General features: G+C 62.0%; 47 protein-coding genes. 28 read left to right on the top strand and 19 right to left on the bottom strand.

The genetic code is table 11. The annotated features are described in order from the left end of the window. The 9 genes from GTP69_RS27715 to GTP69_RS27755 form a co-directional block, all read left to right on the top strand. Window positions 1–473: tetratricopeptide repeat protein (locus GTP69_RS27715; protein WP_161057909.1), on the top strand; the 473-nt coding region annotated here is incomplete at its 5' end. A gap of 152 nt (window positions 474–625) precedes the next feature. Next, window positions 626–1,783 carry an ABC transporter substrate-binding protein gene (locus tag GTP69_RS27720; RefSeq protein ID WP_161057910.1) on the top strand — a complete coding sequence of 386 codons (1,158 nt, stop codon included), beginning with the start codon at window positions 626–628 and terminating at the stop codon, window positions 1,781–1,783. 90 nt (window positions 1,784–1,873) lie between these two features. Beyond that, complete coding sequence (locus GTP69_RS27725; RefSeq protein WP_161045310.1) at window positions 1,874–2,764, top strand: branched-chain amino acid ABC transporter permease; 891 nt, start codon at window positions 1,874–1,876, stop codon at window positions 2,762–2,764. Window positions 2,765–2,767: 3 nt separating this feature from the next. After that, window positions 2,768–4,717 carry an ABC transporter permease subunit gene (locus tag GTP69_RS27730; protein WP_161057911.1) on the top strand — a complete coding sequence of 650 codons (1,950 nt, stop codon included), beginning with the start codon at window positions 2,768–2,770 and terminating at the stop codon, window positions 4,715–4,717. 12 nt (window positions 4,718–4,729) lie between these two features. Beyond that, complete coding sequence (locus GTP69_RS27735) at window positions 4,730–5,452, top strand: ABC transporter ATP-binding protein (protein ID WP_161045312.1); 723 nt, start codon at window positions 4,730–4,732, stop codon at window positions 5,450–5,452. 52 nt (window positions 5,453–5,504) lie between these two features. Next, a complete protein-coding gene (locus GTP69_RS31155; protein ID WP_202424597.1) occupies window positions 5,505–5,717 on the top strand; it encodes a hypothetical protein in 213 nt (70 codons plus the stop codon). 66 nt (window positions 5,718–5,783) lie between these two features. Next, window positions 5,784–6,620 (top strand): aldo/keto reductase, encoded by an 837-nt coding sequence (locus GTP69_RS27745; RefSeq protein ID WP_161057912.1) that lies wholly within the window; start codon window positions 5,784–5,786, stop codon window positions 6,618–6,620. Between the two features lie 13 nt (window positions 6,621–6,633). Beyond that, on the top strand, window positions 6,634–7,713 hold the full coding sequence (locus GTP69_RS27750; protein WP_161057913.1) for a DUF4272 domain-containing protein: 1,080 nt from the start codon (window positions 6,634–6,636) through the stop codon (window positions 7,711–7,713). Between the two features lie 80 nt (window positions 7,714–7,793). Then, window positions 7,794–8,210, top strand: a complete 417-nt coding sequence (locus tag GTP69_RS27755; protein ID WP_161057914.1) for an RcnB family protein — start codon at window positions 7,794–7,796, stop codon at window positions 8,208–8,210. Here the strand turns inward: GTP69_RS27755 and GTP69_RS27760 are convergent, their stop codons facing one another. The 6 genes from GTP69_RS27760 to GTP69_RS27785 are packed head-to-tail and all read right to left on the bottom strand — an operon-like array spanning window position 8,211 to window position 12,904. After that, the gene (locus tag GTP69_RS27760; RefSeq protein ID WP_161057915.1) at window positions 8,211–8,528 is read right to left on the bottom strand and encodes a DUF2288 domain-containing protein; all 318 of its coding nucleotides are present in this window, start codon (window positions 8,526–8,528) and stop codon (window positions 8,211–8,213) included. 1 nt (window position 8,529) lies between these two features. Then, entirely contained in the window at window positions 8,530–9,219 is a 690-nt protein-coding gene (locus GTP69_RS27765; RefSeq protein ID WP_161057916.1) for an RES family NAD+ phosphorylase, read from the bottom strand. Further along, window positions 9,220–9,654 carry an antitoxin Xre/MbcA/ParS toxin-binding domain-containing protein gene (locus GTP69_RS27770; RefSeq protein ID WP_161050739.1) on the bottom strand — a complete coding sequence of 145 codons (435 nt, stop codon included), beginning with the start codon at window positions 9,652–9,654 and terminating at the stop codon, window positions 9,220–9,222. A 60-nt stretch (window positions 9,655–9,714) separates the two neighbouring features. Next, window positions 9,715–10,197 carry a hypothetical protein gene (locus tag GTP69_RS27775; protein ID WP_161057917.1) on the bottom strand — a complete coding sequence of 161 codons (483 nt, stop codon included), beginning with the start codon at window positions 10,195–10,197 and terminating at the stop codon, window positions 9,715–9,717. Continuing rightward, complete coding sequence (gene recJ, locus GTP69_RS27780; protein ID WP_161057918.1) at window positions 10,194–11,888, bottom strand: single-stranded-DNA-specific exonuclease RecJ; 1,695 nt, start codon at window positions 11,886–11,888, stop codon at window positions 10,194–10,196. The genes GTP69_RS27775 and recJ overlap by 4 nt, the downstream gene beginning before the upstream one ends. Continuing rightward, window positions 11,885–12,904 (bottom strand): hypothetical protein, encoded by a 1,020-nt coding sequence (locus GTP69_RS27785; RefSeq protein ID WP_229261182.1) that lies wholly within the window; start codon window positions 12,902–12,904, stop codon window positions 11,885–11,887. Before GTP69_RS27785 ends, recJ begins: the two co-directional genes overlap by 4 nt. Window positions 12,905–13,167: 263 nt before the next feature. Here GTP69_RS27785 and GTP69_RS27790 point away from each other — a divergent pair, with 263 nt between their 5' ends. From GTP69_RS27790 to GTP69_RS27825, 8 genes are all read left to right on the top strand, one after another. After that, entirely contained in the window at window positions 13,168–19,377 is a 6,210-nt protein-coding gene (locus GTP69_RS27790; protein ID WP_161057920.1) for an SdrD B-like domain-containing protein, read from the top strand. A 35-nt stretch (window positions 19,378–19,412) separates the two neighbouring features. Continuing rightward, a complete protein-coding gene (locus tag GTP69_RS27795) occupies window positions 19,413–20,126 on the top strand; it encodes a PEP-CTERM sorting domain-containing protein (protein ID WP_161057921.1) in 714 nt (237 codons plus the stop codon). Window positions 20,127–20,269: 143 nt separating this feature from the next. Beyond that, on the top strand, window positions 20,270–21,535 hold the full coding sequence (locus GTP69_RS27800) for a lipoprotein-releasing ABC transporter permease subunit (protein ID WP_161057922.1): 1,266 nt from the start codon (window positions 20,270–20,272) through the stop codon (window positions 21,533–21,535). Further along, window positions 21,528–22,217: a lipoprotein-releasing ABC transporter ATP-binding protein LolD gene (gene lolD, locus GTP69_RS27805; RefSeq protein WP_161045329.1), complete on the top strand. Its 690-nt coding sequence runs from the start codon at window positions 21,528–21,530 to the stop codon at window positions 22,215–22,217. Before GTP69_RS27800 ends, lolD begins: the two co-directional genes overlap by 8 nt. Window positions 22,218–22,221: 4 nt before the next feature. Next, window positions 22,222–23,013 carry a TatD family hydrolase gene (locus GTP69_RS27810; protein WP_161057923.1) on the top strand — a complete coding sequence of 264 codons (792 nt, stop codon included), beginning with the start codon at window positions 22,222–22,224 and terminating at the stop codon, window positions 23,011–23,013. A 106-nt stretch (window positions 23,014–23,119) separates the two neighbouring features. After that, window positions 23,120–23,926, top strand: coding sequence for a CsgG/HfaB family protein (locus GTP69_RS27815; protein ID WP_371868160.1), 807 nt, complete (start codon window positions 23,120–23,122; stop codon window positions 23,924–23,926). Window positions 23,927–24,086: 160 nt separating this feature from the next. Continuing rightward, the gene (locus GTP69_RS27820; protein WP_161057924.1) at window positions 24,087–26,975 is read left to right on the top strand and encodes a TonB-dependent receptor; all 2,889 of its coding nucleotides are present in this window, start codon (window positions 24,087–24,089) and stop codon (window positions 26,973–26,975) included. A 94-nt stretch (window positions 26,976–27,069) separates the two neighbouring features. Then, a complete protein-coding gene (locus tag GTP69_RS27825; RefSeq protein ID WP_161057925.1) occupies window positions 27,070–29,505 on the top strand; it encodes a DNA internalization-related competence protein ComEC/Rec2 in 2,436 nt (811 codons plus the stop codon). Here GTP69_RS27825 and GTP69_RS27830 read toward each other — a convergent pair. Further along, window positions 29,502–29,750 carry a hypothetical protein gene (locus tag GTP69_RS27830; protein ID WP_161057926.1) on the bottom strand — a complete coding sequence of 83 codons (249 nt, stop codon included), beginning with the start codon at window positions 29,748–29,750 and terminating at the stop codon, window positions 29,502–29,504. The two genes, GTP69_RS27825 and GTP69_RS27830, sit on opposite strands and share 4 nt — an antisense overlap. 347 nt (window positions 29,751–30,097) lie before the next feature. On the opposite strand from GTP69_RS27830, the gene GTP69_RS27835 reads away from it, so the two are divergent. The 4 genes from GTP69_RS27835 (at window position 30,098) to GTP69_RS27850 (ending at window position 33,336) form a co-directional block, all read left to right on the top strand. Beyond that, window positions 30,098–30,829 (top strand): hypothetical protein, encoded by a 732-nt coding sequence (locus GTP69_RS27835; RefSeq protein ID WP_161057927.1) that lies wholly within the window; start codon window positions 30,098–30,100, stop codon window positions 30,827–30,829. 41 nt (window positions 30,830–30,870) lie between these two features. After that, window positions 30,871–32,256, top strand: coding sequence for a hypothetical protein (locus GTP69_RS27840; RefSeq protein ID WP_161057928.1), 1,386 nt, complete (start codon window positions 30,871–30,873; stop codon window positions 32,254–32,256). Window positions 32,257–32,330: 74 nt separating this feature from the next. After that, the gene (locus GTP69_RS27845; RefSeq protein ID WP_161057929.1) at window positions 32,331–32,537 is read left to right on the top strand and encodes a hypothetical protein; all 207 of its coding nucleotides are present in this window, start codon (window positions 32,331–32,333) and stop codon (window positions 32,535–32,537) included. 238 nt (window positions 32,538–32,775) lie between these two features. After that, window positions 32,776–33,336 carry a ComEC/Rec2 family competence protein gene (locus GTP69_RS27850; protein ID WP_161057930.1) on the top strand — a complete coding sequence of 187 codons (561 nt, stop codon included), beginning with the start codon at window positions 32,776–32,778 and terminating at the stop codon, window positions 33,334–33,336. Here GTP69_RS27850 and GTP69_RS27855 read toward each other — a convergent pair. After that, window positions 33,333–33,689, bottom strand: a complete 357-nt coding sequence (locus GTP69_RS27855) for a hypothetical protein (RefSeq protein ID WP_161057931.1) — start codon at window positions 33,687–33,689, stop codon at window positions 33,333–33,335. The genes GTP69_RS27850 and GTP69_RS27855 overlap by 4 nt on opposite strands. 112 nt (window positions 33,690–33,801) lie before the next feature. Between GTP69_RS27855 and GTP69_RS27860 the strand changes: the two genes are divergently transcribed. Together GTP69_RS27860 and dcd are read left to right on the top strand one after the other, a co-directional pair. After that, window positions 33,802–34,638 (top strand): alpha/beta fold hydrolase, encoded by an 837-nt coding sequence (locus tag GTP69_RS27860; RefSeq protein WP_161057932.1) that lies wholly within the window; start codon window positions 33,802–33,804, stop codon window positions 34,636–34,638. Between the two features lie 38 nt (window positions 34,639–34,676). Further along, a complete protein-coding gene (gene dcd / locus GTP69_RS27865; RefSeq protein ID WP_110847696.1) occupies window positions 34,677–35,243 on the top strand; it encodes a dCTP deaminase in 567 nt (188 codons plus the stop codon). Between the two features lie 27 nt (window positions 35,244–35,270). Here the strand turns inward: dcd and GTP69_RS27870 are convergent, their stop codons facing one another. Beyond that, complete coding sequence (locus GTP69_RS27870; RefSeq protein ID WP_161057933.1) at window positions 35,271–36,923, bottom strand: sensor histidine kinase; 1,653 nt, start codon at window positions 36,921–36,923, stop codon at window positions 35,271–35,273. 3 nt (window positions 36,924–36,926) lie between these two features. Further along, window positions 36,927–37,619, bottom strand: a complete 693-nt coding sequence (locus GTP69_RS27875; protein ID WP_161057934.1) for a response regulator transcription factor — start codon at window positions 37,617–37,619, stop codon at window positions 36,927–36,929. Between the two features lie 204 nt (window positions 37,620–37,823). Here GTP69_RS27875 and GTP69_RS27880 point away from each other — a divergent pair, with 204 nt between their 5' ends. The 3 genes from GTP69_RS27880 to GTP69_RS27890 all read left to right on the top strand — a co-directional run bounded on the left by GTP69_RS27880 (window position 37,824) and on the right by GTP69_RS27890 (window position 40,204). After that, the gene (locus GTP69_RS27880) at window positions 37,824–38,432 is read left to right on the top strand and encodes a Spy/CpxP family protein refolding chaperone (RefSeq protein WP_161057935.1); all 609 of its coding nucleotides are present in this window, start codon (window positions 37,824–37,826) and stop codon (window positions 38,430–38,432) included. Window positions 38,433–38,489: 57 nt separating this feature from the next. After that, a complete protein-coding gene (locus GTP69_RS27885; RefSeq protein WP_161057936.1) occupies window positions 38,490–39,230 on the top strand; it encodes a hypothetical protein in 741 nt (246 codons plus the stop codon). A gap of 71 nt (window positions 39,231–39,301) precedes the next feature. Continuing rightward, on the top strand, window positions 39,302–40,204 hold the full coding sequence (locus GTP69_RS27890) for a dioxygenase family protein (protein ID WP_161057937.1): 903 nt from the start codon (window positions 39,302–39,304) through the stop codon (window positions 40,202–40,204). Here the strand turns inward: GTP69_RS27890 and GTP69_RS27895 are convergent, their stop codons facing one another. From GTP69_RS27895 to GTP69_RS27925, 7 genes are all read right to left on the bottom strand, one after another. Further along, window positions 40,205–41,638, bottom strand: a complete 1,434-nt coding sequence (locus GTP69_RS27895) for a DUF1501 domain-containing protein (RefSeq protein ID WP_161057938.1) — start codon at window positions 41,636–41,638, stop codon at window positions 40,205–40,207. Window positions 41,639–41,650: 12 nt separating this feature from the next. After that, a complete protein-coding gene (locus GTP69_RS27900; protein WP_371868162.1) occupies window positions 41,651–43,447 on the bottom strand; it encodes a DUF1800 domain-containing protein in 1,797 nt (598 codons plus the stop codon). A gap of 239 nt (window positions 43,448–43,686) precedes the next feature. After that, window positions 43,687–45,939 (bottom strand): arginine/lysine/ornithine decarboxylase, encoded by a 2,253-nt coding sequence (locus GTP69_RS27905; RefSeq protein WP_110847703.1) that lies wholly within the window; start codon window positions 45,937–45,939, stop codon window positions 43,687–43,689. 196 nt (window positions 45,940–46,135) lie between these two features. Further along, on the bottom strand, window positions 46,136–46,705 hold the full coding sequence (locus tag GTP69_RS27910; RefSeq protein ID WP_161057940.1) for a DUF4337 domain-containing protein: 570 nt from the start codon (window positions 46,703–46,705) through the stop codon (window positions 46,136–46,138). A gap of 18 nt (window positions 46,706–46,723) precedes the next feature. Next, window positions 46,724–47,209: a dihydrofolate reductase gene (locus tag GTP69_RS27915; RefSeq protein ID WP_161057941.1), complete on the bottom strand. Its 486-nt coding sequence runs from the start codon at window positions 47,207–47,209 to the stop codon at window positions 46,724–46,726. A 68-nt stretch (window positions 47,210–47,277) separates the two neighbouring features. Then, window positions 47,278–48,057: an anti-sigma factor family protein gene (locus GTP69_RS27920; protein ID WP_161057942.1), complete on the bottom strand. Its 780-nt coding sequence runs from the start codon at window positions 48,055–48,057 to the stop codon at window positions 47,278–47,280. Beyond that, complete coding sequence (locus GTP69_RS27925; protein ID WP_161057943.1) at window positions 48,047–48,589, bottom strand: sigma-70 family RNA polymerase sigma factor; 543 nt, start codon at window positions 48,587–48,589, stop codon at window positions 48,047–48,049. Before GTP69_RS27925 ends, GTP69_RS27920 begins: the two co-directional genes overlap by 11 nt. A gap of 186 nt (window positions 48,590–48,775) precedes the next feature. Here GTP69_RS27925 and GTP69_RS27930 point away from each other — a divergent pair, with 186 nt between their 5' ends. Beyond that, window positions 48,776–49,651 carry a metallophosphoesterase family protein gene (locus GTP69_RS27930; protein ID WP_161057948.1) on the top strand — a complete coding sequence of 292 codons (876 nt, stop codon included), beginning with the start codon at window positions 48,776–48,778 and terminating at the stop codon, window positions 49,649–49,651. Between the two features lie 3 nt (window positions 49,652–49,654). Further along, window positions 49,655–50,008: a cupredoxin domain-containing protein gene (locus GTP69_RS27935; RefSeq protein WP_161057944.1), complete on the top strand. Its 354-nt coding sequence runs from the start codon at window positions 49,655–49,657 to the stop codon at window positions 50,006–50,008. A gap of 8 nt (window positions 50,009–50,016) precedes the next feature. Here GTP69_RS27935 and GTP69_RS27940 read toward each other — a convergent pair whose 3' ends face one another. Further along, window positions 50,017–50,712 (bottom strand): alpha/beta fold hydrolase, encoded by a 696-nt coding sequence (locus GTP69_RS27940; RefSeq protein WP_161057945.1) that lies wholly within the window; start codon window positions 50,710–50,712, stop codon window positions 50,017–50,019. Further along, window positions 50,709–51,680, bottom strand: coding sequence for a thymidylate synthase (locus GTP69_RS27945; RefSeq protein WP_161057946.1), 972 nt, complete (start codon window positions 51,678–51,680; stop codon window positions 50,709–50,711). The genes GTP69_RS27940 and GTP69_RS27945 overlap by 4 nt, the downstream gene beginning before the upstream one ends. Window positions 51,681–51,921: the final 241 nt, after the last annotated feature.

Below are 51,921 nucleotides of genomic sequence, written 5' to 3' on the forward strand. Positions count from 1 at the left end.
CGGCCGGCCCTGCGCCGGCCAGCCCGGTGGAAGAAGGGCGCCAGTGCCTGCGCGGCAGCGAGCAGGCGCCGGCCAACCTGCCGCGCGCCTTCCAGCTGTTCAGCGGCGCCGCGCAAAAAGGCGACCCATTGGCCGCCTACTATCTGGGCATGATGTACCAGAACGGCATGGCGGTCGCACGCGACATGAAAACCGCCGCCCACTGGCTGCAATTCGCCGCCAGTCGCCAGACCCCGGCCGCCATGTACGCGCTGGCCAAACTCTATCTCGCCGGCGACGGCGTCAAACGCGACGAACTGGCGGCGCGACGCTGGATCGAAAAAGCCGCCGACCTCGAATACCCGGAGGCCGTGATGGCCATGGCGATCGGCCTGCGCGACGGCTCCATGGGCTTCGAGCGCAACGAAGCGCTGGCCGAAACCCAACTGCGCTTCGCCAACCGCGCCCTCAAGCTGGCCGGCACCAGCCGCTAGGCGCCGCGCGTCTCTCGTCGCGCATCGCTTGCTGCGATGCGGCACATCTATCTGTTGCTGATGAAGTTCTACTAACCTACAATGGGTTTCCGATGGGGCGACTATCCAGCGTACGACTACGATAAAAATCGTTGTATAACAGGAGATGGCACATGAACTTCAAGTTGAACATGCTTGTTGCAGGTCTGGCACTCGGTTTCTCGGCATCTGCCTTGGCGGCAGAGCCCATCAAGATCGGCGTCGCCGGTCCCTTCACCGGCGGCTCCGCGCCGATGGGCGTGTCGATGCGCGACGGCGTCAAACTGGCGGTAGCCGACATCAACGCCAAAGGCGGCGTCCTCGGCCGCCAGATTCAGCTGATTGAACGCGACGACGAAGCCAAACCGGAACGCGGCGTGCAGATCGCCCAGGAACTGATCAACAAAGAAAAAGTCGTGGCCACCGTCGGCTACATCAACACCGGCGTCGCGCTGGCCTCGCAGCGTTTTTACCAGGACGCCAAAATCCCGGTTATGAACAACGTCGCCACCGGCTCCATCATCACCAAGCAGTTCGCCGACCAGCCGGACAACTACATCTTCCGCAACTCCGCCAACGACCAGATCCAGTCGCAGATGATCATCAAGGAAGCGGTCGATAATCGCAAATTCAAGAAAGTCGCGATCCTGGCCGACTCCACCAACTACGGCCAGCTGGGCCGCGAAGACCTGGAAAAAGTGCTGGCCGGCCGCAACATGAAAGCCGTCGCCGTCGAGAAGTACAACATCAAGGACGTCGACATGACCGCCCAGCTGCTGAAAGCCAAGCAGGCCGGCGCCGACGTCGTGCTCACCTACGGCATCGGCCCGGAACTGGCGCAGATCGCCAACGGCATGGAAAAACTCAACTGGAAAGTGCCGCTGATCGGCAGCTGGACCCTGTCGATGGCCAACTTCATCGACAACGCCGGCAAGAACGGCAACGGCACCCGCATGCCGCAGACCTTCATCCAGGACCCCAACACGCCGAAACGCAAAGCCTTCATCGACGCCTACATCAAGGCCTACAACCCGCCGCAGGGCCGCATGCCGTCGCCGGTGTCGGCCGCGCAGGGCTACGACTCGATCTACCTGCTGGCCGCCGCCATCAAGCAGGCCGGCAGCACCGACGGCCCCAAAGTCAAGGCCGCGCTGGAGAGCCTGAGCGAAAAAGTCGACGGCGTCGTTACCACCTACGACAAACCGTACAGCAAGGACAACCACGAAGCCATCAACGCCCAGACCACCGTCTTCGGCGAAGTCAAAGACGGCAAAGTGGTGCTGGCCAAGTAAGCAAGCAAGGCCGCATCGCGCCACTGTGGCCAGACTTGCGCCGATCCGGCAGCAAGCCTGGCCATTTTCTTGTCGTCCAGGGGGCTTACCATGGAAATCCTGTTGCAACTGGTGTTCAGCGGCATCGCGCTGGGCATGATCTACGCCGTCATCGCCTTCGGCTATCAGCTCACCTTCGCCACCTCCGGCACGCTCAACTTCGGCCAGGGGGAGTCGCTGATGCTGGGCGCCCTGGTCGGGCTGAGCCTGGTCGGCACCATCCACGGCGGCCCTTACATGAGCTACCTGCTGATGATCCCGCTGGTGATCGTGTTCGGCGCGCTGCAAGGCATGTTCGTCGAATGGATCGGCGTGCGGCCGGCGATCAAGATCAAATCCGAATTCGGCTGGATCATGTCCACCATCGCGCTGGCCATCATCTTCAAGAACGTCGCCGAAAACATCTGGGGCAAGGACGATCTGACCTTCCCGTCGCCGCTGTCCTCGGCGCCAATCGAAATCCTCGGCGCCAATGTCCAGCCGATGCAGATCGCGGTGGTGGTCGGCGCGCTGGCCATCATGGCGGCGGTCGAAATCTTCAACCGCAAATCGATCTACGGCAAGGCCGTCGTCGCCACCGCCAACGACCGCGACGCGGCCGGCCTGATGGGGATTAACACCCGCGCAGTCATTACCTTTTCCTACGCGCTGTCGTCGGCCGTCGCCGCGTTTGCCGGTGTGCTGGTGGCGCCGCTGACGCTGACCGGCGCCACCATGGGCGCTTCGCTCGGCCTCAAAGCCTTCGCCGTCGCCATCATCGGCGGCCTGACCTCCGGCGTCGGCGCCATTGTCGGCGGCCTGATACTGGGCATCACCGAAACCACCGCCGGCTACTACATCTCCACCGGCTACAAGGACGTGCCGGGATTGCTGCTGCTGTTGCTGGTGCTGGCGATCAAGCCCTCCGGCCTGTTCGGCAAAGCCGCCATCAAAAAGGTCTGACCCATGAACAAAACGATCGTCGCGGCAAGCGTGGTGGGGCTGGCGGTGCTGGTGCTGTATCCGGTGCTGATTCCTAATCCTTACTATATCCATCTATTCGAAACGATCCTGATCTACGCCATACTATTATTTGGCCTCGACATCGTGGTCGGCTACACCGGCCAGGTCTCGCTCGGCCACGCCGGCCTGTTCGGCATTGGCGCCTACGTCACCGGCGTGGTGGTGTTCAAGCTCGGTGCGCCGTTCTGGATCGCCATCCCCGCCAGCGTGATCGGCGCGGCGGTGTTCGGCGCCATCCTGGCGCTGCCTGCGCTACGTGTCACCGGCCCGTACCTGGCCATGGTCACGCTGGCCTTCGGCACCATCATCCAGATCCTGATCAACGAAATGACCTTCCTTACCGAAGGCCCAATGGGCATCAAGATCGCCAAGCCAATGCTGTTCGGCGCCAAGCTGGATGAGGTGCAGTACTACTACATGGTGGCGGCGCTGATGGTGATCTCGCTGATCGTGGTCCACCGCATCCTCAAATCCAACCTGGGCCGCGCCTTCGAAGCGCTGCGCGACAGCCCGATCGCCTCCGACTGCATGGGCGTCTCGGTCTACCGCTACAAGGTGTATGCCTTCATCATCAGCGCCGGCTTTGCCGGGCTGGCCGGCAGCCTGTATGCGTATTCGGAGGAGTACATCAACCCCAGCACTTACACCTTCGAACTGACCATATTGTTCCTGCTGGCGGTCATCATGGGCGGCCGCAAGACCCGCTCCGGCGCCCTGATCGGCGCACTGATCGTGGTCATGCTGCCCAGCTTGCTGGCCGACATCGAACTGTTCCGCCAGATCGCCGTCGCTGCCGCCGTGCTGGGCGTGATCGGCGCCGCACTGGCCATCGCCCGCAAGCGCGCCACCCCGCGCAGCGTCGCCGTACCGCTGATCGCCGCCATCGGCATGGCGGCGTTCTCCTTCAAGTTGGAGAACATCGTCGACTGGCGCCTGACCATCTTCGGTCTGATGACACTGTTCGTCGTCTACTACCTGCAGGACGGCATCGTCGGCTTCCTGCAAGGACTGCTGGGCAGGGCGCGGGTGCATGCGCAGCCGCTGGCTTCAGGCGCCGGCGCCGAACCGTTCCCGCGCGCGCAAGGCGGCAAGGACGGCGACACGCTGCTGTCCGTCGACCAGATCCTGATGCAGTTCGGCGGCCTGAAAGCGCTCAACCAGGTCAACCTGAACGTCGCCCAGGGCGCCGTGCACGGCCTGATCGGCCCCAACGGCTCCGGCAAAAGCACCATGATGAACGTGCTGACCGGGATCTACAAGCCGACCGCCGGCAAGGTCGCCTTTGCCGGCGCCGTCATCTCCGGTCGCACTCCGTCCGAGATCGCGCTGGGCGGCGTCGCCCGCACCTTCCAGAACGTCCAGCTGTTCGGCGAAATGACCGCCACCGAAAACGTCCTGGTCGGCCTGCACAACACCTTCCACTCGAATGTACTGGACGTCATGCTGCAAACCCCGCGCTACAAGCGTGAAGAGCAGGGCGCGCGTCAGCGGGCCGCCAGCATCCTGGAGTTTGTCGGCCTGGCCGACCTGGCCGGCGAAGAAGCGCGCAACCTGCCGTACGGCAAACAGCGGCTGCTGGAAATCGGCCGCGCGCTTGGCCTCAGTCCGCGCCTGCTGCTGCTGGACGAACCGGCCGCCGGCCTGACCGCACCCGACATCAAGGAACTGATGGCCATCATCCGCAAGATCCGCGACCACGGCATTACCATCATCCTGATCGAGCACCACATGGACGTGGTGATGGCCTTGTCCGACACCGTCACGGTGCTGGACTTCGGCCAGAAAATCGCCGAAGGCAAACCGGCCGCCGTGCAAAGCGATCCGAAAGTGATCGAAGCCTACCTGGGCGGCAGCAGTGAAGAACACGGCGGCGCTGGCGTCGCAGCGCACTGACAAGGACACCACATGCTCTCGATCACCAATCTGCATGCCGCTTACGGCAAAGTCGACGTCCTGCACGGCATCTCGCTGGAAGTGCCGAAAGGCAAACTGGTCACCCTGATCGGCTCCAACGGCGCCGGCAAGACCACCACCATGCGCGCCATCTCCGGCATGCTCAAGCCGAAGAGCGGCAAAGTCACGCTGGCCGGTAAGGACATCACCGGCAGCGACTCGCACCAGATCGCCCGCGCCGGGCTGGCGCATTCGCCGGAAGGGCGGCGCGTATTCGCCTCCATGAGCGTCACCGACAACCTGCTGCTGGGCGCCTTCCCGCGCTTCACCCGCGCGCGGCCCAAAGGCGACATCCAGCGCGACCTGGAAAAAGCGCTGGAACTGTTCCCGCGCCTGAAGGAACGCCAGCACCAGCTGGCCGGCACGCTATCCGGCGGCGAACAGCAAATGCTGGCCATGGCGCGCGCCGTCATGCTCAATCCCGACGTGGTGCTGCTGGACGAACCGTCGATGGGTCTGGCGCCAATCTTGGTGGAGGAGGTGTTCCGCATCATCCAGCGCCTGAAAGCGGAAGGCGTGACCATGCTGCTTGTAGAACAGTTCGCGGCCGCCGCGCTCAACGTCGCCGACTACGGCTACGTACTGGAAAACGGCCACATCTCCGTCCACGGCCCGGCCGACAGCCTCAAAACCGATCCCAAAGTCATCGCCGCCTACCTTGGTGGCGGCCACTGACGACGTCTGCCACCGTCGCGCAAGTGCGTTCGGACAACTTAGGAGCTTGCTAATGGCATATGGATTCATGAATATTGCTCGCACCCCGAGCGTGCAGGCCTATCGCGGCAACCGGCAGTACATCAGCACCGGCAATTTCAAGGCCAGTGACCGTGCCTGCATGATCCTGGTCGATTATCCCCGCCGCGCCCGGCTGAAGCGAATTGCGCAGTTGGAGCGGGAGAATGCCTCGTTGCGCGGAAAACTCAACCCGGATTCGCTGTAAACAATCGCTGCGCACCTTGGCGCCGGATTTTTTTTATACTGTCGGTTCGACGAAACGGGAGACAGTATGAAGACGCTGAAGATGGCCGGACGCGCGGTGCCGGCGCTGGGGCAGGGCACGTGGAATATGGGTGAGCAGGCCGCGTGCCGCCAGGACGAAGTGCACGCGCTGCAACTGGGCCTCGACCTGGGCATGACCCTGATCGACACCGCCGAAATGTACGGCGAGGGCGGCGCCGAAGAAGTGGTGGGCGAGGCCATCGCCGGCCGCCGCGACCAGGCCTTCATCGTCAGCAAAGTCTATCCGCACAACGCCAGCTTCGACGGCGTGCAGGAAGCCTGCGAACGCAGCTTGCGCCGCCTGAAGGTCGAGGCCATCGACCTGTATCTGCTGCACTGGCAAGGCCACCACCCGCTGGCCGAAACCTTCGACGGTTTCGAGGCGCTCAAGCAGGCCGGTAAAATCAAGTCTTATGGCGTCAGCAACTTCGACCTGGAGAACCTGGAAGAATCGCTAGCCTACGGCGCTCCGGCCACCAACCAGGTGCTGTACAACCTGATGAAGCGCGGCATCGAGTTTGACCTGCTGCCGTGGGCGCGCGAACGCCAGCTGCCCATCATGGCCTACTCGCCGCTGGAAACCCATGGCCGCGAACAGGCCGTGCTGCTCGGCAATCCCGGCCTCAATGCGGTGGCCGACGCGCATGGCGTCACGCCGGCGCAGATCGCGCTGGCCTGGGTGCTGCATCAGGATGGCGTGATCGCTATCCCCAAGGCCGTCGATCCTGTACACTTGCGCGCCAACCGCGCCGCGGCCGAGATCGAGCTTTCCGCTGGCGATCTGGCCGCATTGGACCAGGCATTTCCGCCGCCGCGCCGTCGCCGCGCGCTGGATATGCGTTAAAAGATAACTAATTATGCTCAATCGACTGAAGCAGCTGTTCTCCCCGAAGGACATCAGCAACCACATCCTGCTCAACGCCTACTGCACCGTGGGCGACTTGCCCAAACCTGCCTTCCCGCATGTGCTGAACGGCCGCCGTGACATCAGCGACGCCGAACTGGGGCCGCACCTGAATGGCTTTATGCATTATCTGGCCGAGCAAAATGGCGGCAAGATGACGCGTACCCGCTATCACGTGATCCGCCACCTGCAGCGCGTGCAGCATCATCTGAGCTTTGCCGTCGATCCGGCCGACATGGCGGCTTTCCACGCCTGGGCGGAAAGCGCCAATGCGCTGCTGTTCATGCAGGATGGCACGGTGCGCGATCCGCAAGGCCGCATGCTGCTGGCCGCCGCCGGCGCGGATGCCGAAGCCAGTACCGGTGCGGTGATGCCATACCCGCCGCAAGCCTGGCAGCGCAAGGCGCGCACCGACGCGCAACTGGCCGCGCTGAAAATCGACGTGCCGGCCGACCTGCCGCCGCTGGTTTCCGAGCTGGAGCTGCGCCTGCGCGCGCCGGAAGATATCCTGCGCCGCATGCTGGCCTTGTTCGTGGTCGCCATCCGCGCCGAATCGTTGACCAGCAATACGCCGATCACCGTGGCCGATTTGCAGCAACGCTTCCCGCCGGCCTTCGCCGCGCTGACCGACGCCGAACGCGCCTTCCTGGCCCAGGAAGCGCCGAGCGAGCAGGAAATCACCCAGTTCCTGTGGCGTTACGAAGCGATCCTGGTGTTGCAATGGGCGTTGGGCTTGCAAGAGGCGTTGCCGTTTGCGGATGCGATTTGCGACGTCGCGTCGATTTCCAGCACCGTTATCGACCGTGGCACCGAAGGCTTGCGCAAGCAGCCGGTGGCGCGCGCGGCGGGCGAGATCCTCGATGCGCTCGACCTGCATTACCGTCTGCACTGGGCCAGCCGCCAGGCCATCCTGAAGAAAGCGCCGGCGCCGGCCGGCATCAACGACGGCGTGCTGCAGGAGCGTCATCACGCGCTGAACTGGCTGGTGCGTTTTGAAGACCGTGAATGGGACGAGGTCGACACACCGACCTGAGCAACGTTCGCTAGCGTACAGAGCAGTTTAACGGTTCGGGTGTAAGCTGATCCTATCGAAGCAATTAATAGGAGTTCAACATGAACCACAAACTGATTACCGCTGCCGTGCTGGCAGCCTTTATTGGCGTAACCGGCGCGGCTTCGGCGCAAGACCGCCATCGTGATGACGACCGCCGCGGCGGCCCGGATTTCAGCCGCTCCGACGAACGTCGCAACGACCGTACCGATTACCGTCAGAATGATCACCAGGATGACCGCCGTGCCGATCATCACGATAACCGCCGTGACGACCGTGGCGCCGGCCCGCGTCACGACCTGCGCAAGGGCGGCCGCCTGCCGCCTGAGTATCGCAACCGCCAGTACGTCGTGAACGACTGGCGCGGCCACCGCCTGAGCGCGCCGCCGCGCGGCTACCAGTGGGTGCAGACCGGCAGCGATTACGTACTGGTGGCCATTACCACCGGCATCATTGCCAGCCTTCTGCTGTCGAATTAATTAATTCAGCGCCTTCTGTTCCTGCACTAGGATGAAGGGGCTGACCACGGAGGCCCATAGCTCGGCGTTTGTATCAAGCCAGCGCTGGGCCTGTTGGTCGTTAACCCGCGCGATCAGGCCGGAATTCATCCATTGCGCGATATTGTCCTTGTCGTCGTGCGAGATGCGCACGGCCACTTCGACCAGATCCAGCGAATTGGCGACCCACACCACATTCCCTTGCGCGAAATGCTTCAGTAGCTCGCTCCATGGCAGGCGCGCCGTTTCGCGATTCACTTTGGCGCGGAGTTCGAGGTCTTTTTCTGGTTTGGTTTGCATATTAAATAATTTCTATCTTCGGTACAGGGCTACCTTGCCATGTTAACCGATAGACCGCGCCTTTGCGAACATTCCCCACCAGGGCAGGGCGGAAGCAGGCCAGGTTGACGCCGCCGTCGCGCCGCACGCTCGGGTAAAGGATGCCGAGCGAACCGCCGTCCAGCAGCCGTTCGGCCAGCGTTTGCGAGGCGACGTAGCTGTCCGCCGCCAGACAGTCGTCGTAGCGCGGCTGGTTGCGCAGGTCGTGGAAGGATGCGGTGAAATCGGCCAGCATGCATTGATACTGCACGCTGTCGTCGAAGCGGTTGATTTCCGCGTACTCCACTGCCTTATGGAAGCTGACTTCCGCCAGCGCCGTCTCGGCGTCAAACGCGCAATACCAGGCGCCGCGCCGGCCGTCGTTGAAGCGGCTGCCCTGCGGATGCGCATAGGTAAACGCGGCGTTGACGATGCGGAAGTTCGGTACGCCGAACACCAGTTCATCGACATTGATGCCGGCCGCGCCGCCATTTTGCGTGCGCAGGCGGGCGTTGGTGGCGTTATCCAGGTCGAACAGGTCGCGCAGGTGGGCGTCGCTGTCGGCCAGCGGCGCCAGCACGGAATCCTCCACGTCCGCAAAGCGGGAGGGCAGCAAACGGCAGGTGTCGAACTGGCGCAGCGCGGTTAAAGGCGGAACGAGGCTGACCGGCACTTACAGTCCTCCGCGGCGGGCGTCCAGCAATTGGCGCACGGTTTGCATGGCCAGCAGGCCGCCGCCCAGCATATAGGCCAGCGGCGTGCGGCCTTCAAAAATCTGGTTGTTGTTGGGCAGGCTGATCCATTCATCGGCGAGCTTGTCGCCGTAGATGATGTGCAGCGCCTTGTAAATGCCCAGCAGGTAGGAAATGCGCGTGATGCAATCGACTTCCAGCGTGCGTTCCGGGTTTTTCTTCCAGTCGTAGTAGGCGCTGTTGGACAGGCCGCCCAGCAACTGACGTGCATCTTCGTCGCGCACCTTCCAGGTGGCGACCAGCTTGAAAAAGCCCTTCAGGGCCGACTGCGACAGCCGTTCGCGCTCGGCCTTGGCGTTGAGATCCACCAGTACGGTCGGCTCGAAGCGGCTGCGAGGGTAGGCATAGTTCAGCATAAATCCTCCGGTAATGGATTCTTTATACTCCGTTTTCGGATGAATTGCAATCCGATTTCGTTATTTCGCTTTTTCGTAGGTGCCGCTGAAACCGTTCGGATCCGCCGCGCGCAGTTGGCGGCCTTCCACGGTCAGCATCATGGTTTTGAAGGCAGAGGGGATGATGGCCTGCGGGTTGCTGACGGTAAAGCCGGCCAGCCGCGTTTTGGCGCGCGTTGGCGGCACAGCGATCCACTGGTACGGCTCTTTCGAACCCTTCATGCGCAGGCCGGCGCGCTTCCACTGCTCACCGGCGGGCATGTTGACGATGGTGTCGCCGTTACCCTTGCTTACTGCTGTTGCTGTCTTACCGCTGTTGCTCTCAAAGCAGACCTCAACGTCTGGCAGTGGACCCTGGTGTGGAAAACCGACAATCGCGATCCACAAACCGGCTTCGGCAGGCTTGGTTTTGCCATAGTCGTCATCATCGAAAAGCTTGAAATCAGGCTTGCCTTGCGCTGCGCTAGTCAGCGTGACTTTACCGTCCTTGAGTGTCCAGGTCACACCGCCTCGGCGTGCTCCACCAGTAGTTGCACTTTCGTCACGCCATTGTACTCGTTGGCGTCCAGCCGGAAGGCGACTTTGGCGCGGTCGCCCAGCGCGTCGGTGTGGCCGAACCAGATGGCGTCGTAGCGGGCGCCGTTTTTCTCCAGCAGCAGCTTGAGGTGGCGCTCTTTCAAAATACGCTGGCTGACCACGCGGAAATCATCGCAGAACACCGGTGGCGCAAAGCCCTGGCCCCACACCTGGCCGGCCATCAGTTCGATGAAATTGGTGGTGTAGTAGGCGTCTTCCAGCGGGCCGTCGGTTTCGACCACGCGTTCCAGCTGCTGCTTGCTGAGCCAAGCGCGACCCACTTCCTCGAAGGCCTTGGCGAAGGCGTCGAAGGCGTCGGCGCGCAGCGTCAGGCCGGCCGCCATCGCATGGCCGCCGAATTTATCGATCAGCGACGGCGCTTTTTTATACACCAGGTCCAGCGCATCGCGCAGGTGGAAGCCGGGAATCGAGCGGCCCGACCCTTTGATCCAGCCGTCCGCGCCGGGCGCGAAGGTGATGGTCGGGCGGTAGAACTTTTCCTTCAGGCGCGAGGCAACGATGCCGATCACGCCCTGGTGCCAGGAGTCGTCGAACACGCAGATGGTGCTGCTCTCGGCCGGCTCGAAGGCATCCAGGTGCAGCAGCGCCGCGTCCTGCATGTCGGCTTCGATCTCGCGCCGTTTCAGGTTGATTTCGTTGAGCTGCTGCGCCAGTTGCCATGCGCGGTCCTCGTCGTCGGTGACCAGGCATTCGATCCCCAGCGACATATCTTCCAGCCGGCCGGCCGCGTTCAGGCGCGGGCCGAGCGCGAAGCCCAGGTCGAACGGATTGGCGGTGCGCGGCTCGCGGCCGGCCACGCGGAACAGCGCCGCCACGCCGGCGTGCATGCGGCCGGCGCGCATGCGTTTCAGCCCTTGCGCCACCAGGATGCGGTTGTTGGCGTCCAGCTTGACCACGTCGGCCACGGTGCCCAGCGCCACCAGGTCCAGCAGGTTGTCCAGCTTGGGCTGCGTTTGCGCGTCGAACACGCCGCGCTTGCGCAACTCGGCGCGCAAGGCCAGCAGAACATAGAACATCACGCCGACGCCGGCGATATGCTTGCTCGGGAAGCCGCATTCCGGCTGGTTGGGATTGACGATCACGCGCGCAGCGGGCAGGGTATCGGCCGGCAAGTGGTGGTCGGTTACCACCACTTCGATGCCGCGCCGGCTGGCTTCCGCCACGCCGTCAATGCTGGCGATGCCGTTATCGACGGTAATGATGATGTCCGGCTGCTTTTCGCGCGCCGTCAGTTCGACGATTTCCGGCGTCAGGCCGTAACCGTATTCGAAGCGGTTCGGCACGATGAAGTCGATATCGGCGCCCATGGCGCGCAGCCCGCGCAGCGCCACGGCGCAGGCGGTGGCGCCGTCGCAGTCGTAGTCGGCCACGATCACCATGCGCTTGCGCGCGCCGATGGAGTCAGCCAGGAATACGGCGGCGGCGTCGATGTGCAGCAGGCCGGATGGCGGAATCATGGACGCCAGCTCGCTCGACAGCTCTTTCGGATCGGTCAGGCCGCGTGCGGCATACAGGCGCGCCAGCACCGGGTGGATGCCGTTCTGGCGCAGCATTTCGGATTCGCGGAACGGGATGTTACGGGTGGCGATACGGGTCATGATTGCTTCAACAAAGGATTCAGGGTCGGCTGGCGCCAGAATTTGCGTTGCGCCAGTTTGCTGCTGGTGATGGTGCTGGTGCCGAAACGGTGGCTCAGCACCAGCTTGACGTTGCCGATGCGGCCGTCCTTCAACGCGGCCAGCAGCGGCGCAAACCATTCCTGCTCGAGGCGCTGCATGCGCGCCAGCCAGTCGGACCAGTCGCCCACTTGCGCCGGCGCGATCAGGTCGGCCAGCATCGCCGCGCCCGGCTGGTCTATCAGTTGCTGCGCGGTCGGCTGGTGCAGTTCCGGCGCCGCCAACGTCGCCATCCATGCGGTGTCGGCGCTGATAGCCACTCGGCCGCTCGGCGCTGCCGGACCGGCGCCGCCCCACAGCCAGCAGGAATTTACCGGTTGCAGGCCGCGCGCCTGGCGCGCTTCGTTGATCGGATGTTCATGCCACAGCATCTGGATTTCGTTTTGCAGCTTGCGGAAGGCGCGCGCGTGATCACCCTCCGGCAGCCAGTCGCCCATGCTCTGGGTGGTGGCGGCGTCCGGCGAGGCGGTGCTCAGGCTGGCCCATTCGTCGGCGCGCACAAACCACAGGCCGGGGGCGCCGTGCAGCAGCGGCTTGCCAATATCGTCGAAATACGGCCGCGCCACCTCATATAGGGCGAGCGAATCGGCCTGGCTCAGTTGCAGGCCGCGCAGGTCGGTCAGCAAAAAATGGGTGCGCGAGATTTGTACATAGGCTGGTTGCAGCATGAACCAATGGCCTTGCTCAGCCTCCGCCGCCAGACCGCAGCCGCGCATGCAGGCGGTGGCCAGCGCAGCGTTGTCGCCAAGGCCCAGTGCATGGCTGAGCCATGCTTCGTGCGGCAGCACGCGGCTATTGTTGTCGAACTCACTATATTGCAGCGTACTGTGGCGGCCCAGAAGAGCGGCCAGCGCCGGCGTCTTCAGGGCGCGTAGCAGGTCTTTGGCCAGTTCAGGCGGAGGCAGGGCAAAGGGCAGGGCCAGGGTAATGTCATTCATCCCGAGATTGTAGGGCATAGCGGCTCTTGATGAATTAATTCTTTGTGGAAACAATAATTACGAAAAAACCACAGCGTTGCTAAAATAATTAATTATTGTAAGTAAATGTTCGCTATAATTGCGACAACTTAGATGCACATTAGGTATCACTCTAAAAAATAGTGATACCGGTTCCCGGTAATACCTGCCACTGCCTACCCAATCAGCGTAGCAGCCGTGACGGCCCGATTTATAAATCCAAAAACTATTTTTGAAGGCCTTGTATGAGCTCGATCAGTCTTGCCACCACTATTCACATTTGCGAAGATACCAACGGTACTTTTGACATCCGCGACCTGCTGGCCAGCGCTGGCTATACTGCAAGCACTGCGTTGACGATCAACGCCATGTCGGTGATCCTGCCCGACGGCACCATCAGCAGCAAAGACACGCCTCTGATGGGCAAGGTTGACGCCGACACCATCTACGTGCGTCCCGGCCAGTGGGCAGAGAACTACAACGGCAAGTTTGCCACCTTCGAATTTGTGCTGGACCAGGGCCCTAACGTCCTCAACAACATCACCCTCAGCCTGCAGGTGGTGGTGGACCCGGTCAACGATGCGCCGACCGGCGCCGACAAGACCTTCAACCTGAGCGACGGCCACGCGGTCGCGCTGACCCAGAACGACTTCGGCTTCGTCGACAAGGTCGAGCATGACGCCTTCCAGTCCGTCATCATCACCTCGCTGCCGACCGCCGGCAAGCTGACGCTGAACGGCGCCGCCGTGGCCGTGGGCGCGGAAATTTCCGCCGCCGACATCGCTGCCGGCAAGCTGGCCTTCGAGCCGAGCCAGAGCACTTCCGGCAGCTTTGACGTCGGCTTCAAAGTGCGCGATGCGGGCGGCCTGGTCGGCTGCGGCGCGGCCGACACCAGCGCCACGCCAAATTACCTGACCTTCAAAGTGCCACAGGCGCACCTGGGCGATTTCGTCTGGGAAGACACCAACGGCAACGGCGTGCAGGACAGCGGTGAAGCGGGCATCGCCGGCGTCACCGTGCAGCTCAAGGATGCCGGCGGCCAGGTGGTTGCCAGCACCACCACCGATGGTTCGGGCGCCTACCACTTCGACGTCAATGCCGGCACGTATTCGGTCACCGTACAAGCGCCGGCCGGCTATGTCGCCACCCAGCAGGGGCAGGGCGGCAATGACGCCACCGACAGCGACATCAACGCCGCCGGCAGCACCGCGCCGATCGCGCTGGCGCCGGGCGAAACCAACAACAAGGCCGACGCTGGCCTGTACCGTCCAGTCTCGCTGGGCGACACCGTCTGGTACGACACCAACCGCAATGGCGTGCAGGACAGCGGTGAAGCCGGCGTGTCCGGCGTCAAGGTCACGCTGCTGGACGCCAACGGCAATGCGGTCGCCGGCGCCACCGCCACCACCGATGCCAGCGGCCATTACCAGTTCAGCAACCTGAAGCCCGGCGCCTACAGCGTGCAGTTCGACCAGACCACGTTGCCGGCCAACTATTTGCTGACCGCGCAGGGCCAGGGCGGCGACGCCACCAAGGATTCCGACGCCGACGTTACCACCGGCAAGACCGCGCAAGTGACGCTGAATTCGGGCGACAGCAACCAACACCTGGATGCCGGCATCGTCATCAAGCAAGCCACCGTGGGCGACCGCGTGTGGGAAGACGCCAATGGCAACGGCGTGCAGGACGCGAACGAGCAGGGCATCGATGGCGTGCAGGTCGCGCTGAAGGACAGCAGCGGCAAAGTGGTCAGCACCGTCACCACCCATGACGGCGGCCAGTACAGCTTTACCGTCGATCCGGGCACCTATTCGGTATCGGTCACCGCGCCGAACGGCTACGTTGCCACCGGCGCCGGCAAGGGCGGCGACGCCGCCGCCGACAGCGACATTGACGCCAGCGGCAATACCTCCGCCATCACGCTGACGCCGGGCCAGGTCAAGACCGACGTTGACGCCGGCTTTTACCGTCCAGCCTCGCTGGGCGACAAAGTCTGGCTGGACGCCAACCGCAATGGCGTGCAGGACAGCGGTGAAACGGGCGTGGCCGGCGTCAAGGTCATCCTGCTGGACGCCTCCGGCAACCCGACCGGCATCACCGCCACCACCGATGCCAGCGGCAACTACAGCTTCAACGATCTGAAGCCAGGCACCTACAGCGTGCAGTTCGACAAAGCTTCGCTGCCGGCCAACTACGTGTTCACCACCGCCGGCCAGGGCGCGGCCGATACCGGCTCGGATGCTGACGTCACCACCGGCAAGACCGCGCAAGTCACGCTCAACTCGGGCGACCACAACCATGACGTCGATGCCGGCATCGTGGTGGTGCAGGCCACCGTGGGCAACCGCGTGTGGGAAGACACCAACGGCAACGGCGTGCAGGATACCGGCGAGCAGGGCGTCGATGGCGCCACCGTCTCGCTGAAGGATGCCGGCGGTAATGTGGTCAGCACCGTGGTCACCCACGACGGCGGCCAGTACAGCTTTACCGTTGATCCGGGCACGTATACCGTGTCGGTGGCGCCGCCGTCGGGCTATGTATTCACCGGCACCGCCAAGGGCGGCAATGGCGCGCTGGACAGCGACGTCAATGCTTCCGGCAACGCCACGGTCACGCTGGCCTCGGGCGACGTCAACAACGACATCGATGCCGGCGTCTACCGTCCGGCCTCGCTGAGCCAGGTGGTCTGGTTCGACGCCGACCGTGATGGCCGCCTGGACAACGGCGAAACCGGCGCCGCCGGCGTCAAGGTCATCCTGCTGGACGCCAACGGCGTTGCCGTGCCGGGCGCCACCGCGACCACCGATGCCGATGGCCACTACCAGTTCACCAACCTGACCCCAGGCAAGTACAGCGTGCAGTTCGACAAGAGCAGCCTGCCGGCCGGCTACGACTTCACCTCGGCCGCCCAGGGCGGTCCGGGCGGCATCGGTTCGGACGCCGACACCGGCACCGGCAAGACCGCGCAAGTCACGCTGGCCTCGGGCCAGGACCTGACGCTGCGCGCCGGCCTGGTGATCCAGCAAGCCACCGTGGGCGACCGCGTGTGGGAAGACACCAATGGCAACGGCGTGCAGGACAGCGGCGAAGCCGGCATCGTCGGCGTCAAGGTCGACCTGAAGGACGCCAACGGCAACATCGTCAAGACCACCACCACCGGCGCCGACGGCAAATACAGCTTCACCGTCGATCCGGGCAAATACACGGTGTCCGTGACGGCCCCAACCGGCATGACCGCCACCGACCAGCACAAGGGCGTGGACGCGGTCGACAGCGACATCAACGCCAGCGGCCAGAGCGATGTCATCACGCTGAGCGCCGGCCAGACCAACAACAACGTTGACGCCGGCTTCTACAAAGGCGCCACGCTGGGCGACCGCGTCTGGCTGGACAGCAACAAGAACGGTGTGCAGGATAGCGGCGAAACCGGCGTGGCCAACGTCAAGGTGATCCTGCTGGACGCGTCCGGCAACCCGACCGGCACCACCGCCACCACCGACGCCAACGGCAACTACAGCTTCGCCAACCTGAAGCCAGGCACCTACAGCGTGCAGTTCGACAAGGCCAGCCTGCCGGCCAACTACGTGTTCACCGGCGCCGACCTGGGCGGCAACGACGCCAAGGATTCGGACGCCAACGTCACCACCGGCAAGACCGCGCAAGTCACCCTGACCTCGGGCCAGGTCTACAGCGACCTGGACGCCGGCATCGTCGCCTTGCCAGCCAAGCTGGGCGACTTTGTGTTTGAAGACAAGAACGGCAACGGCGTGCAGGATGCGGGCGAAGCCGGCATCAGCGGCGTATCGGTGCAACTGAAGGACAGCACCGGCAAAGTGGTGCAGACCACCACCACCGGCGCCGACGGCAAGTACAGCTTTACCGCCGATCCGGGCACCTACACCGTGTCGGTCACCGCGCCGAAGGACTACTACTTCACCGGCAAGGATGTCGGCGCCGACGACACCGTCGACAGCGACTTCAGCAGCGCCGGCCAGAGCGCCGCCGTTACCCTGAAAGCGGGCGAGGTCAACACCACCGTCGACGCCGGCCTGTACAAGCTGGGCAGCATTGGCGATCGCGTCTGGCTGGACAGCAACAAGAACGGCCTGCAAGACAGCAGCGAAGCCGGCCTGTGCGGCGTCAAGGTCACGCTGCTGGATGCGGACGGCAAGCAAGTCGGCGCCAGCGTCACCACCGACGCGAACGGCAACTACCAGTTCAGCAATCTGAAGCCGGGCAATTACACCGTGGTGTTCGACAAGGCCTCGCTGCCGGAAGGCATGGCGTTCACCACCGCCAACGTCGGCAGCAACGACGCCATCGACTCCGACGTCAGCGCCGCCGGCGTATCGCATGTGGTCAAACTGACCTCGGGCCAGATCGACAAAACCGTGGACGCCGGCGTGGTCGCCGCCGCCACCATCGGCGACCGTGTTTGGCTCGACAAGAACGCCAACGGCATCCAGGATGACGGCGAAGTCGGCAAATCCGGCGTCACCGTCGAACTGCGCGACAGCAATGGCGCCGTGGTCAAGACCACCACCACCGACAGCAACGGCAACTACAAGTTCTCGGTGGAAGCGGGCACTTATTCGGTCGGCATCAAGGCGCCAAGCGGCTTCGTGATCACCGCCAAGGACCAGGGCAACAACGGCGCCGTCGACAGCGATGCCGACGCCAGCGGCAACCTGGGTTCGGTCACCGTGAGCGCCGGCCAGAGCGTTACCACGCTGGACGCTGGCCTGTATCAAAAAGGCGAAATCGGCGACAAGGTCTGGTACGACAGCAATTGCGACGGCATCCAGCAGAGCGGTGAAACCGCCGCCAAGGGCGTCAAGGTCACGCTGTTGAATGAAAAAGGCGTGGCCGTCGCCACCGCCACCACCGACGCCAACGGCCTGTATTCGTTCACCGATCTGACGCCGGGCAAGTATTCGGTCAAGTTCACTGCGCCGGACGGCTACGTGTTCGCCAAGCAGGACCAGGGCAGCAACGACAGCGTCGATTCCGATGCCGACAGCAACGGCCTGACCTCGCAGTTCACGCTGAGTTCCGGCCAGGTCGACAAGACCCGTGACGCCGGCCTGGTCAAGGCCGCCAGCATCGGCGACCGCGTATGGGAAGACAGCAACTACAACGGCGTGCAGGACAGCGGCGAGAAGGGCGTTGACGGCGTCACCGTCAAACTGTACGACGCCAGCGGCGCGCTGAAAGCCACCACCGTCACCCACGACGGCGGCCAGTACCTGTTCGACGATCTGCAGGCCGGCAACTACAAGGTGGAAGTGGTCAACAACAGCGGCTGGTACTTCACCAAATCCGGCGTCGGCAGCGACGCCAAGGATTCCGACATCACCACGATCTCGGGCAGCAGCGGCAAGACCGACCTCATCACGCTGGCGACCGGCCAGAACCTCACCACCGAGGACGCCGGCATCTACCGCAAGGCCAGCATCGGCGACAAAGTGTGGCGAGATGCCAACCACAACGGTATCCAGGACAGCGGCGAAGAGGGTATCGGCGGCATCAGCGTCTCGCTGTTTGATGCGGTGACCGGCAAGCAGGTCGGCACCACCATCAAGACCGATGCCAGCGGCAACTACAAATTCACCGACCTGAATCCGGGCGACTACTACCTGGCGTTCGACAAGAGCAATGTGAAGGTGTACTTCGCCTCGGACAAGGGCACCTACAACATGAACGACTGGAAGTGGGGCGTGAAGAACGTCGGCAGCAACGACGGCATCGATTCGGACGTGGCGGGCGACGCCAAGAATACGGTCAACACCACCAAGACCGACACCATCACGCTGACCTCGGGCAAGAACGACATGAGCTGGGATGCCAGCATCACGCCGATTGCCATCGACCTCAACGGCGACGGCATCCACACCATCGCTCGCCAGGATATGACCGGCAGCTTTGACTTGCTGGGCACCGGCAAGGCGATCCAGTCGGGCTGGCTGTCGAAGGAAGACGGCTTCCTGGCGATCGACAAGAACGGCAACGGCCAGATCGACGACATCAGCGAACTGTTCGGCGGCGCCAGCAAAGGTTCGGGCTTCGCCAAGCTGGCCACCTACGACAGCAACGGCGACGGCGTGGTCGATGCCAAAGACGCCAACTTCGGCGAGCTGCGCATCTGGCAAGACGCCAACAGCAACGGCAAGACCGACGCTGGCGAGCTGATCACCCTGGCGCAAGCTGGCGTCACCAGCCTGAAGGTCGCTTACACCGAGCTGCCTTTCCTGGACGCCAACAACAACCTGCACCTGGAGCGCAGCAGCGTCACCATGAGCAACGGCAAGACGGCGGATATGACCGACGTCTACTTCAACGTCGCCGCCAGCGACGCGGCAGCGGCCGGCGTCACGGCACCGACTATCGCTGACCTGTTGCAGGACAGCACACCGGCGGTGCAACTGGTGGGCCAATGCCCTGTTGTTCACGCTTAACTTTTTTACGCCTTACCGACCGAGAGAAAATGACTATGAAAATCAAGCATGCACTGAACACCGCAGCACTGGCGCTCACCCTGGCGTTCGCCGGTACCGCTCACGCCACGCAACAGGGCGACCAGTACACCACCACCAAGTCCTACAGCACCAACGAACTGTTGGTCGATCTGGATGGCAATTCGATCAAGTCGCCGGCGCCTTTCGCTGTCATCGGCGTGGCGACCTACGAGATGGTTAACAACGCGGATGCGCGCCAGACTTTCCTGGCCTACTGCTTCCAGCCAGAGATCGACAAGACGGCCAGCACTTACACTGCCACCTACTGGGCCGGTACCTCCCTGGTCAGCGACAAGGTGCGCGCATTGTATGAAACGTCGTATGCCAGCACGATCGGTAACGTCGAGCGTCAATTCTCGTTCCAGCTGGCGCTGTGGGAATTGAAAGCCGACGACGGCAGCTTGGCAAAAACCGACACCGGCCTGCAGTACTTCAGCGTGACCAGCACTGGTGCATTTACCGATGCCCGCGTCACCCTGGCAGACGAGATGCTGACCAAAGCCGCCGATCACAAGACGCTGGACGGTACTTATCTGTACACGGTGTTCACCGCCAAAGACTCGCAAACGCTGATCGGCGCCGCGCCGGTGCCGGAAGCGGACACCTGGGCGATGCTGGCAGCGGGCTTGGGCCTGGTGGGCTTCGTTGGCCGCCGCAAATCGAAAAAGAGCGAAAAATTCGCCGCTTAAGAAGATCTTAAGATCCTCCGCCGCGCCCGCAGCCATGCTGCCTGGCGCGGTTTTTTATGGGCGCAAAGTTCGGTGTTTCACCCATGAAAGTGCGTTTGTATGGCACACTTCGGGCTAATTTCGTGTGATCCCTTCCGGAGCCTATGAGTATTGTGAAGAATCTGCCGTTCGAATGGCTGGTCGGCCTGCGCTACACGCGCGCCGGCAAGCGCAGCGGACGCAATAGTTTTATATCGTTTATCTCGCTGATCTCCATGGCCGGCATTGGCCTGGGTGTGGCCGCGCTGATCGTGGTGCTGTCGGTGATGAACGGCTTTCAGAAGGAAGTGACGGACCGCATGCTGTCCGTGCTGGCCCACGTGGAAATCTTCGACAACAGCGGCGCCATGCCGAACTGGCAGCAGGAAGCCGTCGACGCCCGCAAGAATCCGGAAGTGATCGGCACCGCGCCGTTCGCCGAAACCCAGGGCATGCTGGTGCGCGACGACGTGCTGCGTCCGGCCATCATCCGCGGCGTGCTGCCGGCCCAGGAACCGCAAGTCTCCGACGTCGCCAGACAAACCAGGCGTGGCAGCTTCAACGCGCTGCAACCGGGCGCTTACAATATCGTGCTGGGCATCGAGCTGGCGCGCGCGCTGCGCGTCAACCTGGGTGAGAAGGTAACGCTGGCGCTGGCCCAGGGCCAGCCGACACCGGCCGGCGTGCTGCCGCGTTTGCGCTCGTTCACCGTGGTCGGCATCTTTGAAGCAGGGCACAACGAGTTCGATTCGTCGCTGGCCTTCGTCCACCTGACCGACGCCGAAAAGCTGCTGCGCATCGACGCCCCGGCCGGCCTGCGCCTGCGCCTGAAAGACATGAATCGTGCGCCGGAAGTGGCCAAGGAGTTGAAGGCCTCGATGCCGGGCGACCTGTTCGTGCGCGACTGGTCCAAGCTCAACGCCAACTGGTTCGCCGCCGTGCAGACCGAGAAGCGCATGATGTTCATCATCCTGACGCTGATCATCGCGGTGGCCGCCTTCAACCTGGTGTCGACGCTGGTGATGACCGTGACCGACAAGCAGGCCGACATCGCCATCCTGCGCACGCTGGGCGCGTCGCCGCCGTCGATCATGAAGATCTTCATGATCCAGGGTGCGCTGGTCGGCATCCTCGGCACCGCCCTCGGCGTGGCCGGCGGCGTGCTGGTGGCGCTGAACATCGATGTGATCGTACCGTTTATTGAACATTTATTGGGAGTGCAGTTCTTGTCCAAGGATATCTACTACATCAGCACCGTGCCGTCGGACTTGCGCTGGCCGGACGTCTTCAAGATCGGCGGCGTGGCCGTGATCCTGGCGTTTGTCGCCACGCTGTATCCAAGCTGGTGGGCCGCCCGCGTCAAACCTGCGGAGGCACTGCGCTATGAGTGAACCAGTCGTCCTGTCCTGCCGCAATCTCGGCAAGACCTTTACCCAGGGCTCGTATTCGGTGCAGGTGCTGGCCGGCATCGATCTCGATGTGCGGCGCGGCGAACGCGTGGCCATCGTCGGCGCCTCCGGCTCCGGCAAATCGACGCTGCTGCATTTGCTGGGCGGCCTTGATACGCCGACCAAGGGCAGCGTCACCTTGCAAGGCAAGGACTTCGCCAGCCTGAGTGAAACCGCGCGCGGCGACCTGCGGAATAAGTCGCTGGGCTTCGTCTACCAGTTCCATCACCTGCTGCCGGAATTCAGCGCGCTGGATAACGTCGCGATGCCGCTGCTGATCCGCCGCCTCAAGCGTGACGAATCCAGGTCGGCGGCGCAGCAGATTCTGGAGCGCGTCAACCTGGGCAAGCGCGTGACCCACGTGCCGGGCGAATTGTCCGGCGGCGAACGGCAGCGCGTGGCGCTGGCGCGCGCGCTGGTCACGCAGCCGGCCTGCGTGCTGGCCGACGAACCGACCGGCAATCTCGATCACGGCACCGCACAGCAGATTTTCGATCTGATGCTGGAGCTGTCGCGCACCTTGGGGACAGCATTCGTCATCGTCACCCACGATATCGAACTGGCGCGCCGCTGCGACCGCGTGCTGCGCATGACCGACCAGGGACTGCAAGCCGACGAGGTATAACGCCATGTGGATCGACACCCACTGCCATCTGGACGCGCACGAATTCGGCAACGAATCGGCGGCGCAGGCTGCGCTGGCCAAGGCGCAGGGTGTCGGCATGATCGTCATTCCTGCGGTGGAGACGGCCAACTTCCCCATCGTCGCCGGACTGGCGGCCAGCGTCGACAACGCCTGCTATGCGCTGGGCATCCATCCGATCTACGTGCCGAATGCCAAAGAGGACGACCTGCGCGTGTTGCGCGAACAGGTTGCCGCCGCCATGGCCGACCCGCGCTTCGTGGCGCTGGGCGAGATCGGTCTGGACTTCTTTATTCCCATGCTGACCGAACCGGCGATGCGCGAGAAGCAGGTTTTCTTCTTCCGCGAACAGCTGAAAATCGCCCGCGAATTCGAACTGCCGGTGCTGATGCATGTGCGACGCTCGCAGGACGTGATCCTCAAGCATGTGCGGCAGATTCCGCCGGCTGGCGGCATCGCCCATGCTTTCAACGGCAGCGACCAGCAGGCGAAGATGTATATCGACCTAGGCTTCAAACTGGGCTTCGGCGGCGCCATGACCTTCACGCGCGCCTTGCAGATCCGCCGCATGGCGGCCGAACTGCCGCTCGACGCCATCGTGCTGGAAACCGACGCCCCGGATATCTCTCCCTCCTGGGTGCATCCGGGCCGCAACAGCCCGGACCAGATCCCGCGCATCGGCGCCGTGCTGGCCGAATTGCGCGGCATATCGGAACAGCAGGTGGCGGACGCCACCACCGCCAACGCCCGCGCGGCGCTGCCGCGCATGGCGGCGTAATGTTGCTATAATTTTATTTCTGTGTTGTGATTTTTTGATAGATTTGACAATTGCGTAACAGTGCATAATTCAAAAATTATCATATAACTAACACGGAGAATCCATTGTGAAAAACGACGTCCGCCACTACGGCCTTGCAGCCTTGCTGATCCTTCCGGCCCTGAGCTTTGCGGAACCGAGCGAAGTCTCAGAGCGCGCCATCGATGTCCCGAAATGTACCGCGCCAGCCGCCAAGGTCGTTTTCACCGAATTCAAATGCAAATCCGCCGATTGCTCGTCAGGGGCAGGGCAGCAGGATCCGCGCCAGTACCGCTGGTGGGAGCGCAGCGGCAACGTGTCGCAGCCGAGCTACACCGGCGTCGGCACCGGCATGACCGAAATGCTCGCCACCGCCTTGACCCAGACCGGTTGCTTCGATGTGCAGGAACGCGCCGCACTGGACGAAATCAACAAGGAACTGGCGCTGGTCGGCAGGCGGGTAGAGGCCGAAGCGGCAGACTACATGATCACCGGTTCCATCACCTCGCTGGGCTTCGAGCAAAGCTCTACCGGCTTGGGCGGCCTGAGCTTTCTGAAAGGCCCGCTGGGCCTGTTGGCCGGCTCGGTCGACTTCAAGAAGTCCAAGGTTCACATGAATATCGACATCCGCGTGGTGGACGTCAAGCGCGCCAAGATCATCGCCTCCAAAACCTTCCAGGCCAACAACGAGAAGAACGGCTTCGGCATCTCGGCGCTGGGCTGGGGCGGCGGCACCGCCCTGGGCGGCAACCACGCCAGCATCAGCGGCTCGCCGCTGGAAGAAGTGGCGCGCGACCTGCTGGTCAAGTCCACCGCCTTCCTGACCGAGACCATCGCCACCAAAAACATCACCGAGCGCATCGCAGTCAAAGCAACCGACGTCAGCGTCAAATAAAGCACCGGCAGCGTCTGCGCACGGGCGCTGCGTAGCGTGTGATACTTAAACCAATATCGGACGGCGAAAAAAAACGATTGGATCGTGTGTTGCGATCTCCATAAGATGAATTGAGCGGTGTTAAAGCTGCATCAAAAAAAATACAACTTAGGGAGACAACATGCACCACCAATCCATCCGCATCGCGGCGGCCGCCGCACACCCATGCCACCTGAAACTGTCCGTCGTCGCGCTGCTGGGCGCCGGCCTGCTCAGCAGCGCCTCGGTGTGGGCGCAAGCGGCCATCGAAAAGACGGAGCCGATTGACGCGGACACCACCGTGGTCGTCACCGGCGTCAAGGCATCGCTGATCAAGAGCCTTGCGATCAAGCGCACCAGCGACCAGGTCATCGAATCGGTGGTCGCCGAAGACATCGGCAAGCTGCCCGATAATAATGTGGTAGAAGCGCTACAGCGCGTGACGGGGGTGCAGGTCACCAACCGCGCCGGCGGCGAAGTCGGCACCTTGTCGATTCGTGGTCTGCCCGACGTCCAGACCACCTGGAACGGCCGCACCATTTTTACCGCATCCGGCACGCAGGTCGCGCTGCAGGATATTCCTTCGACCCTGGTGCGCCAGATCGACGTCTACAAGACGCGCGACGCCAGCCAGCTGGAGACCGGAATCGCCGGCCAGGTTGACGTCAAGTCGCTGCGGCCGTTCGATTTCAAGGAGGCGAAAGTGTCGCTTTCGGCGCGTGAAACCTATCTCGATCCGGCGAAAAAGGCCAACCCACAACTCAGCGCCATGGCCAGCAACCGCTGGGAAACCGGCATCGGCGAAGTCGGCGCCCTGGTCAATCTGTCGGCGAACCAGACGAAGTACCGCAACGAGAGCGTGACGCCGGGTGCGATGGTGCCGTTCACCAGCCCTAATGCGGCCGAAGTGCCCCCAGGTTACACGCCCTTGCAGCGCATCACCGACACCAGTATCTGGACGCCCGGTACCCATACCGGTTTGCCGACGGCTGCCGGTTCAACGCTGGATTTCAACGGCAAAGCTTATCCTTATTACCTGTCGCGTGACGCCGTTTTCCAGAGCGACGTGCAGGGCAAGCGCGACCGTACCGCCGCCAATCTCGCCTTGCAGTGGAAGCCCAACAGCGATTCGGTCTACACCTTCGAATCGATGTACAACGGTTATCGCGACAAGTCCTTCAACCAGTTGCTGTTCAGCTTCGTGGACTGGTGGGGTGATCTCGGCAGCAACCCTGCGAGCACCATTACGACGTTCCCGGGAACCAACATCATCAAGAGCCGTACCGTCAATAACGTCTATGGCTTCAACAGCGGCGACTACACCACGTCGGCAACCGACTCCTACGTTTATGCCCTGAACGGCAAATGGAACGTGGGCGACCGCCTGAAGCTGGATGGTGACCTGTCGTACCAGACCAGCACCTACCACTCGGAATTCACCGCCACCCGGATCGACCGCGTCGCGCCGTCCATCAACGTCGACTTCAATGCTGGCGGTGGCAACACGGCATTTGGTTTTAACAACAACAACGCCGACCTGACCGACCCGAGCAAGTGGAATGTCGCGCAGTTCTACGATAACGCCAACCGCAACAAGGGCAGCGCCGCGACCGCCAATCTGACGGGTATCTACGAGGCCGACTGGGGCCCGCTGGAGACGATTCACTTCGGCGCGCGCTTCGACGACCGCAAGGCGTCGGAGGCGAACCGGACCCAATCGGGCACCTTGAACCGCAGCCTGGCCTCGCTGGGACCGCAGTATGTCTCCACCAACTCGAACTTCGGCACGGACATCTCGAACGTTCCGCGCTCATGGATCGAACCGAATGCCTACTACATCCGCGACCACATCGACGACTGGCGCAAGTTGTTTAGCTCGACCGATCCGAACTTCCTGACCACCGACCAACTGCGCCTGCAGAAGACCTTCGAGGTCGAAGAAAAGACGGCCAACCTGTTCCTGATGGGGAATACCCAAACCGAGCTGTTCGGCCATCGCCTGCGCGGCAATTTTGGCGCGCGCTACGTCAAGGTCGATACCGACATGACCTTCTACAAGGTGGATGCCACCACCAAGGCGGTCACGCCGTCCAGTGCCAGCAAGTCGACCAGCAAAGTCCTGCCGAGCATGACGCTGATTTACGACCCATCCAGAGACGTCGTGATGCGCTTCAACTATGGCGAAACCCTGCGCCGCCCGAACTTCGGTGATCTGAATCCGGTCTTACAGCTCGGTGACGACGTGTCGAAGGTGGGTTATGGCTCGGGCAGCGGCGGTAATCCGGACCTGAAACCGACGCGCTCCAAGAATCTGGATCTGACGGCGGAGTGGTATTTCCAGAAGGACAGCGCACTCTACGGCACTGCGTTCAAGCGCAAGATCGACGGCCTGGTGGTGGGCTTGCGTCGCAAGGTGCACGTCGATCCGGCGAACGACCCGTTCCGCAACTCGACCTCGGGCGGCGACCATACCAACGGCTATGACTACGTGATCAACTCACCGGTCAACGCCTCAGACGGCACCATCAGCGGCGCCGAGCTCGGCTTGATCTACTTCCCGAAAGGGCTGCCGAGCCTGCTGGATGGCCTGGGATTCCAGGGCAGCTATACGCGACTCACCTCGTCGCAGAACGTGCCTGACGCCAATGACGCCGGCGAGATCATCGCCCAGCTGAAGACACCGTTCTTCGGCGTGTCCAACAGCTCGTACAACGCCACCCTGGCTTACGAAAAGGGTCCGGTCAGCGCGCGCTTGTCGTATGTCTGGCGCTCCGGCTTCCTGGCTAGTAACGAAGCCGCGTTGTTTGCCAATCCGATTGGTATCTGGCGTCATCCGGAAAAAAGCGTGGACATGCAGGTTTCCTACAAAATCAACGACAACATGTCGGTCGATATCAGTGGCGTCAACCTGACCAACGAAATGCAGCAGCAGTACTACCACTTCGGTAGTGCGGGTAACGCGCAGCAGACCAATTTCGGTACGCTCCAGATCGGACGTTCGGTCTCGGTTGGCTTGCGCTGGAAGATGTAGGACTGTCGTAGTCTGATACGTATCAAACGGTGGCGGCGCGTAGGTGTGCCGCCATTTTTTATTTGCGTAGTATCGCTGGAGGGGAGGCGGTGCTATGCGGATGGCGTTGATTGGCTTCGCAGTGGGGACGGCGTGCTTGCAGTTGCAGGCGGCGTTACCGTCGCTGCCGGTGATGGCCTTGGCATTCGGATTGTCGCTGTTGCTGCTGTTGGTCTGGCGCCACATCGCGCGCCGTGTCTCGCCTGTGGTGCGCGGTCTTGCTGCGCTGGCGGCGGGCGGTGTGGCGGGATTTTTCTGGGCCGCCTGGCTGGCGCAGCGGGCATTGGCGCCGGAGTTGGCGCTGGCCGATGAGGGGCGCGATGTGCGCATCGTCGGCACGGTGGATAATTTGCCGTATAAGTTTTCACAGGGCGTGCGGTTTAATTTTGCGGTGGAGCACGCGGATGTCGAGGTGCCACCGAAGATCGCATTATCGTGGTATTCGGGCTATCGCGACCAAGTGACCGAGGTGCCGGACATTCAACCGGGCGAACGCTGGCAATTGACGGTTCGCTTGCAACGGCCGCACGGTAACGCCAATCCCTACAATTTTGATTACGAAGCGTGGCTGCTGGAGCAGGGCGTGCGCGCCACCGGTTACGTGCGCGTGGCGCGCGACAATCAGCGGCTGGATAGCTTCGTCTTCAGCGCCGGCAATGTGATTGAGCATAGCCGCGCCGTGCTGCGCCGGCGCATACTCGACGCGCTACCTGGCAAGCCATATGCCGGCGTGATCGTCGCGCTGGTGGTGGGCGATCAGCGCGGCATCGATCAATCGGATTGGCAGGTTTTCAACCGCACGGGCATCGGCCATTTGATTTCCATCTCCGGTTTGCACATCACCATGGTGGCGGGACTGTTTGCGTTGGCGGCGTTCGCGTTGTGGCGCTGGTCGTTCTTCACGCGCGCGCAATTGCCGTTGCTGCTGCCGGCGCAGAAGGTCGCGGCGCTGGTCGGCGCAGCAGTAGCGCTGCTGTATGTGCTGCTGGCAGGTTTCGGCGTGCCGGCGCAGCGCACGCTGTACATGCTGATGGTGGTCGCGGCGGCGCTGTGGTTCAATCGTCTGACCAGCGTCTCGCACGTGCTGTGCACCGCGCTTGGCGTGGTGTTGGTGATCGATCCGTGGGCGGTATTGTGGCCGGGATTTTGGCTGTCGTTCAGCGCCGTCGCCGTCATCCTGTACGCGACTGTGGGACGGACCGTCCCCGTAACGCATGCGCCACCGGCCGGTGCCGATCCGGCGGCAGCGCACGTGCCAATCCCGCCGACGTACCGCGAACGTTTCTGGCTGGCGCTTCGCGTTGGCGCTTACACGCAATACGCGGTCACCCTCGGACTGGTGCCGTTGACGATGCTGCTGTTCGGCCAGGTGTCGGTGGTTAGCCCGCTGGCGAACGCGGTCGCCATTCCGTTGATCAGCCTAGTCGTCACGCCGCTTGCGCTGGTTGGCAGCATGTTGCCTGCGGTGCTGGCCACGCCGGTACTCACGCTCGCGCACTGGCTGGTGGAGTTATTGGCGCTATGTCTGCAATGGTTCAGCGCCATGCGCTACGCCGTGTGGAGCGCGCCGCAGCCGCCGTTCTGGCTATTCTGCTGGGCGATGTTCGGCACCATCTGGTTACTGGCGCCGCGCGGCTGGCCGGTGCGCTGGCTAGGGCTGGCGACGTGGATTCCACTGCTGGCCGCCGAACCCACGCATCCCGCGCCGGGCCGCATGACGGTCACCGCGTTCGATGTGGGGCAGGGCATGGCCCTACTGATCGAAACCAGCGGCCATCGGCTGCTGTACGACACTGGCCCGGCCTACAGTCCCGAATCCAACGCCGGCAATCGCGTCATAGTGCCGTACCTGCGGGCGCGCGGCATCAACGCGCTGGATGGCATGATCGTCTCGCACAGCGACGCCGATCATTCCGGCGGCGCGCTGTCGGTGCTGGAGGGCGTGCGCACCGGCTGGGTGCTGTCGTCGCTGTCGCCGCAGCACGCCATCGCGCAGGCTGTGCGCCAGCACGTCCATTGTGCCGCCGGCCAGCGCTGGCGATGGGATGGTGTAGACTTCGAAATCCTGCATCCCCGGCCCGGCAGCTACGCCAGCCATGCACTCAAAGCCAACGCGCGCAGTTGCACGTTGAAGCTGACTGCGGGCGGCAAGTCGATCCTGCTGGCGGGCGATATCGAAGCGGAACAGGAAGCGCAGTTACTGGAACATGAAGCCAGCCGCTTGCCGGCCGACGTGCTGATTGCGCCGCACCACGGCAGCGGCACATCGTCGACTTACGCGTTTCTGCAAGCGGTCAAACCGCAACTGGCGCTATTTTTGGTTGGCTATCGCAACCGCTATCGACATCCAAAACAGGAGGTGGTGGATCGTTACCGGCAACTTGGCATCGCCTGCCTGCGCACCGATCAATCCGGCGCCATCACGCTGGAATTCGGCGATAGCATCACCGCGTCGGCATACCGGCGCGACACCGCGCGTTACTGGCGCTAATACCGCTTCCACGAGGTCAATGCCGGACAGCCGATACTGAGCGCACCATTGCTCTTCCCGGACGGCGACGTAACCGGCCCCGTCATCCAGCACTTGGTCTGTCCCTTGATCGTCTCGGTGTAATAGACAATCCCGTCCGGGCTTTTGTAATAGCCGCGCCAGTCGTTCGGGTTGGCGCCGACGTAGCCGCGTTCCATCGCCTGCGACAGATGGCCGTAGCGGTTGTCCGGCTTCCCCTCCGGCACAGCCGGCTCTTTGCCCCGGATCTTCTCATCTTCTTCGCGGCGGTTGCGGCGCGTGACAGGTCGCGGTCGTTCAAGACCTTTGCCTTACCTTCTCTCATCAATCCGCCATAAATGTTTGGAAATTGCATCATTGACATGACCATCCGGCCAGCCTTCTTTGCTTCGTCCACTGGAAGAGTGGCGTCAGGCAACGGAATGTTCACTAATTGCATTTAGTAAACTTTGATGGCAGTCTCTTCGTCGAGCTGTGGAATTGTTGACTACCAGTTTTTTTTAAAATGGCAAGATGATATGCTAGTTGGCAACTGGGCATTGTGAGACCTAGTCCAAGACAAGGGTAGAGGTTAATGACTAAACGGGAAGAAATTCAAAAAGAGGTAGAGGCTCTGTACCAAGAGGGTACGAAACTTGCGGTGGCATTTCAGAAAAAAGAGGAAAAGCAATTTCAATATGATTACCAACGCTGGTATACAAAGGCCTTAAAAGTTGTATCTGTGTTAGCACCTGATCGTCATGCAGAGTTTCGTGCTTATTACGAAATTGACGCCAAACGTAAATCTTTGGGGTATGAGACGTATGTAATTCAGGATTACATAAAAAATGTGGTGCCGAATAAAATTAATTATCCTAAATTCGATACTCGTTCACAGACGTTGCAATGTTTTTTTAATCAAATAACCATTCTCAATGCAGTTTCTGAGTTTATTGAATCAAATCTCTCTAACATTGAAGGTCAAATATACTCTGAAATTCAAGATGGTGGAATTTTAATTGCTCGCCAATTGTTAAAGGTAAGCATAAGAGCTGCCGGTGCATTAGTTGGTGTTGTGATTGAAGGTCATTTGCAGAAAGTGGCTGATGCACATGGGATAAAAATTGGCAAGAAAAATCCTACAATTTCAGACTTGAATGAACCCCTCAAAGCGGCCGCTGTTATTGATACTCCTACTTGGAGGAAAATTAGTTTTCTTGCGGATGTACGTAATATTTGTTCGCATAAAAAAGACATTGAGCCTAGTAAACAGCAAGTAGAAGAATTAATTCAAGGTGCTGAATGGCTAATTAAAAATGTGTTTTGATATTTTGTCGAAACCAAAATTGAATTTTTGCTGGAGGTTGCATGCAGTCTTTTTCTACTGAATTTCCTGTTCAAGAAAATATTTCCGGTGGTGAATTTTTATCGGCCGTTAAGGATTGGATCGTAGGCTCTCGGTACACCTATTTGAAGGCGAGTGACTTAGAGCAAATTGGTAGTGCTGGAGAAAGCAAGGTTACAGTTGAAAGTGATACCGTTGAAATTTTGCGTGTCGATACAGATGACACAGAATCAATTGCGGTTTCGTATCACAAGCGTGACGACAATTGTGATTGGATAAGTACCATTGTTTTTTCTGGAACGCCATCATCGAATTGGGTTAGTGTGCGCGTTATGTGTGAGCCACATCTCCCAACTGCAAAACTACCGGAGGCGAAAAAGCCGGTTGTGATGCAGATATTATTGTCTAAACTTGGCGGAGGGACAGACGGTAAAGTGCAGGTAACTGACAAAGCGGTAATGTTATCTGAAAGCCAAGTTGAGCTGGCAGCGAGCTATATCTTAGGAACAAATGGAGCCTATTTGCCGATTGTGTACATAAGTGCGCCATTTCGGGGCAAAGCAGAGTTTAATTTTGATGCCTTAGCCAAGCAGCTTGCTGGCATGGCGCACGTTGTTGTAGAACCTAGCCGTGCATTTTCGATTCGACTGAAAGATATTGTGCACGCGCAAAACGTGTATGGCGGCGCGGTCGGGGTATATTGGTCTGAAGGGGGAGGAAGTAGGAAATTCTTGGAAGGAAGAAATATATCTGAATCTATATTTCACGAAATTCGGCTCGCATTAAATAATAGAAGACCTTTAATTCGATGCACATGGAACTCTGTCAAGGAAATCCAATCTCGGAAAATTTTGAATGAATTAAGGGATGCTGGGTCAACTGATGTGCAAAACTACATTGATGCATTTGATGCAGAGCTAAATGCAAAAAATGCCGCGTTAACCGATGCAGAGAAGGAAATCCATCGCCTTTCCGCTGAAATACGACGCCTTGAAGCTAGATCGTCAGCAGAGTCTGGGATGATGCTCGAATTGGGGCAAGAGCAAGACTACTTTGAAAATGAGATAAAAGATATTGTTCTCGATGCTTTGACGCACGCTGTTGGTTCGGTAACTATCGATAGCCGTAGGCAGCATGTGTTGAATGCGATTTTGAATGCGAATTCCATAGCACAAGGCGCACAAACTATTCGTGAGAGACTGAAGGCCTCTTTGCGGGACTACCGAAGCCTAGATTCAAAAACGGAGAAAGAACTAGAAGCCTGTGGTTTTTCTATTTCTGATACAGGAAAGCATTTTAAGTTGACGTGGATGGACGATGATCGATATACATTTACTTTAGCTAAGACTGCTAGCGATCACCGTACCGGTCTTAATTCTGCACTCGATATAGGTAGACTATTCCTATAATAGTAATGTTGAGTGTTGAATGTTGAGCAGCGTGATGAAGGCGCTGCCTCAAAGTTTCAGATTTGGATGATCTGATGAACGACAGCCTGCACTTCGCCTTGCTTTTCTTCGGGATTTTTGGCTGCCGTTCAGCGCCGTTTGCCGTCATTCTGTACGCGACGGTGGACGGACCGTGCCGTGAACGCATGCACCACAAGCTGGTGCAGATCTGGCTGCGCCGCACGTCCCGGTTCCGCCCGCGTACTGTGAACGTTTGTGACTGGCGCTACGCGTTGGAGTAAACACGCAATAGGCAGTCACTCTCGAACTGGTGCCTATGACGATGCTGCTGTTCGGCCAGGTGTCGGTGGGCCGCCCAGTGGCGACTCCGGTAGCCATCCCGCTGATTAGCTTTGTCGTCACGCTGGTTGCTCTGATTGGCAGAATGCGGTGCTGGCCTCGCCGGTGCTCGACCTTGAGCACTGGCTGTTGTAGTTTCTGGCGCACAGCGACGCCGATCATTCCGGTGGCGCGCTGTCGGTGCTGGAGGGCGTGCGCACCGGCTGGGTGCTGTCGTCGCTGTCGCCGCAGCACGCCATCGCGCAGGCTGCGCGCCAGCACGTCCATTGTGCCGCCGGCCAGCGCTGGCGTTGGGATGGCGTCGACTTCGAAATTCTGCATCCCCAGCCCGGCAGCTACGCCAGCCATGCACTCAAAGCCAACGCGCGCAGCTGCACGTTGAAGCTGACTGCGGGCGGCAAGTCGATCCTGCTGGCGGGCGATATCGAAGCGGAACAGGAGGCGCAGCTACTGGAGCATGACGCCAGCCGCTTGCCGGCCGACGTGCTGATTGCGCCGCACCACGGCAGCGGCACGTCGTCGACCTATGCGTTTCTGCAAGCGGTCAAACCGCAGCTGGCGCTATTTTTGGTTGGCTATCGCAACCGCTATCGGCATCCCAAACAGGAGGTGGTGGAGCGTTACCGGCAACTTGGCATCGCTTGTCTGCGTACCGATCAATCGGGCGCCATCACGCTGGAATTCGGCGACAGCATCACCACGTCGGCATACCGGCGCGACACCGCGCGTTACTGGCGCTAATATCGCTTCCACGAGGTCGATGCCGGACAGCCAATGCTGAGCGCACCATTGCTCTTCCCGGACGGCGACGTAACCGGCCCCGTCATCCAGCACTTGGTCTGTCCCTTGATCGTCTCGGTGTAATAGACAATCCCGTCCGGGCTTTCGTAATAGCCACGCCAGTCGTTCGGATTGGCGCCGACGTAGCCGCGCTCCATCGCCTGCGACAGATGGCCGTAGCGGCTGTCCGGCTTCCCTTCCGGCACGGCCGGCGTCTTGCCCCGGATCTCCTTATCGATCTGCGGCAGACTTTTCTTGGCCGCGTCGATGTCCAGCACCGCCAGCAACGCCAGGATGGCTTGAATTTTCTTCATATCAAAATAATATTAACAGAAGATTCACTTGTGGCAAATTAGAGCGTTTCCCCCAGTCTCCGATCGGAGTCCACATTACAATGAAGTAAAAACAACCATACGGAGACCGCTTGTGAGCAAGCCCAAGCTGCATTTCGCCCATGCCAATAGTTATCCGGCGGGCGTGTACCGACAATACTTCGCGCTACTGTCCCAGCATTTCGACATCCAGTCGCTCGACATGCATGCACACAATCCGCAGTACCCCGTCACCGACGGCTGGCCGCGCCTGGTCGACGAATACATCCACGAACTGACCACCCGCTACAACGAACCGGTGATCCTGGTCGGCCATTCGCTGGGTGGCATGCTGAGCATGATGGTGGCGCACAAGCGCCCTGACCTGGTGCGCTGCGTGGTAATGCTGGATGCGCCGGTGGTCGGCGGCTGGCGCGCCTTCGCCTGGCACGTGATCAAGCGGCTGGGCCGCGCTTACACGATGCCGCCCGCCAAGTTCTCCATCCGCCGGCGCAATGTCTGGCCGGATGTTGGCGCCGCGTACCAGCACTTCGCCGCCAAGGACTTGTTTGCCGCCTGGGCGCCCGGCGTGCTGGCCGACTATATGGACAGCGGCCTCAAGCCGCACGAGGAGGGCGTGCAACTCCGATTCACGCGCGAGAACGAAACCGCCGTCTACGCCACGCTGCCGCACCACCTGCCGCAGTTGCTGCGCAAGGGCTATCCGGTGCCGATCGGCTTCATCGGCGGCGACAACTCCTGGGAGACCAGCCAGTCCGGCCACCAGCACACCAAGGCGCTGGTCGGCAGTCATTTCCGCATCCTGCCTGGTGGCCACCTGTTCCCGATGGAGAACCCGGCTGCGGCCGCCGAGGCCACCAGGGAAATGATCGACGACCTGTTGTCTGGGCAACCTGGTAAAAAAGTTCTTAAAAAGGCGGCGTTAGCGTAAAATCTCGGGCATTGTAAAACTTGAAGGATGGCATTGCGATGACGATTAAAAGCGATAAATGGATACGCCGGATGGCGGAAGAACACGGCATGATCGAACCGTTCTTCCCGGATCAGGTACGCCAGGAAGAAGGCCGCAAGGTAATTTCGTACGGCACCTCGTCGTACGGCTACGACATTCGCTGCGCCGATGAATTCAAGATCTTCACCAACATCAACAGCACCATCGTCGATCCGAAGAACTTCGATTCCAATTCCTTCGTCGACGTGAAAAGCGACGTCTGCATCATCCCGCCGAATTCGTTCGCGCTGGCCCGCACCATGGAATACTTCCGCATTCCACGCAGCGTTCTGACCGTGTGCCTGGGCAAATCGACCTACGCCCGTTGCGGCATCATCGTCAACGTGACGCCGTTCGAGCCGGAATGGGAAGGTTATGTGACGCTGGAGTTCTCCAACACCACGCCGCTGCCGGCCAAGATCTACGCCGGCGAAGGCTGCGCGCAGGTGCTGTTCTTTGAGAGCGACGAAGTCTGCGACGTGTCCTACAAGGACCGCAACGGCAAGTACCAGGGCCAGCGTGGCGTGACCCTGCCAAAAGCATAAAGATAACGCGGGCCGAGGCCCGCGTTTTTATTTCTTCACCGGCAAAACCATCTCGACGCACAGGCCGCCGCCAACGCGATTGCTGGCTTTGATGCTGCCGCCGTGCGCCTGGATCACATGCTGGGCGATTGCCAGTCCCAGACCATGGCCTTCGGTGCTGGCGTTACTGGAGCGGAAGAAGGGCTGGAAGATGGTGTCCAGATCGGCCGGCGACACGCCCGGTCCGCGATCCAGTACCCGTATCACCAGCTGGCGCGTGTCGGCCAGCGCGCGCACCTGCAATTGCACCTCGCCGCCGTCCGGGCTGTGCTTGATGGCGTTGCGTACCACGTTTTCGATGGCGCGGCCCAGCAGGTCGGGCTGGCCCATGACCTGCACGTCCGCTTCGCCGTCCTGCACCACGCTGCGCTGCTGGCTGGCCGCTTCGTAGCGGGCGTCGTCGGCGATCTGGTCGAGCAGGTCGGCCATGCTGATTTCTTCCTGCGACGCCTTGATGGCACCGGCTTCCAGACGTGCCAGGGTCAGCAGTTCGCCGACCAGCTTGTCCATGCGCACGCTTTCGCGTTCGATGCGCTCCATCGACGCGCTCAATTTCTCCGGCTGCTGGTGCGCCAGGCCAATCGCGGCCTGCAGGCGCGCCAGCGGCGAACGCAGTTCATGCGAGACGTCGTGCAGCAGGCGGGTCTGGCCGTCCATCAGGCTGCGCAAGCGCGCCGTCATGCGGTCGAAGTCGCGGCCCAGATCGTTGAGTTCGTTGCCGCTCTTGCCGCCGTTTGCGTTGGCGAAGCGCGGCGACAGGTCGCCGTTGGCGGCGGCGTCAAACGCTTGCCGCAAGGCGCGGATCGGGCGCGAGAAGTACCACGCCAGCAGTACCGAGAACAGCAGGCTGGCCAGGATGGCGGCGGCAATCGGCACCCAGGGGCCGAGCGGCTGGAAGCGTGGACCCCATTGACGGTCGCCGCCCATGTCGCCCTGCATGCCGGGGCCGGGGCCGCCGAAGCCTGGCTGGCCGTCGCCCGGCATGGGGCCGCGGCTACGGCCATCGCCAGCCTGGGCGCCGTCCAACGCCGGCATGGTGCCGGTTGGGCCGGGTGCGCCGGCAGGGCGGTTAACGTCACCGGCGCCGCCAAAGCCCGGCGGCGGACGGTTGCCACGGTCTTCAAAACGGTCGCGGCCATCGCCGCCTTGCAGCACCGAGGCCGCTTTCATGGCCATTTGCGCGCCGCCGCCCAGACCGGCCAGCAGCGGACGGTTGTCGCTTTCCATGCCACGCAGGCGTTCGCCGGATGGCAGGAACAGCATGTAGCGCTTGCCGTCGTCGCCGGTCACCTGGCGCACCACGCGGCGCTTGCCATCTTCCTTCAGGCGCACGCGGGTTTCCTGCAAGGTCTTGGGATTGACGATGCGGCCCAGCAGCTCGTGTTCCTGCTCGTCCACCGCGTAGACGCGATGGCGGTCCATGTTTTCCAGCATCCGCTGCAGCGCCTTGACGCCGCCGAATTCCAGCGTGGCGGCGGCCGAGTTGATGGCCATCTCGGCCGGCGGGCTGGTGTCGAGGTTGACCAGCGGGCTGGTCTGTTGATTGCGGCTCTTCAGCCAGATGGCGCCGCCAATGCCGACCGTGGCGGCAAACTGCGCCAGCAAGATGCACAGGAAGAATTTCCAGAACAAACGACCCAAGGCTTACTCCTTGATCAGCTGGTAGCCGAGTCTGTAGACGGTTTGCAGGCAGGAGCGGCCGTCGGCGATGGTGCCGAGCTTGTGGCGCAGCGAACTCAGGTGGACGTCGATGTTGCGGTCGAAGCGCGCCAGCGGACGGCCCAGGCCTTGCTCGGACAGGGTGTTCTTGCTGACTGGGCGGCCGGCGTTACGCGCCAGCACTTCCAGCAGATTGAATTCGGTGCTGGTCAGTTCCAGCTTGTCGCCGGCCCAGGTGGCGCGGCGCTGTTCCGGCCACATGATCAGCTGGCCGACCGAGATGGCGGTCTGCTGGCTGTTGTCGGCCGGCGCGCTTTGGGCGCGGCGCAGGATGGCGCGGATGCGGGCGGTCAGCTCACGCGGCGTGCACGGCTTGGCCACGTAGTCGTCGGCGCCCAGTTCCAGGCCGACGATGCGGTCGGTGTCGTCGCCGCGGCCGGTCAGCATCAGGATCGGCAGCTGGCTGTTGGTGCGGATGCGGCGCAGGGTTTCCAGGCCGTTCATGCGCGGCATCATCACATCGAGGATGGCGATCGAATACAGGCCGGTAAAGGCTTCGGCCGTGCCGGCCTCGCCGTCGTGGACGGCTTTGACATCGAAGCCTTCCTGTTCCAGGTATTCCTTAAACATGCCCACCAGTTCGATGTCGTCGTCTATCAGCAGTACTTTGCTCTTCATTGCCGCGCTTTTCTTTAGATACAGATCGTCAATCATAACAGCCCCCATGCGGCTTCCGGCGCGGTTTTACCCCGATTTACAACGTATTGCCTGATGGGAATTGGATGTCAGATCATCATCTTTACGCAGATTTACGTTGCCCTAACGCCACTTAACGGTGCCGGCCCAGAAAATGATGGCTCACTACCAATCAAGGATCAGGGCATGAAAACATCAAAACAAAATGGTCGCAACATTCTGCTGGCCGCCATCCTGGCGCTGCCGCTGTTGACGATGGGGGGCGCCGCCCGCGCCGACGAGACGACTAACGACCAGCCGCCACCGATGGCGCAAGGCGATCATGGCCCGCGTGGCCCGGAAGGCGATGACCGTGGTCCAGGTGGTCCAGGCGGCCCGGATGGCCAAGGCCCGCGTGGCGGCCCAGAGCGTGGCGGTCCGGATGGCGGCCCTGACCACGGTCCCAGCTTCGGCCCAGGCTTTGGTCCCGGCCCTGGCCGTCCGCCATTCTTCCACGGCCTGGAACTGAGCGAAGCGCAGGAAGACAAGGTCTTCACCATCCTGCACGCCGAAACCCCGTATCTGCGCGAACAAGGCAAAGCCGCCGCCAGGGCCCGTGAAGCGCTGCATGCGCTGGCCAGCGCCGACAAGTATGACGACGCCAAAGCCGCCGCCCTGGCCAAGGAAGCCGCCACCGCTGAAGCCAACATTGCCTTGCAGCGCGTGCGGACGCAACAGAAATTGCTGGCCGTGCTGACGCCGGAACAGCGCAAGAAGCAAGCGGACGACAAACCGCGCCATCCGCAGCGCGATTAACGTTTTTTGCAAAGCAGTGCCCGTAATGACCTCTAAACCAAATAAGCGGAGAATCGTATGTCAATCAGCGCCCTGAGTTCCACCAGCGCCGCCAGCGCGCTCAGTTTCCTGAGCCGTCTGAGCAGCACCAACAGCGTCAGCAGCAGCAACACCACCGATAGCACCCAAGGCGTGCGTCCGCCGCCACCGCCACCGGATGGCGGCGGCGACTTCGCCAACGCCATCGCCGAAGCGCTGAAGTCGATCGGTATCACCGACACCTCGTCGAGCAGCAGCTCCAGTTCCAGCAGCGACACCTCGACCGCGTCGACCACCACCGATAGCACGGACAGCACCACCACCGATGCCACCGACGTGGCGGCGGCGCTGGGCAGCTTCCTGCAAAGCCTGATGGGTGCGCTGCACGCGCAAAACAGCAGCAACGACACGCCGCCGCCGTACAACGAGCAGTCGGCTGGTGGCCAGGGTGGCCCGGGCAAGCTGGATTCCGATCTGCAAAGCCTGATTGCCAAGCTGAGCTCGGGCACCACCGACAGCAGCACCAGCACGGATAGCACCGGCAGCAGCGATGCGGTCGATCAACTGGAAAGCTCGTTCGCCAACCTGCTGGACAAACTGGGCGTTAGCACCAGCACCAGCACCAGCGCCGACAGCACGGCCAGCACCGATAGCACCGACAGCAGCACCAGCACCGCCAGCAGCGACGCCACCAGCAAGCTGGAAGCCTTCCTGCAAGCCCTGTCGACCAAGGTCGGCAATCACGGCAGCAGCGGCAACCTGGTCAACACCACGGTCTGACGCACTAAAAGTTGCATCCGTCGCCACGCCTTGCGCGTCGCGGCGGCTTTCTCACCCAAGCAGGAGCAGGTATGGATATCCACGACGAAATGCACGAACACAGCCTGGCCGAAGATCTGGTCGCAATGCTCAACCTGAACAGCGACCGTCGCCAGACGTTGCGCTGGCTGCTGGCTGGCGCCTCGACGCTGCCAATGATGGGTTGCGGTGGCGGTTCCGACAGCGCCAGCGGAACCACCAGCACCACCTCGGCCGCGACCACTACGCCGCCGACTACGACCACCACGACTACCACCACGACGACCACCACCACGCCGACCGTCGGCTCGTGCTCGGTCATCCCGGAGGAGACCGGCGGCCCGTATCCAGCCGACGGCACCAACAGCACCAGCGCCGGCGTGGTCAACGTACTGAATCAATCGGGCGTGGTGCGCAGCGACATTCGCAGCAGCTTCGGCAGCGCCAGCGGCACGGCGGCCGGCGTGTCGCTGACCATCAAACTTCAGTTCGTCAACGCCAACAACAACTGCGCGGCCCTGTCCGGCGCTGCTGTCTACCTGTGGCATTGCGACCGCGACGGCAACTACTCGCTGTACTCCAGCGGCGTCACCACCCAGAACTATCTGCGCGGCGTGCAGGAGACCGACAGCAGCGGCAACATCACCTTTACCACCATTTATCCAGGCTGCTACTCGGGCCGCGTGCCGCACGTTCACTTCGAGGTGTACCCGTCGCTGGCCAAGGCCACCACCGCGTCGAGCCGCATCAAGACGTCGCAATTCACCTTCCCGGTGGCGACCAGCAACGATGTGTACGCCACCACCGGCTACAGCGCCAGCGTGCGCAACCTGGCCGCGATCAGTTTTGCCACCGACAATGTCTTCAGCGACGGTTACGCGCTGCAGATGGCCACCATCACCGGCAACGCCACCGATGGCTATGTCGCGACGTTGACGGTGGCGGTTTCCGCCTGATCAGCTGGCCATGAAACCGAGATCGCGGTTGCTGAAATTGACGATGCCGGGAAACACGTCGGCAATCTGCGTGGCCGACAGCCCGAACCAGCTGGCCAGCGTGGCGCCGTACTGGTCGACCGAGGTGGTTGGCAGCAGCGATCCCGAGCCGACGTCCAGCGCGTGGCCGAGGCCGGTCACCGGCATGCTGCCGTAGATGTCCTTGCCCTTGACCGCGCCGCCCATGATGAAGTGGTGCGCGCCCCAGCCGTGGTCGGTGCCGTCGCCGTTGCTGGTGAAGGTGCGGCCGAAGTCGGAGGCGGTAAACAGCGTCACCTGCCTGCGCATATCGGCGCCTTGCAGATTGCCCATCACACCGTCGAAGTAGGCCATGGCGTGCGCCAGCTTGGCCAGCAGGTCGGCCTGGTTGGTGCGCTGGAAATCGTGGCTGTCAAAGCTGCCCAGGCTAACGTAAAACACCTGGCGGCGCACGCCCAGCGTGCTGCGACCGCCGATGAGGCGGGCTACAGTCTGCAACTGTACCGCCAGCGGATTGACCGCCGCCACGCCGGTATTCGGATTGACGTACTGGGTGGGGTCGGGAACGCCGCTGCCGACCGCCGCCATGGCGCTGCTGAGCGTGGCCTGGGCGTCGATGGCGCGCGCGACCACCGCCGCATGGTCCTTCTGGAACGGATCGGACTGTTCGCCGCTAATGATCTGGCGCAGTGGATTGCTGCCGGCCGGCAGGCCGAACAGGCTGTCGTTCAGGCGGTTGATCGGCACCGCGTAGCTGCCGCTGATCTGGTATTGGCGCACCGTGCGGCCGGCCAGGAACAGCGCATTGCCGGCATTGGAAACGCAGGTGAAAGTGGAGTTGCCGTTGGCCGAGGCCATGATGTCGGCCATCCGCCCGCCCCAGCCCGAGGTAGCCGACGATTCCATTTGCGAAGATTGCCAGGTGGCTTGCTGGTCGTTATGGGAGAACAGGCGCGGCGGCAGCGCCACGGCGCCGGCCTTGTACTGCGCCAGCGTGGTCGGCTGGATCAGCGTACCGACATTGGCCAGCACGCCGAGGCGGCCGGCGTCAAACAATTCCTTCAGCGGCCCCAGCGACGGATGCAGCGCAAACGTGCGGCCTGATTGCGGACTGTTCGGCACGATCGGCAGGACGCCGCCGGTGGCGCCGACGCCGGGCAGGGCGATCGAGCCGCTGTCGGTGGTGGTGCGGATGCGCTGGTATTCGCTCCACGAGCTGCTGTCGGTCGCCAGCACGGTATTGAAATGGTCGTTGCCACCGGCCAGGAACAGGCAAACGATGGCTTTGTAGTCGCTGGCGTTCTGCGCGGCAGCGTTGCCCATTGCCGCCAGGTTCAGTGTGAAGGGCACGGCGCCGGTGCCGGCCAGGGCCAGCATATTGCCGAGGAATCGGCGGCGCGAAGGGTGATGGTGCATGGCAGTCCTCTTTTAGCGTTGGGCCAGGTATTCAGGCGAGGCCATCGTCAGGAAGATGGCCAGGTAGACGCGGTTCTTTTGCGCCGTCGCGATGGTGGCGGCGTTGGTGGCGGTGGCGGCCGGCAAGGCGACACCGTTCAGCGCCGTGATCAGCTGGTTGCGCAGCGTGCCCGACATCTGGCCGCCAACCAGCAGCAGGGCGACGCGGTCGACCAGTTGTGCCGGCTGCGCCGCCAGCGCCAGCTCGGCGCTGTAGTCGGGCTGGATGTCGCGGCCACTGCCGGCGCCGTTGGGGATCACGCCCTGCATGTAGTTCAGATAGCCCGTCACCGACGGCTCGCCAGTGATCTGCATCTCCGGCGCCACCATGCCGGCGGCGGATAGCGCGCTGCCCGGTGGCGTGTAGCCGGGCCGGAAGAAGTTGAAGACGGATGGCGCGCGCAGCGCCGACTGGCCTAGACCGCTCAAGGCATCGTCCGTGCCGACCATGGTGAAGCGGCCGCTGGTCGACTTGGCGTTGAAGGCGCGCATCCAGTTGACCATGCGCAGCACCGGCTCGCGCAGCTTCTTGGCGCTGCCAGTGGCGGCGGCTTCCGGATCGAGCAGCACGGCGCGGATCACGGCGCGCATGTCGCCGCGCACGCCGGCGCCGTTGTTGTTGAATGCGGCGGCCACGCGGCTGATATAAGCTGGGCTCGGATTGCTGGAGACCAGGCGCTGGATTAGCTGGCGGCCGATGAACGGGCCGACGTTGGGATGGTTGAATAATGTATCGAGCGCCACCTTCAAGTCGGCCTCGGCGCTGCCGTTGGTCGTCACGCCCAGGAAGGTCTTGGCCGAAGTGGAATGGTAGGCGCTATAGCTCTGCATCGGCGTCCAGTCGCGCGCTGGATCGGCGTTGCCGCCGTTGAAACGGGTAGCGCTCTGGTCGGGGCCGGCCCAGCTCCAGCCGGTGAACACCTTGGCCAGGCCCATGACATCGTCGTGGGTATAGGTTTCGATGGGCTTGCCGCCACTGGTCTTGATGCTGCCGTCCTGGTTCAGCTGATACAGTCCGATGGTCATCAACTGCATGACCTCGCGCGCGAAATTTTCATCCGGCACGCGGGCGCCGCTTTCCTTCTGGTTGCGCATGTGGCTCAGATAAATGCCCATCATCGGATGCAGGGCCACGCCTTGCAGCAGATTGCGGAAATTGCCGAAGGCGTTCTGGCCCAGCATGTCGTAATAGCCGGCCACGCCGGCCGAGCGCGTTCCCACGTTCGGATCGACCATGGAAATCACGAAGATCTGTGACAGGGCAAAGGTGGCGCGCTGGCGCAACTGGTCGTCGCCGATGGCGGCCTGCTTCCAGAACGATTCAAGCATCGAATAAGCCGTCAAGCCGCCGGCGGCCGTTCTTTCCTGGATGTAGTCACGGTGCAGCGTTTGCGGCATCGCAAATTGCGCATTTATCCAGGCGCTCTTGCTGCTGGCGGCCAGCGCGTCGATCGATGCGGCGGTCGGGCCGAAGGTGGCCTGCGCCAGGAACTGCGAGGCGGCCGCCTTGGATAGCGTGATGGCAGCGTCGCCGGCCGGTGCCGCCGGGGTGGACGGGGAGGCTGGCGCGGCCGGTGCTGTCGGCGTACTCGGTGCAGTTGGCGTGGTCGGCGTGGTCGGCGCCGCCGGATCGGCTGGCGTTGTCACCACGGCGCCGCCCGCGCTGCTGCTCGGCGCCGTGCTGCCGCTCGACGTGCTGCCGCCACCGCCACCACCGCAGGCGGCCAGCGTCAACATCACAGCGACCAACAAGGAAGAGGAAAGTTTCACGATATTGCCCATTGGAATTAACGGGCTCAATTGTAAAACTGAGTGACGTACGGAAACTTATTTTGTTTCTTAGCGAACAGCCAAAGTTAAGCTATTCTAATTTTTATCGCCGACGATGAGGCGAAATTACGGAAAGTTGGCCGAACTTATACGATTGAAAACTAAGATGATTGTTTGTAAATGTCACATCCCCACAACGAAAAAGGCAGCCGAAGCTGCCTTTTGGATTTGCGTGATGCTTATTGCTTAACGCAATCTACGAAGTAACCGCGCTTGCCATCCACCTCGCGCTTGACCAGGCCGTGGACGTCGGTCTCGAAACCTGGGAAGCGTTCGTTGAAGTCGCGCGCGAAGCGCAGGTAGTCAACGATGGTCTTGTTGAAGCGTTCGCCTGGAATCAGCAGCGGAATGCCCGGTGGGTAAGGCGTCAGCAGGATCGAAGTGATGCGGCCTTCCAGTTCGTCGATCGCCACGCGTTCGATTTCGCGGTGCGCCATCTTGGCGAACGCGTCCGACGGTTTCATCGCCGGGACCATGTCCGACAGGTACATTTCGGTGGTCAGGCGGGCGACATCGTAGGCCTTGTAGAAATCGTGGATCTGCTGGCACAAGTCGCGCAGGCCCATGGTTTCGTAGGTCGGATTGGCGGCCGCGAATTCCGGCAGAATGCGCCAGATCGGCTGGTTCTTGTCGTAGTCGTCCTTGAACTGTTGCAGTGCGGTCAGCAGCGTGTTCCAGCGGCCCTTGGTAATGCCGATGGTGAACATGATGAAGAACGAGTACAGGCCGCACTTCTCGATGATCACGCCGTGCTCAGCCAGGTACTTGGTGACGATCGACGCCGGAATGCCGGTGTCGTCGAACTTGCCGTCCAGCGACAGGCCAGGGTTGACGATGGTGGCCTTGATCGGGTCCAGCATGTTGAAGCCCGGCGCCAGCTTGCCGAAGCCGTGCCAGTCGTCTTCCGCTTTGATGATCCAGTCTTCGCGCGTGCCGATGCCTTCTTCGGCGAACTCGTTCGGGCCCCATACCTTGAACCACCAGTCTTTGCCCCATTCGGCATCGATCTTCTTCATGGCGCGGCGGAAGTCCAGCGCTTCCAGGATCGATTCTTCCACCAGCGCGGTGCCGCCCGGCGCTTCCATCATGGCCGCAGCGACGTCGCACGAGGCGATGATCGAGTATTGCGGCGAGGTCGAGGTGTGCATCAGGTAGGCCTCGTTGAAGGCGTCGCGGTCCAGCTTGACCGACTCCGATTCACGCACCAGCACCTGCGAGGCCTGCGACAGGCCGGCCAGCAGCTTGTGGGTCGACTGGGTCGAGAAGATCATCGACTCCTTGGCGCGCGGACGGTCTTTGCCGATCGCGTGCATGTTCTTGTAGAAGTCGTGGAAGGTGGCGTGCGGCAGCCACGCTTCGTCGAAGTGCAGGGTGTCGATCTGGCCGTCCAGCATTTCGCGCAGGGTTTCGACGTTGTACACCACGCCGTCGTAGGTCGACTGGGTGATGGTCAGGATGCGCGGCTTCTTGTTCACGGCTTCGCGGGCGAATGGATTCGCCTCGATCTTGCGCATGATGCTTTCCATCGTGAACTCTTCCAGCGGAATCGGACCGATGATGCCCAGGTGATTGCGGGTCGGCATCAGGAACACCGGAATCGCGCCGCACATGATGATCGAGTGCAGGATCGATTTGTGGCAGTTGCGGTCGACCACCACGATGTCGCCCGGCGCCACGGTCGAGTGCCAGACCATTTTGTTCGAGGTCGAGGTACCGTTGGTGACGAAGTAGCAGTGGTCGGCGTTGAAGATGCGGGCGGCGTTGCGCTCGGATTTGGCGACCGGACCGGTGTGGTCCAGCAGCTGGCCCAGCTCTTCGACCGCGTTGCAGACGTCGGCGCGCAGCATGTTTTCGCCGAAGAACTGGTGGAACATCTGGCCGATCGGCGACTTCAGGAAGGCCACGCCACCCGAGTGACCCGGGCAGTGCCACGAGTACGAACCGTCGTTGGCGTATTCCACCAGCGCGCGGAAGAACGGCGGCGCCAGGCCGTCCAGGTAGGACTTGGCCTCGCGGATGATGTGGCGCGCGACGAATTCCGGCGTATCCTCGAACATGTGAATGAAACCGTGCAGTTCGCGCAGGATGTCGTTCGGAATGTGGCGCGAGGTGCGGGTTTCGCCGTACAGGTAGATCGGGATGTCGGCGTTTTTGTAGCGGATTTCTTCGACGAAGGCGCGCAGCGACTTCAGCGCAGTATCGGTGTCTTCCACCGAGCCGGTGCCGAATTCTTCATCGTCGATCGACAGCACGAAGGCCGACGCGCGCGATTGCTGTTGGGCGAACTGGGCCAGGTCGCCGTAGCTGGTCACGCCCACCACTTCCATGCCTTCTTTTTCCATCGCATCGGCCAGGGCGCGAATGCCCAGACCGGACGTGTTCTCAGAACGGAAATCCTCGTCAATAATGACGATGGGGAAACGAAATTTCATGCATGTCTCCAAAAAAGCAAGCCGCCCCTGACAGGATGTGAAGGGGCGGACAGGGCGCGACCAAAGTGGCCGCAAAAAATAAGAACGGGATTCTCGCAGAAATAGCGCTAATGCGGGAAAAAAATTATCGTACCAGAATGCATGAGTAGCATGACGCCGCCATGACAGGCGGCAATTGCCACTCAGTTAATGTTGCCTAGTGGACTAACCACGCCAGGCCGCCCAACACTAGGCCGACGCCGGCCACGCCGTAGGCCAGGCCCATCATCCACTTCTTGCGGGTCAGCAGGGTGATGGCGGCCAGCGAGATGGCGATCTGCTCGGCGGTGGTGGCCAGTGCCCACTGGTGATGCTTGTGCATGGCCTCGTCCGACTTCTCGTTCCATTGCTTGGACGATTCCTCGAACTTCTCCGCTTCCTTCTTGATGTCTTCCTTATCGTGCTTGTAGCGGGCGGCATCGGCTTCGTAGCGTTTCGGATCGACGCCGGGCAAGGTCATGGCCAGTTCGGCCAGATTCTGGCGGGCCGACTTGGCCTGGTAGTAATTCCAGCGGTTGGCCGCCTCGGTCTTGTCGATGGCGGCGTTGTTCTTGAACAGGGCGGCGTCGTTCTGGGTGGCGCCGCCGAGGTAGCCGAAGGCCGCGCCGACGGTGGCCAAGATGGCCGTCATCACGGCGATGTTGTTGGAGAAGCCGTCGCTGCCGTGGGCAGCGTGTTCCACCGCGTGATCGTGCGGGCCGTGGACGTGGAAGCCTTCGCTAGACATTGGGTATCCTCTTACTTGTTATGCCTTGCGGCGCAGGGTGACAAAAGCGTAGTGCAAACCGGATGCTTCGGCGACGTGTTCCTCGCGGGCGGTTTCCTGCCAGGCGGCGGCGTCGATCTCGGGGAAGAAGGCATCGCAGTCGAAGGTATGGGCGATTTGCGTAATAATCAACTGGTCGGCCAGCGGCAGCGATTGCTGGTAAATCTCGGCGCCGCCGATGACGAAGCCCTCGGCGCCGTCCAGCAGCGAGATGGCGGCGTCAATCGAGCCAACGGTTTCAACGCCTTCGTGCGACCATTTATCGTTACGCGTAACGATAATGTTGCGGCGGTTCGGCAGTGGCCGGCCGATGGAGTCGAAAGTCTTGCGGCCCATGATGATCGGATGGCCGGTGGTGGTGCGCTTGAAGTGCGCCAGGTCTTCCGGCAGCTTCCACGGTAGCGTGTTGTTGATGCCGATGCCGCGCTGGGCGTCGGTGGCGACGATGATGGTCAATAAGCTCATGGGTTCTGCAATAAGGTAATGAGCCGGTATTATCGTTCAAAACCGCCGCCGACGGCAGGACGAACTTGCTACTGCGCCGATTGCGCTTGCGCGGCCTGCAGCCGCCGGGAAAAGTCTTGCAGATCCGGCGCCGCGATGTCGGAAACGGCAGCGTATTGCATGCCGTCCTGGGTCCAGCGCAGCAGGTGGAAACCCTGATGGGCGGCTGCATGAGGGGTGCCGTCGTGCTGCGCGGTCTGCGGCCACACGTACAGGTTGATGATGTGGAGCCGGTGCCGGTAGGCCAGCGCCGCCACCGGCCGTTGCTGAAGGTAGTCCAGCCGGCCGCCGATCAGCGGATATCCCTGCGTTGCCAGGTCATGCACTGGCGGCGAGTAATCCAGCTTGCCGGCAAACCAGGGCTTGACGGTGTGTTGGTCGGTGGAGGCGACGTCCGCCAGATGCTCCGGCATCAGCGCGCGGAAGTGGCTGGCCACCAGTTCGCGCTCGGCCAGGTCGTCCTGCGACGGCTGTGCCAGATACAGCGACAGTGTCACGGCAAAGGCCGTGGTGGCGCCGGCCGCCAGCCCCAGGTTGATCCAGGCCCAAGACCAGCGGCGCGGGCGGGCGGCGGGCAGCGGCGGCCTGTTGTCGTGCAGTGCCGCGTGGATGCGGTGGCGCAGATAGGCTGGTGCGGCATAGTGGGTGGCGTCGACCTGTAACTGGTCTTGCAGCACTTCCAGCTGCGCCAGCGCAGCGCGGCAGCTTGCGCATTGATCCAGGTGGGCTTGTACCTGCTGTAGTTCGGCACCGTCTAGTTCAGCGTCCAGATAGGCCGACAATTCCTCGCGGCTGAGTTTACAGTCCATCCTGACCTCCCTGTTTCAAATAAGCGAGCAACAGCTTGCGCGCCCGCGCCAGGCGCGACATCACGGTGCCGATCGGGATGTCCACCACCTGCGCGATTTCCTTGTACGACAAATCATCCATCTCCTTCAGCACCAGCACTTCACGAAACGCGTAGGGCAGGCGGCTCAGGGCCGCGTCCACGCTGCGGCCGGCGTCGCGCGCGGCGGTGATGGCGGCCGGGTCGCTGACGCCGTCCTGTTGCGGCTCTTCCGGCAGCTCGTCCAGCCCCAGGTCGGCGCGCTGATGCCGGCTATTGCGCTGCGTGGTGTAGTAGGTGTGACGGACGATGGTCAGCAGCCAGGTGCGGGCGTCGCCACCGCGAAAGCCATCGGAAAAACGAAACGCGCGCAGATAGGCGTTCTGCACCAGATCATCGGCGTCGTGGGCGTTGCGGGTCAGCCAGCGCGCCAGGTTGTAGGCGGCATCCAGGTGCGGCATGGCCAGCGCCTCGAACTGCGCGGTTTTATCGGGATCGCCCAAAAGCTTGTCCATCGTAGTGGTCCAGACTATGAAGACTCGATGCCGGGCATTTTTATTCCCGTTTTTAAAATAAAAAAATCAGCGGGAATAAGCACGTGGCGATGCGGGTTTGACTCAGTGCGGCTTGCGTGTCCTGATGTCGATTATGCCATGGATGCGCAGCCCTCTTTTTCAATCGGCGACGGGAGACACATCATGATGGATCGCAGGGAGTTTTTAAAGCTGGGCGCGGTGGGCGGCGGCGCCGTTTTTATCTCGGGCCTGTATGGACCGGCGCTGGCGGCTGCGGGAAGCGAGGACTTTTATTTCGTGCAGCTGTCCGATTCGCACTGGGGCTACAAGGGACCGGCCAATCCGGATGCGCAGAATACCCTGAAGCAGGCAGTGGAGCGTGTCAATGCGCTGACGGAGCCGCCGGAGTTCATCGTCTTTACCGGCGATTTGACGCATACCACAGACGATCCGGACGAGCGCCGCCGGCGCATGGCGGAATTCAAGGAAATCATCGTCGGGCTGAAGGTGAAGGACATCCACTTCCTGCCGGGCGAGCACGATGCATCGCTCGACAATGGGGCGGCGTATCAGGAGTTCTTCGGCCCCACGCATTACAGCTTCGATCACAAGGGCGTGCATTTCATCGCCATCGATAACGTCTCGGACCCCGGCGCGCGCATCGGCGAAGCGCAACTGGCGTGGCTGAAGGCCGATCTGGCGACGCAGGCGCAAGACGCGCGCATCGTGGTGCTGACGCACCGGCCCTTGTTCGACCTGGCGCCGCAATGGGACTGGGCCACGCGTGATGGCGCGCAAGCCATTGCGCTGCTGATGCCATATGAGAACGTCACCGTGTTTTACGGGCATATCCACCAGGAGAACCACCACATGAGCGGGCATATCGCCCACCATGCGGCGAAGTCGCTGATCTTTCCGCTGCCGGCGCCAGGTTCCCAGGAGAAGCGTACACCGCTGCCGTGGGACGCGGCGGCGCCGGCCAGGGGGCTGGGCCTGCGCGAAGTCGCGGCGCGCGCCAGTGCCGGCATGCAGATCACCGAACTGCCCGTTGTGAAGGGATGAGCCATGCAGGCGAAACGTAGATTACTGTTGGCTGCACCGCTGTCGCTGGTGGCGCTCGGCGTACTGCACGCGGCAAGCAAGGAGCGCGTGATTCAGATCGAGGCGCGCAAATTCCGCTTTACGCCCAATGTCATCGAACTGAAAAAGGGTGAGACCGTGGTACTGGAATTGACGGCGGTGGATTTTCCGCATGGTTTCAGCGTGCCGGATTTTAGAATCCGCGAAGATCTGATCATGGGCAAGCCGGTGCGCGTCACGATCAAGGCGGACAAGGTCGGCCAGTTCGGCTTCTTATGCGATAACTTTTGCGGTGGCGGCCATGAGGAGATGGCCGGCACCATTATCGTCAAGGCCTAGCCCGGCGGTCAGCGTGGGTAGAACGCCCGCAGGTAGCCGGCCAGCACCTGCGGCGCTTCCAGCGGCATCATGTGGCCTGTGCCGTCGTCCAGCATGTGCAGCTGGGCGCCGGGCCAGCTGGCAGCGAGTGCGCGGACGTCGTCGGCGGGCGCCAGATTGTCATGTTCGGCGCCGATGATCATGGCCGGGCAGCGCAGGGTGTGGACGCGGTCCATCAGCTCCGGGCGCTCGATGGTGCTGCGGAACTGCGCCAGCAGCACGTCCTTGCCGAGGTCCACGGCCATTTGCTGGATCACGCCGACGATGGCAGGATCGTCCATGTGCTCAGGCGCGACGATTTCGCGCAGGCGCATCTGGGTCATGCCGGTGTAGTGGTTTTTTTCCAGCTGCGGAATGATGCGCAGGCGCGTGGCTTTTTCCTTGTCGAGCAGCTTTTTGCCGGCGCTGCCGATGATGGTCAGCGAGGCCACGCGCTCGGGATGGGCCAGCGCGTACTCCATCGCCAGGTAGGCGCCCAGCGAAAAGCCGACCAGATTAGCTTGCGGCGCGCTGTGGGCGCCGATCAGCTCCAGCATCTGCTCGCGCGTTTGCGCCTTGTACAACGGCACGTGGTTGAATTCAAAGCCATCGCCCAGCAGCGGCAGCAGCCGGCCCCACATGCGCTCATCGCACAGCGTGCCGGGCACGAAATCCAGACGCATCATACGGCCATGGCGGCGGTGATCGGTGCATGGTGCTGGTAGCCTTCCAGCGCGAAGTCGGACGGTTCGATTTTTTCCAGCCATTCCGGTTCGTACTTGCCGGTTTGCGCGAAGGACGGCACGCGGTCGGCGATCACCAGTTGCGGCAGCGGGAACGGTTCGCGCTTCAGCTGCTCCTGCACCATCTCCATGTGGTTCTCGTAAATATGGGCGTCGCCGATGAAGTAGGTGAACCAGCGCGGCGTGTAGCCGGTCAGGCGGCCCACCAGATGCATCAGCGCCGCGCCTTCCGCCAGGTTGAATGGCGTGCCCAGACCCAGGTCGTTCGAGCGTACGTAGAGGCACATCGACAGTTCTTTAGTGGTCGGATTAGGCAGGAATTGATACAGCAGATGGCAGGCCGGCAGGGCGACGGCGTCCAGCACGGCCGGGTTCCAGCCGTGGAACAGGATGCGGCGGCTGCCGGGATTATTCACGATCGTGTCCAGGCACTCGCGCAGTTGGTCGATGGCTTTGTAGAGCAGCACCTTCTGCACGCCGTCTTCTTCAATCGGCGCGACCACGGTGAAGCCGTTCTTTTGCGCGTCGGCCAACTGGGCTTGCTGATCGGCGTCGATCACCTTGTAGCCTGGCCACTGGCGCCATTGCACGCCGTAGACCGGGCCCAGGTCGTCGGTGCCCTGGCGGTATGGGTTGTCCAGCCATTGCTGGTTTTCGTTGGCGTTCTGGTCCCAGACCTTGCAGCCCAGTGCGCGGAAGTCGGCGGCGCTGCGCGAGGCGCGCATGAAGGCGCACAACTCGCCCACCACGGATTTGAATGCCAGCTTCTTGGTCGTCACCGCAGGAAAACCCTTGGTCAGGTCGAAGCGCATCATTGCGCCCGGCACGCTCAGCGTGCGGATGCCGGTGCGGTTGTCCTGCCAGCTACCGGTGTCGATGACGGTCTGGATCAATTCCTGGTATTGCTGCATTCAATTCTCCAACGTGTTCGGTGGTGCAAAAACGGTTATTTTAGCAGGGCGGCCGGGTGGCCGCCTGCGGCTCAACGCGGGCCTGGCTTGCCTTTGCGGGCACCCGGCTTGGCGGCGGCACGGCCGTCGGAGCGGGCCTGCGATTTGGCGCCGCGCGCGCCGGTCACCACCACGGCGCCTTTTGGTGCACCGAAGCCGCCTGCGCCTTTGCTGCGCGGCGGGGCGCTGCGGCCGGCCGGTG

The sequence above is a fragment of the Duganella levis genome, from assembly GCF_009857605.1.
Taxonomy (GTDB): Bacteria; Pseudomonadota; Gammaproteobacteria; order Burkholderiales; family Burkholderiaceae_D; genus Rugamonas; species Rugamonas levis.

What these genes read in the sequence shown, in the direction of transcription:
- GTP69_RS27720 (WP_161057910.1), top strand. Translation starts at nt 626, where the DNA reads ATGAACTTCAAGTTGAACATGCTTGTTGCAGGTCTGGCACTCGGTTTC.
- GTP69_RS27725 (WP_161045310.1), top strand. Translation starts at nt 1,874, where the DNA reads ATGGAAATCCTGTTGCAACTGGTGTTCAGCGGCATCGCGCTGGGCATG.
- GTP69_RS27730 (WP_161057911.1), top strand. Translation starts at nt 2,768, where the DNA reads ATGAACAAAACGATCGTCGCGGCAAGCGTGGTGGGGCTGGCGGTGCTG.
- GTP69_RS27735 (WP_161045312.1), top strand. Translation starts at nt 4,730, where the DNA reads ATGCTCTCGATCACCAATCTGCATGCCGCTTACGGCAAAGTCGACGTC.
- GTP69_RS31155 (WP_202424597.1), top strand. Translation starts at nt 5,505, where the DNA reads ATGGCATATGGATTCATGAATATTGCTCGCACCCCGAGCGTGCAGGCC.
- GTP69_RS27745 (WP_161057912.1), top strand. Translation starts at nt 5,784, where the DNA reads ATGAAGACGCTGAAGATGGCCGGACGCGCGGTGCCGGCGCTGGGGCAG.
- GTP69_RS27750 (WP_161057913.1), top strand. Translation starts at nt 6,634, where the DNA reads ATGCTCAATCGACTGAAGCAGCTGTTCTCCCCGAAGGACATCAGCAAC.
- GTP69_RS27755 (WP_161057914.1), top strand. Translation starts at nt 7,794, where the DNA reads ATGAACCACAAACTGATTACCGCTGCCGTGCTGGCAGCCTTTATTGGC.
- GTP69_RS27760 (WP_161057915.1), bottom strand. Translation starts at nt 8,528, where the DNA reads ATGCAAACCAAACCAGAAAAAGACCTCGAACTCCGCGCCAAAGTGAAT.
- GTP69_RS27770 (WP_161050739.1), bottom strand. Translation starts at nt 9,654, where the DNA reads ATGCTGAACTATGCCTACCCTCGCAGCCGCTTCGAGCCGACCGTACTG.
- recJ (WP_161057918.1), bottom strand. Translation starts at nt 11,888, where the DNA reads ATGACCCGTATCGCCACCCGTAACATCCCGTTCCGCGAATCCGAAATG.
- GTP69_RS27785 (WP_229261182.1), bottom strand. Translation starts at nt 12,904, where the DNA reads ATGAATGACATTACCCTGGCCCTGCCCTTTGCCCTGCCTCCGCCTGAA.
- GTP69_RS27790 (WP_161057920.1), top strand. Translation starts at nt 13,168, where the DNA reads ATGAGCTCGATCAGTCTTGCCACCACTATTCACATTTGCGAAGATACC.
- GTP69_RS27795 (WP_161057921.1), top strand. Translation starts at nt 19,413, where the DNA reads ATGAAAATCAAGCATGCACTGAACACCGCAGCACTGGCGCTCACCCTG.
- GTP69_RS27800 (WP_161057922.1), top strand. Translation starts at nt 20,270, where the DNA reads ATGAGTATTGTGAAGAATCTGCCGTTCGAATGGCTGGTCGGCCTGCGC.
- lolD (WP_161045329.1), top strand. Translation starts at nt 21,528, where the DNA reads ATGAGTGAACCAGTCGTCCTGTCCTGCCGCAATCTCGGCAAGACCTTT.
- GTP69_RS27810 (WP_161057923.1), top strand. Translation starts at nt 22,222, where the DNA reads ATGTGGATCGACACCCACTGCCATCTGGACGCGCACGAATTCGGCAAC.
- GTP69_RS27820 (WP_161057924.1), top strand. Translation starts at nt 24,087, where the DNA reads ATGCACCACCAATCCATCCGCATCGCGGCGGCCGCCGCACACCCATGC.
- GTP69_RS27825 (WP_161057925.1), top strand. Translation starts at nt 27,070, where the DNA reads ATGCGGATGGCGTTGATTGGCTTCGCAGTGGGGACGGCGTGCTTGCAG.
- GTP69_RS27835 (WP_161057927.1), top strand. Translation starts at nt 30,098, where the DNA reads ATGACTAAACGGGAAGAAATTCAAAAAGAGGTAGAGGCTCTGTACCAA.
- GTP69_RS27840 (WP_161057928.1), top strand. Translation starts at nt 30,871, where the DNA reads ATGCAGTCTTTTTCTACTGAATTTCCTGTTCAAGAAAATATTTCCGGT.
- GTP69_RS27845 (WP_161057929.1), top strand. Translation starts at nt 32,331, where the DNA reads ATGAACGACAGCCTGCACTTCGCCTTGCTTTTCTTCGGGATTTTTGGC.
- GTP69_RS27855 (WP_161057931.1), bottom strand. Translation starts at nt 33,689, where the DNA reads ATGAAGAAAATTCAAGCCATCCTGGCGTTGCTGGCGGTGCTGGACATC.
- dcd (WP_110847696.1), top strand. Translation starts at nt 34,677, where the DNA reads ATGACGATTAAAAGCGATAAATGGATACGCCGGATGGCGGAAGAACAC.
- GTP69_RS27875 (WP_161057934.1), bottom strand. Translation starts at nt 37,619, where the DNA reads ATGAAGAGCAAAGTACTGCTGATAGACGACGACATCGAACTGGTGGGC.
- GTP69_RS27880 (WP_161057935.1), top strand. Translation starts at nt 37,824, where the DNA reads ATGAAAACATCAAAACAAAATGGTCGCAACATTCTGCTGGCCGCCATC.
- GTP69_RS27885 (WP_161057936.1), top strand. Translation starts at nt 38,490, where the DNA reads ATGTCAATCAGCGCCCTGAGTTCCACCAGCGCCGCCAGCGCGCTCAGT.
- GTP69_RS27890 (WP_161057937.1), top strand. Translation starts at nt 39,302, where the DNA reads ATGGATATCCACGACGAAATGCACGAACACAGCCTGGCCGAAGATCTG.
- GTP69_RS27895 (WP_161057938.1), bottom strand. Translation starts at nt 41,638, where the DNA reads ATGCACCATCACCCTTCGCGCCGCCGATTCCTCGGCAATATGCTGGCC.
- GTP69_RS27905 (WP_110847703.1), bottom strand. Translation starts at nt 45,939, where the DNA reads ATGAAATTTCGTTTCCCCATCGTCATTATTGACGAGGATTTCCGTTCT.
- GTP69_RS27910 (WP_161057940.1), bottom strand. Translation starts at nt 46,705, where the DNA reads ATGTCTAGCGAAGGCTTCCACGTCCACGGCCCGCACGATCACGCGGTG.
- GTP69_RS27915 (WP_161057941.1), bottom strand. Translation starts at nt 47,209, where the DNA reads ATGAGCTTATTGACCATCATCGTCGCCACCGACGCCCAGCGCGGCATC.
- GTP69_RS27920 (WP_161057942.1), bottom strand. Translation starts at nt 48,057, where the DNA reads ATGGACTGTAAACTCAGCCGCGAGGAATTGTCGGCCTATCTGGACGCT.
- GTP69_RS27925 (WP_161057943.1), bottom strand. Translation starts at nt 48,589, where the DNA reads ATGGACAAGCTTTTGGGCGATCCCGATAAAACCGCGCAGTTCGAGGCG.
- GTP69_RS27930 (WP_161057948.1), top strand. Translation starts at nt 48,776, where the DNA reads ATGGATCGCAGGGAGTTTTTAAAGCTGGGCGCGGTGGGCGGCGGCGCC.
- GTP69_RS27935 (WP_161057944.1), top strand. Translation starts at nt 49,655, where the DNA reads ATGCAGGCGAAACGTAGATTACTGTTGGCTGCACCGCTGTCGCTGGTG.
- GTP69_RS27940 (WP_161057945.1), bottom strand. Translation starts at nt 50,712, where the DNA reads ATGATGCGTCTGGATTTCGTGCCCGGCACGCTGTGCGATGAGCGCATG.
- GTP69_RS27945 (WP_161057946.1), bottom strand. Translation starts at nt 51,680, where the DNA reads ATGCAGCAATACCAGGAATTGATCCAGACCGTCATCGACACCGGTAGC.